Origin of the sequence: Prosthecobacter sp. (assembly GCF_034366625.1) — a bacterium.
Lineage (GTDB): Bacteria > Verrucomicrobiota > Verrucomicrobiia > Verrucomicrobiales > Verrucomicrobiaceae > Prosthecobacter.
In genome coordinates, this window is sequence record NZ_JAXMIH010000005.1 from 111,841 (window position 1) to 169,511 (window position 57,671).

44 protein-coding genes (2 of these 44 only partly in view) are annotated in these 57,671 nt (G+C 60.3%); 19 read left to right on the forward strand and 25 right to left on the reverse strand.

What is annotated here, in order from left to right:
- The 11 genes from U1A53_RS01475 to uvrA form a co-directional block, all read right to left on the reverse strand.
- Window positions 1-46, reverse strand: partial view of a hypothetical protein gene (locus U1A53_RS01475; protein ID WP_322278578.1) — the start only. The gene continues 488 nt to the left of window position 1, outside the view; the window shows 46 of its 534 coding nt (coding positions 1-46); its start codon is at window positions 44-46; the stop codon falls past the left edge of the window.
- A gap of 13 nt (window positions 47-59) precedes the next feature.
- Window positions 60-1,013 carry a substrate-binding domain-containing protein gene (locus U1A53_RS01480; RefSeq protein ID WP_322278579.1) on the reverse strand — a complete coding sequence of 318 codons (954 nt, stop codon included), beginning with the start codon at window positions 1,011-1,013 and terminating at the stop codon, window positions 60-62.
- Between the two features lie 77 nt (window positions 1,014-1,090).
- Entirely contained in the window at window positions 1,091-2,023 is a 933-nt protein-coding gene (locus U1A53_RS01485) for a PmoA family protein (RefSeq protein ID WP_322278580.1), read from the reverse strand.
- A complete protein-coding gene (locus U1A53_RS01490; protein ID WP_322278581.1) occupies window positions 2,020-2,427 on the reverse strand; it encodes a hypothetical protein in 408 nt (135 codons plus the stop codon). The genes U1A53_RS01485 and U1A53_RS01490 overlap by 4 nt, the downstream gene beginning before the upstream one ends.
- Entirely contained in the window at window positions 2,402-2,623 is a 222-nt protein-coding gene (locus U1A53_RS01495) for a hypothetical protein (RefSeq protein WP_322278582.1), read from the reverse strand. Before U1A53_RS01495 ends, U1A53_RS01490 begins: the two co-directional genes overlap by 26 nt.
- 36 nt (window positions 2,624-2,659) lie before the next feature.
- Window positions 2,660-4,921, reverse strand: coding sequence for an exo-beta-N-acetylmuramidase NamZ domain-containing protein (locus U1A53_RS01500; RefSeq protein WP_322278583.1), 2,262 nt, complete (start codon window positions 4,919-4,921; stop codon window positions 2,660-2,662).
- A 132-nt stretch (window positions 4,922-5,053) separates the two neighbouring features.
- Entirely contained in the window at window positions 5,054-7,060 is a 2,007-nt protein-coding gene (locus U1A53_RS01505; protein ID WP_322278584.1) for a hypothetical protein, read from the reverse strand.
- A gap of 244 nt (window positions 7,061-7,304) precedes the next feature.
- Window positions 7,305-8,021 (reverse strand): YebC/PmpR family DNA-binding transcriptional regulator, encoded by a 717-nt coding sequence (locus U1A53_RS01510; protein WP_322278585.1) that lies wholly within the window; start codon window positions 8,019-8,021, stop codon window positions 7,305-7,307.
- 142 nt (window positions 8,022-8,163) lie between these two features.
- Window positions 8,164-8,472 carry a DUF433 domain-containing protein gene (locus U1A53_RS01515; protein WP_322278586.1) on the reverse strand — a complete coding sequence of 103 codons (309 nt, stop codon included), beginning with the start codon at window positions 8,470-8,472 and terminating at the stop codon, window positions 8,164-8,166.
- Window positions 8,473-8,515: 43 nt separating this feature from the next.
- A complete protein-coding gene (locus tag U1A53_RS01520) occupies window positions 8,516-9,427 on the reverse strand; it encodes a hypothetical protein (protein ID WP_322278587.1) in 912 nt (303 codons plus the stop codon).
- 53 nt (window positions 9,428-9,480) lie between these two features.
- Window positions 9,481-15,084, reverse strand: a complete 5,604-nt coding sequence (gene uvrA / locus U1A53_RS01525; protein WP_322278588.1) for an excinuclease ABC subunit UvrA — start codon at window positions 15,082-15,084, stop codon at window positions 9,481-9,483.
- Between the two features lie 215 nt (window positions 15,085-15,299).
- On the opposite strand from uvrA, the gene tnpA reads away from it, so the two are divergent.
- Entirely contained in the window at window positions 15,300-15,746 is a 447-nt protein-coding gene (gene tnpA / locus U1A53_RS01530; RefSeq protein WP_322278589.1) for an IS200/IS605 family transposase, read from the forward strand.
- 337 nt (window positions 15,747-16,083) lie between these two features.
- Here tnpA and U1A53_RS01535 read toward each other — a convergent pair whose 3' ends face one another.
- The 5 genes from U1A53_RS01535 to U1A53_RS01555 form a co-directional block, all read right to left on the reverse strand.
- Complete coding sequence (locus tag U1A53_RS01535) at window positions 16,084-16,347, reverse strand: restriction endonuclease (protein ID WP_322278851.1); 264 nt, start codon at window positions 16,345-16,347, stop codon at window positions 16,084-16,086.
- Window positions 16,326-17,048 (reverse strand): hypothetical protein, encoded by a 723-nt coding sequence (locus tag U1A53_RS01540; RefSeq protein WP_322278590.1) that lies wholly within the window; start codon window positions 17,046-17,048, stop codon window positions 16,326-16,328. The genes U1A53_RS01535 and U1A53_RS01540 overlap by 22 nt, the downstream gene beginning before the upstream one ends.
- A 6-nt stretch (window positions 17,049-17,054) precedes the next feature.
- Window positions 17,055-19,229 (reverse strand): thioredoxin domain-containing protein, encoded by a 2,175-nt coding sequence (locus U1A53_RS01545; protein ID WP_322278591.1) that lies wholly within the window; start codon window positions 19,227-19,229, stop codon window positions 17,055-17,057.
- A gap of 143 nt (window positions 19,230-19,372) precedes the next feature.
- The gene (locus U1A53_RS01550) at window positions 19,373-21,295 is read right to left on the reverse strand and encodes a hypothetical protein (protein WP_322278592.1); all 1,923 of its coding nucleotides are present in this window, start codon (window positions 21,293-21,295) and stop codon (window positions 19,373-19,375) included.
- 53 nt (window positions 21,296-21,348) lie between these two features.
- Window positions 21,349-24,462 carry a DUF2339 domain-containing protein gene (locus tag U1A53_RS01555; protein ID WP_322278593.1) on the reverse strand — a complete coding sequence of 1,038 codons (3,114 nt, stop codon included), beginning with the start codon at window positions 24,460-24,462 and terminating at the stop codon, window positions 21,349-21,351.
- 59 nt (window positions 24,463-24,521) lie between these two features.
- Between U1A53_RS01555 and U1A53_RS01560 the strand changes: the two genes are divergently transcribed.
- The 3 genes from U1A53_RS01560 (at window position 24,522) to U1A53_RS01570 (ending at window position 27,019) form a co-directional block, all read left to right on the forward strand.
- The gene (locus U1A53_RS01560; RefSeq protein ID WP_322278594.1) at window positions 24,522-25,397 is read left to right on the forward strand and encodes a LysR family transcriptional regulator; all 876 of its coding nucleotides are present in this window, start codon (window positions 24,522-24,524) and stop codon (window positions 25,395-25,397) included.
- A gap of 62 nt (window positions 25,398-25,459) precedes the next feature.
- On the forward strand, window positions 25,460-26,368 hold the full coding sequence (locus U1A53_RS01565; protein WP_322278595.1) for a hypothetical protein: 909 nt from the start codon (window positions 25,460-25,462) through the stop codon (window positions 26,366-26,368).
- A 60-nt stretch (window positions 26,369-26,428) separates the two neighbouring features.
- Window positions 26,429-27,019, forward strand: a complete 591-nt coding sequence (locus U1A53_RS01570) for a cyclic nucleotide-binding domain-containing protein (protein WP_322278596.1) — start codon at window positions 26,429-26,431, stop codon at window positions 27,017-27,019.
- A 6-nt stretch (window positions 27,020-27,025) separates the two neighbouring features.
- Here the strand turns inward: U1A53_RS01570 and rlmN are convergent, their stop codons facing one another.
- On the reverse strand, window positions 27,026-28,150 hold the full coding sequence (gene rlmN / locus U1A53_RS01575) for a 23S rRNA (adenine(2503)-C(2))-methyltransferase RlmN (RefSeq protein ID WP_322278597.1): 1,125 nt from the start codon (window positions 28,148-28,150) through the stop codon (window positions 27,026-27,028).
- Between the two features lie 70 nt (window positions 28,151-28,220).
- The gene (locus tag U1A53_RS01580; RefSeq protein WP_322278598.1) at window positions 28,221-29,084 is read right to left on the reverse strand and encodes an AraC family transcriptional regulator; all 864 of its coding nucleotides are present in this window, start codon (window positions 29,082-29,084) and stop codon (window positions 28,221-28,223) included.
- 160 nt (window positions 29,085-29,244) lie between these two features.
- Between U1A53_RS01580 and U1A53_RS01585 the strand changes: the two genes are divergently transcribed.
- The 3 genes from U1A53_RS01585 to U1A53_RS01595 are packed head-to-tail and all read left to right on the forward strand — an operon-like array spanning window position 29,245 to window position 32,629.
- Window positions 29,245-29,562 carry an FmdB family zinc ribbon protein gene (locus tag U1A53_RS01585; protein ID WP_322278599.1) on the forward strand — a complete coding sequence of 106 codons (318 nt, stop codon included), beginning with the start codon at window positions 29,245-29,247 and terminating at the stop codon, window positions 29,560-29,562.
- A gap of 29 nt (window positions 29,563-29,591) precedes the next feature.
- The gene (locus U1A53_RS01590; RefSeq protein ID WP_322278600.1) at window positions 29,592-30,164 is read left to right on the forward strand and encodes a hypothetical protein; all 573 of its coding nucleotides are present in this window, start codon (window positions 29,592-29,594) and stop codon (window positions 30,162-30,164) included.
- Window positions 30,161-32,629 (forward strand): hypothetical protein, encoded by a 2,469-nt coding sequence (locus tag U1A53_RS01595; RefSeq protein ID WP_322278601.1) that lies wholly within the window; start codon window positions 30,161-30,163, stop codon window positions 32,627-32,629. Before U1A53_RS01590 ends, U1A53_RS01595 begins: the two co-directional genes overlap by 4 nt.
- A gap of 7 nt (window positions 32,630-32,636) precedes the next feature.
- On the opposite strand, the gene U1A53_RS01600 is transcribed toward U1A53_RS01595, so the two are convergent.
- From U1A53_RS01600 to U1A53_RS01610, 3 genes are all read right to left on the reverse strand, one after another.
- The gene (locus U1A53_RS01600) at window positions 32,637-33,200 is read right to left on the reverse strand and encodes a YqgE/AlgH family protein (RefSeq protein WP_322278602.1); all 564 of its coding nucleotides are present in this window, start codon (window positions 33,198-33,200) and stop codon (window positions 32,637-32,639) included.
- 114 nt (window positions 33,201-33,314) lie between these two features.
- Complete coding sequence (locus U1A53_RS01605; RefSeq protein ID WP_322278603.1) at window positions 33,315-34,676, reverse strand: Gfo/Idh/MocA family oxidoreductase; 1,362 nt, start codon at window positions 34,674-34,676, stop codon at window positions 33,315-33,317.
- Window positions 34,677-34,732: 56 nt separating this feature from the next.
- Entirely contained in the window at window positions 34,733-36,892 is a 2,160-nt protein-coding gene (locus U1A53_RS01610; protein WP_322278604.1) for an ATP-dependent RecD-like DNA helicase, read from the reverse strand.
- 152 nt (window positions 36,893-37,044) lie between these two features.
- Between U1A53_RS01610 and U1A53_RS01615 the strand changes: the two genes are divergently transcribed.
- Entirely contained in the window at window positions 37,045-37,602 is a 558-nt protein-coding gene (locus U1A53_RS01615; RefSeq protein ID WP_322278605.1) for a GNAT family N-acetyltransferase, read from the forward strand.
- A 53-nt stretch (window positions 37,603-37,655) separates the two neighbouring features.
- Window positions 37,656-40,238, forward strand: coding sequence for a discoidin domain-containing protein (locus tag U1A53_RS01620; RefSeq protein ID WP_322278606.1), 2,583 nt, complete (start codon window positions 37,656-37,658; stop codon window positions 40,236-40,238).
- A gap of 5 nt (window positions 40,239-40,243) precedes the next feature.
- Here the strand turns inward: U1A53_RS01620 and U1A53_RS01625 are convergent, their stop codons facing one another.
- Complete coding sequence (locus U1A53_RS01625; protein WP_322278607.1) at window positions 40,244-41,209, reverse strand: amidohydrolase family protein; 966 nt, start codon at window positions 41,207-41,209, stop codon at window positions 40,244-40,246.
- Between the two features lie 85 nt (window positions 41,210-41,294).
- Between U1A53_RS01625 and U1A53_RS01630 the strand changes: the two genes are divergently transcribed.
- The 4 genes from U1A53_RS01630 (at window position 41,295) to U1A53_RS01645 (ending at window position 44,851) form a co-directional block, all read left to right on the forward strand.
- On the forward strand, window positions 41,295-42,071 hold the full coding sequence (locus U1A53_RS01630; protein ID WP_322278608.1) for a TerC family protein: 777 nt from the start codon (window positions 41,295-41,297) through the stop codon (window positions 42,069-42,071).
- A 385-nt stretch (window positions 42,072-42,456) separates the two neighbouring features.
- On the forward strand, window positions 42,457-42,894 hold the full coding sequence (locus U1A53_RS01635) for an Hsp20/alpha crystallin family protein (protein WP_322278609.1): 438 nt from the start codon (window positions 42,457-42,459) through the stop codon (window positions 42,892-42,894).
- Between the two features lie 87 nt (window positions 42,895-42,981).
- Window positions 42,982-43,362, forward strand: a complete 381-nt coding sequence (locus U1A53_RS01640) for an Hsp20/alpha crystallin family protein (protein WP_322278610.1) — start codon at window positions 42,982-42,984, stop codon at window positions 43,360-43,362.
- A 109-nt stretch (window positions 43,363-43,471) separates the two neighbouring features.
- The gene (locus tag U1A53_RS01645) at window positions 43,472-44,851 is read left to right on the forward strand and encodes an amino acid permease (protein WP_322278611.1); all 1,380 of its coding nucleotides are present in this window, start codon (window positions 43,472-43,474) and stop codon (window positions 44,849-44,851) included.
- Window positions 44,852-45,002: 151 nt separating this feature from the next.
- Here U1A53_RS01645 and U1A53_RS01650 read toward each other — a convergent pair whose 3' ends face one another.
- On the reverse strand, window positions 45,003-46,031 hold the full coding sequence (locus U1A53_RS01650; protein WP_322278612.1) for an ATP-binding protein: 1,029 nt from the start codon (window positions 46,029-46,031) through the stop codon (window positions 45,003-45,005).
- 87 nt (window positions 46,032-46,118) lie between these two features.
- Here U1A53_RS01650 and U1A53_RS01655 point away from each other — a divergent pair, with 87 nt between their 5' ends.
- The 6 genes from U1A53_RS01655 (at window position 46,119) to U1A53_RS01680 (ending at window position 57,091) form a co-directional block, all read left to right on the forward strand.
- Window positions 46,119-47,162: a 3-deoxy-7-phosphoheptulonate synthase gene (locus tag U1A53_RS01655; RefSeq protein ID WP_322278613.1), complete on the forward strand. Its 1,044-nt coding sequence runs from the start codon at window positions 46,119-46,121 to the stop codon at window positions 47,160-47,162.
- A 127-nt stretch (window positions 47,163-47,289) separates the two neighbouring features.
- On the forward strand, window positions 47,290-48,810 hold the full coding sequence (locus U1A53_RS01660; protein ID WP_322278614.1) for an aldehyde dehydrogenase family protein: 1,521 nt from the start codon (window positions 47,290-47,292) through the stop codon (window positions 48,808-48,810).
- Window positions 48,811-48,814: 4 nt separating this feature from the next.
- A complete protein-coding gene (locus U1A53_RS01665; RefSeq protein ID WP_322278615.1) occupies window positions 48,815-52,219 on the forward strand; it encodes an adenylate/guanylate cyclase domain-containing protein in 3,405 nt (1,134 codons plus the stop codon).
- Between the two features lie 22 nt (window positions 52,220-52,241).
- The gene (locus tag U1A53_RS01670; RefSeq protein ID WP_322278616.1) at window positions 52,242-53,762 is read left to right on the forward strand and encodes a GMC family oxidoreductase N-terminal domain-containing protein; all 1,521 of its coding nucleotides are present in this window, start codon (window positions 52,242-52,244) and stop codon (window positions 53,760-53,762) included.
- 25 nt (window positions 53,763-53,787) lie between these two features.
- Window positions 53,788-56,775 carry a deoxyribonuclease II family protein gene (locus U1A53_RS01675; protein WP_322278617.1) on the forward strand — a complete coding sequence of 996 codons (2,988 nt, stop codon included), beginning with the start codon at window positions 53,788-53,790 and terminating at the stop codon, window positions 56,773-56,775.
- Window positions 56,776-56,803: 28 nt separating this feature from the next.
- Window positions 56,804-57,091 carry a DUF3820 family protein gene (locus U1A53_RS01680; RefSeq protein WP_322278618.1) on the forward strand — a complete coding sequence of 96 codons (288 nt, stop codon included), beginning with the start codon at window positions 56,804-56,806 and terminating at the stop codon, window positions 57,089-57,091.
- A gap of 6 nt (window positions 57,092-57,097) precedes the next feature.
- Here the strand turns inward: U1A53_RS01680 and U1A53_RS01685 are convergent, their stop codons facing one another.
- Window positions 57,098-57,532, reverse strand: a complete 435-nt coding sequence (locus U1A53_RS01685; protein ID WP_322278619.1) for a DUF420 domain-containing protein — start codon at window positions 57,530-57,532, stop codon at window positions 57,098-57,100.
- 3 nt (window positions 57,533-57,535) lie between these two features.
- Window positions 57,536-57,671 carry the final stretch of an SCO family protein gene (locus tag U1A53_RS01690; RefSeq protein ID WP_322278620.1) on the reverse strand. It continues 575 nt past the right edge of the window, so 136 of the gene's 711 nt are visible here — the last part of the coding sequence; its start codon lies off the right edge, out of view; its stop codon occupies window positions 57,536-57,538.

Here is a 57,671-nt window from a genome sequence, read left to right on the forward strand (position 1 = left end):
TGACCGGGCCAAGGGCGAGCAGGATGAGGAGAGTGAGATGTTTCATAAGATTTGCGGGATTATTTCAGCGAAGCATCCGCCGCGCCATCGGCTTTGCGATACAAACTCGTCGGAATGAGCATCTGCGGCGGCAGTTCCTCGCCTTTCGAGTGACGCAGGAACGCGCGCACGACCTCCACGCCCATCTTGTCGGGGAATTGGATCGGATCGGCGTAAATCTTGCCATCCTTGATCGCCTGCTTGCCCTCCGGCTGGCCGTCGAAGCCGATGATCACCACCTTGTCGGCCCTGCCCGCCTTCTCCAGCGCACCACGCGCACCGAGCGCGGAAGGATCATTGATGGCGAAGATGCCCACCATGTCAGGATGCGCCTGCAGCATGTCCTCGGCGGCCTTGTAGCCCTTGTCCTTCGCGCCGCCGCCGTCGAGTTCGCTCACGATCTCGATCTTCTGCGCCGCTGTGGCGTTGTGCGCATCGAGCACTTCTTTGAAGCCCTTCACGCGCAGGATGCACGACTCGACCTGCTTCAAATCCAGCACACCGATCTTCCCGCCCTGTCCTTTGAGCGCCTCGATCATCGCCTTGCCTGCTTCCTTGCCGCCGCCGAAGTTGTCCGTGGCCACCTGCGTCACGATCTTCACGCCGGGTTCGTTGCACGGCACGTCCACCGTGAACACCGGAATGCCAGCCGCGTTCGCTTCCTGGATCACCGGTACGATGGCTTTGGAATCCGCCGGACTCAGCACGATGGCCACGGCCTTCTTCACGATGAAATCCTTCACCTGGTTGCTCTGCCGTGCCACATCGCTGTCCGCGCTCACCACCAGCGTGTCATAGCCATGCTTCGCTGCTTCGGAGGTGATGTTGTCGCCGATGACTTTGAAAAACGGATTCTGCAACGTCAGCAGTGACACACCGATGGTGCCTTTCGTGGCGGTGGCCGGTGTGTCCGACGTTTTGCCGCAGGCGGCGATCAGGGCTGCGCAGATGACAAGGAAGAGGCGGAATTTCATCAGTCACATGCTAGCACGGCCCCGCCCCTTCGGCGCAAGCCTCGAATGCAAAACCATAACTCTTAACTTCCTCCTCCTCACTCCTTCGCATAGCGCTCCCAGCGTGTGTTCAAGGCGGCTGCATCCGTTTTGCCATCCGCAATCACCACGCGGTAGCGCAGCGTGATCGTCTCACCCGCCTTGATCTCCCACGCCGTCTCCTGAATCGGTACGTAGTTGAGGAATATTTTCCCGTTGTCCCACGTCCGCAGTTTCTGCGGCGCGTCGTGGTTCTTTGGATGACAAAAAACAGTCACCGTCGCCTCGCCCTTTGCCGTCGGCCCGTGCATCGCGATCCACTTCGCCCGCGTCGCGTGGCTGTCCTTCCGCGTTTTGCCCTCGGAGGTCTGGTAATCGCTGTTCGTCGCATCCCAATCGAGCGGCGCGCGATAGGCGATGCCACCGCCATACCGATACGCCGCCAGCACCAGCGCATGCTCGCTCACGTTTTTCTGCTCGATGTCGTAGTCGATCTCATACGCGCCTTCGACGAGCCGCGTCATCACGCTGAGTTTTTCCCGCAGGACCACCAGCGGCTCGCCGCCCTTGCCATCGCGATACCGCAACTGCTCCTGCTCGACGACAAATCCCGCCACACCGTCCTGCTGCTTCGTCTCCAGCGTCTTCACGAACTGCACGCGGCCGGTCTTTGCCTTCAGATTCCAAAAGTCCACCGGCTTCCCCTCGTGCTCGCCATGCACCCACGCATGCCACAGGCCGAGGTGATGGTAATGATCCGCCGGGTGAATTCCCGTCACCACACCGCCCGCAGGTGCATGGAGTGGATGAATGAACCCGCTGCGCGTGAAAATGGGATCAGCCTCCGGTGGCGGCGGCACCAGCGCCTTGTGATACGTCATCACCGGCTTGTCCCCGTTCATGACTTGAATCTCCTTCTCCGTCTCGCTGACGGACAAGGTCTGTGCGGCGGCCGAGGCGGCGAGGAGGAGAGATAAAACGACGGATTTCATGATCCATCCAAACGCTGCTGCATTGAGCGAATTGCATCCCGCATTTCCTCAATCCCTTCCGTGCCTGCAACGAAGTGGCCGATCACTGAACGAAACTGCGCTGCGAGGTCTGGGTCGTTCGGAGCCACCTGAGCCAGGATGGGTTCAATCATCTGCCGCACCACTGCCACGAAGGTGTTGCCGTTGAAAAAGCAAAACGGTGCCAGGCAGTGACACTCATATGCGACCAGCAAGGCACGCTCCAAACCGGATTCCTGCCCACGACACGATTCCCACAAGCTGCGTGCGGGCTCATAGCCATCGGAAGTGGGTTTGTGCAGCACGTTCTGATGCTGGCAAAGCGCGGCATTGAGCCGCACCACCATCTCCCATGGAAATTTATCGAGCCAGTTTTGCTTCCACACGGCGCTTCGAGTATTTGGCTGCCAGTTCCGCCGCATCCTGCTTCAATCCCTCGACCCCGCGGCTTTTCAGAAGCCCTTTGCCTGTCGTTTTGAGCCTCGGCTCCGCGACAAAGCGGTCTTGGATTGCCAGCGCATCCGCCAGCAAATCCTGGAAAATATCGACCTCGCCATGCAGCGATGGGGCGTTCGACTTCATGCCTATGGATAATCGAAAACTCTGCCTATTACCAGATCATTTCTGTTCATACTTCAGGAACCCCTCTCGCCTCTCCCCGAACGCCGCCAAATCCACGCCCCACCATGCCTCGATCGCCTTCCATGTCTCTCCAGCCTTGATCGCCTTCACCAGTGCCTCGCAGTTCAGCAGTGTGTTCACCTTCGACAAAGCAAAAGACTTCGGATAAAGCCGCTGCAACGTGCAGATGATCGCAACGCCCGCTTCCACCGGCTTCAAGGCCGCACGATCCGTGATTACGATTCGTACGCCGCCGCACGCTTCATTCTTGAACACGCTCGTCGTTGGCGTGAAGCGCACCGGCGTGAACTGCACGCCGGACAGGCCGAGCTTGTTCAGCTCGTGTGCCAGCCGCAAATCGTTCACATAAGGTGCGCCGAGCACTTCAAACGGCGTGTCGGTGCCGCGGCCCACACTCACGCTGAATTCCAGCAAACCGATGCCCGGATAAAGCTGCGCAGCATTGAGCGAGCGCATGTTCGGCGACGGATTGATCCACGGCAGGCCAGTGTGATCGAACAGCATGCCGCGCCGCCAGCCCTCGACGGGAATCACCTTCAAATCGCAACCGATGAAGCGCTCCGCGTTCATCATCAGCGCCAGTTCCCCTGCCGTCATACCGTGACGCAGCGGAATCGCATGCGTGGCGGTCGGCTTTTCCTCATCCACCACTGCCGGGCCTTCCACGGCGAGTCCGCCGATGGGATTCACACGGTCCAGCACATAAAAAGCCTTCTTCGCCTTCGCCGCCGCCTCCATGCACACGCGCATCGTGCCGATGTAAGTGTAAAAGCGGCAGCCGATGTCCTGGATGTCGAACACGAGCGCGTCGAGGTCCGCCAGTTGCTCCGGCGAAGGCGCTCGCCGTTCGCCATAAAGGCTGAGCACGGGAAGACCGGTCTTCTTGTCCTTCGTGTCGCCGATTTTCTCCTGATCCAGCACGCCACGAATGCCGTGCTCCGGGCTGAAGAGTTTTTTCAACCTCACGTCCGGCGCGGTTGCCAGCAAATCGATCGTGCTGCGTCGTTGCGCGTCGATGCCGGTTTGATTTGTGATCAAACCGATCCGCAATCCCTTCAAATCGCCGAACTTGCGCCGCACCAGCACGTCGATGCCGTTGAGCACAGTCGGCACTTCCGTTTCACCACGCGGCCATGGCGGACCGCTCGCCGTCGCGAAAGTCATGCCTTGCGCCGCCGCCGTGCCGATTTCCTCATACAAATCCCGCACGCTGCCATTCCCATCGGGATGCAGCCGTGAGCTCATGAAGATGACGAACGTCTTTGTCTGTGGCTCGATCCACAAGCTCGTGCCGGTGAACCCCGTGTGGCCGAAGGAGCCGATGGGAAAAGTTTTCCCGCGCGGCCTGCTGAAGGTCGAGTCGATGTCCCAGCCCAGTCCGCGCCGCTCAAACACCGTCGAGATAGTGTGCGGTGTCGTCATGAGCTTCACCGTCTCTGGTTTCAGCACGCCAGCGCCGCCATCAAGGATCATCCGCGCATACTTCGTCAGATCGCCCGCCGTGGTGAACAAGCCCGCATGCCCCGTCACACCGCCCATCTTGCGCGAGGTCGGATCATGCACCACGCCACGCAGCATCACGCCATCTTGATCCTTCTCCGTCGGCGCGATGCGCGGATGCCAGTCCTCTGGAGGCAAAAATCGCGTCGAATCCATTTTCAGTGGTGCGAACACGTTCTTCGCCGCGAACTCGTTCAAAGCGATGCCGCTCACGCGCCGCACGATTTCGCCCAGCAGAATGAAATTGATGTCCGAGTAGCGAAAAAATCGATCCGGCGGCCCTTCCGATGCCAATTCGACCGCCAGCTTGATTCCCGTGTCATAACCACTCCACACCGGCTCCTTCGGAATTCCAGGTCTCAATCCCGAAGTGTGCGTCAAAAGATGCCGCACGGTGATCCCAGCACGAAACTCCGGAATGTAGCGCCGCACCTCCGCCTCCAGTTCGATCTTGCCCTTCTCCATCAAGAGCAAAACGCTCGGCAACGTTGCCATCACCTTCGTCAGCGACGCCGCGTCGAACACCGTGTCCTCCGTCATCGCCTCCTTTGCTGGCGAGACCGCCCGCTGCCCCTCGACCAGCGTCATCTTCTTCTCCCCGCTCTCCACATGCAGCACCGCTCCGGGCGGGTTACCTTTTGCCACCGCTTGACGCACCACATTCCGCAGCGAGTCAAACTCGTCAGCGTGAACAACGCCACAGAACAGCAATGGCAAAATGATACGGGGTAAAATCATGGGAGTCTGAATCAGACCAAAAGATCGGAGCTGAAGCATCCATTATTTTACTCCGCATCATTTTATCCAAATCAAAGCCCACCCATTGGCTCACTTCTTTTCTTCTTCCCCCTCCGCTTGAATCCACCCCCATCAGTCGTAGCTCAGCACATCGTGCATCTTCCACGACACGCTTCCTCTCCCCATTCCCTCGTCGCTCCACACTCGCAGATCCATTGCCTCAAACGGCTCCATCCATTTCAGCGCCGCCTTCAAGCCATCCGTCCCACCATTTTGCGCACGTACCATCGCAAACGCCTTCAGAAACTCCCGCAGCTTCGTGAAGCTCATCTTCACCCGCAAGCCTGCGGGCAATGCAGAACCCGGCAGCCTGAGGATCTCCGCAAATCGCACCTGCTGCGCCCGCGACGTGCCCAGCATGAACATCTTCTCCGTCAGCGACACACACGGCACCAGATCCTCCGATCCAAACGGCAGCTCATACGAATGACTCACAGCATCGTCGCTTCGCTTTGTCACCACTGGCGGCAGTCCCACTGGCTGCGGCGCAGGCACCTGCTTCAACAACATCTGCAACGCCGTCTCCATGTTCTGCCATGACACACCGATCAGCTCGCGGTTCTTGATCTCATGCACATTCGCAAAGCGTGGCAGCGGCACCGCGTCGCCCCCCGGCGGCAATCCTGGCAGCAGCGGCATCTTCCCACCGATGTCGAGGATGATCGCCCCATCATTCCCCAGCGCCTTCTGCCAGATTGTCTTCGTCCCGTCATACAGGCTGATCACACCCGGCAGCACCGCTTGATCCACCAGCTTGAACGTTTCGACGGCCTTCTCACCGCCCACGCCCGCTTTCGTCAGCTCTTGCGCCGCCGCATAGGCCGTCCGCATCCACGCTTCAAAATAAGCCCTTCCGGTCCCCGTCGTGGATCCTTGCCCGCTCATGCCAAACACCACCTCCGGCTCATCCAGCAGTGCCGTGAACTGAGAAGCCTTCGCCAGCGCCTCCATCTCCGCCTTCACGATTCCTCCTGCAAAATCCACCTGCAAACCACCCTCCCACCACGCCACCGCCGCGCCATTCGTGTGCTCGCGATGATAAAACGCCCGCTCCGCTGCCGCCAGCTCCACTGCTTGCGGCCCCAGGGAGCGCGCCATGCCTGCAAACATCTTTTCCGACTGCAATCCCGCCAGCAACCCGCGCACGATCGGCTGAAACGGCTCGTCGGATTGCAGCACATCCCAAAACGGCCCGTCCCAGCACACGATCAATCCCAAGCTCTTCAGCGCATCCACATCCAGCCGTCGCATCTCCGGTCGCGCCAGCATCGAATCCTCCACTGAGTTCGCCAGCCGAATCTGCTCCTTCGACTTCGCCACCGCCACATATGCACGTTCGGTGCTCAGGCCCAGCGCCAGCACCCACTTCTTCCGCGCCAGCACATCCATCCCACGCGTGATGCGGTCCTTCATCTCCGGCGTGATCTGCGGCATCGCCTGCATCAGCGCCGCCATCCACTCCCGCCGCCGCTCCACCGTCAAAACCTGGTCCATCGCGATCTCATTCACCGTGATCTTCTCCCCCTGCGTCGTCACGATGCGCGACTGCGGCGCATCCCCCAGCCATTCCGCCAGATGCAGTTGGTCACTGGCCAACTTCAGCACCTTCTCCGGCTCCGGCGATGCCACACCGATCATCACCGGCGGCATTTCAAATCGCTCCAGCACCAGGATCAACGCCTCCAGCAGCTCGGGATCACGCAGCGCCGCCTCCATCAGCTTCTTCGCATCAAAGCTTGTGCCCAAACCCGCCAGCACGCCGCCGCTCATCATCCCGCGATACGCCGTCTCGTTGTAGAGATCGTTCAATTGCCGCAGCAGCGCGATGCTCTTCAGGCTCTCCTTGCCGAAGGCGAGGAACATCTCATCCACCGCCACATTCATCGCTTCGCCCGCAGCCGGTGTCTTGTCTTCCACCAGCGCCATCATCTGCCTCCACCAGTTCGATGCCTTCAACGCCTCCGCATTCTTCTTCCACTGCACGCTGCTCACGCAAAACTCCACATCCCCCGCCACACGTCCCGCCAGTCCCAGCTTCGCCGCCTCCGTCATCAACGTCGGCTTCACCACGATGGGCACGTCCGCTTTAACATTCGTTGGTGTATTCTTCTTTCCGCAGCCGCAAAGCATTAGCGCCGCTATCAGGAGTAAAAATGACGAATGACGAATGACGAGCCGAGTGGAGCGAGACAGACTGCCGCAGGCAGCCCGAAGGGAAGCGAAGCGCATCAATACCGAACGACCAAACTCACGCCTCACGAGCAGACCCCGCCCGTGTTCGTCATTCAGGCTTCGACATTGATTCGTCATTCTGATTTCGTCATTACTTCAGTGCCGCATACACCCGATGCACATCATCATGCCCGTCGAGTGTTTGCAGGAAACTCGTCACCTCCTCACGTTGCTCATCCGTCAACTCCGGGAACTCCTTCGGCACATAGCTCATTTCGGAAGTCGTCACCTGCCATCCCGCCGCCTTCAGGGCCTTCGTCACGGCATCCAGGCTCGTCATCTGGCAAAAGAACCGCGCACCGAGTTGCCCCGCGGCCTCTTCATCCTCGACCTCCATCGGCTCCACATTGTCCGCCTCCGCTTCCAGCGCCGCGACTTCGATGTCCAGCGTCTTATCAGCATGATGTGCCTCGATCACGCCGCAGTGATCAAACATCCACGCCACCTTGCCCATGCTGCCCGCGCGGAACAGCACTTTGATGTCCGAGGACGTGCGGTTGTTGTTGTCCGTCAGGCATTCCACGATCACCGGCACCCGGTGCGGCGTGAAGCCCTCATACGTCGTCGTCTCATACTGCACTGCGTCCGGCCCCGTGCCCGAGCCCTTCGCAATCGCCCGCTCAATGGTGTCTCGCGTCACACTCTGCTTCTTCGCGATCGCCACCGCCGCCGCCAGCCGCGCATTGTACTCAGGATGCGGCCCGCCCAGCTTCGCCGCCACCTGAATTTCCCGCACCAGCTTCCCCGTGATCTTTCCCTTCTGGTCCGCGGCCATTTCCCGCCATTTCTGTTTCCATTGTGCGCCCATGATGTGTCTTTCAGTTCAAAGTTAAGGCGCACACCAAAGGTGGGAGCGGTGGGAATGCAAGCCGTGCCGTAGCGCGGTATTCCGATACCGCGAACACGCCGTCACGGAATCGGAATTCCGCGCTACATCCGGGCTGTTGTTTTCACGACGCTTTCACCCGGCTGAGGCGCTGTTGCAGTTGCGTGTTGCCCAGCTTCGTCAGTATGACCTCCGTCCGCTTCTCACGTTCCTGAATCTGGCTCTCCATCTCTTCCACATGATCATAGAACCACGCCAGAGCCGCATAAATCTGCACCAGGGTCAGGTCAGGATGGTTCTCATGCAGCGTTTCCGCGCTCCACCCATGTGCCAGATGCTCAGCGACGAGATGGGCCACCTTGTAAGGCGTTTCATCGATCCACGCCTCGCCTGAAGCTTCTCGCCAGATATGCGGCATGATTTGAGCAGGCATGTGGAAGCTAGGCTCAGCCATCTCTTTGTTCATGCTGGCATATTTACGGCACCGACTTGATCCGTATCTTGTACCAGCGTGATCCGCCTTCAGGATCACGCATTGTCACCACAAAGTGATCATCTTTGATCGAGGTGACAACAGGAGTGCGGTTTTCATGCTTGCCAAAACGCTCCTTGGAAACAAGCACCGTCTCGGCCACCAGTTTGGGCGCTGTCGTTTTGATGAGATACACGTCGCTCGTATCAGGTCCGCGATCTCCTTTCACACGCCACTTGGGCTTCCAGCGGCTACCGTTCACATAGGTGGCCTCATTGGAGCCTTCATGCAGCCCCGGCTTGGCTTCGCCACCAGGCACCATCCAGTAGATACCTTCTTTCGTGACGTGCAGCTCGGAACCACCATCAATCAGAGCTTCTACCGTGAATCCTTCAACGACCTCCTGCTTGGTGCCCGATTGATTTTTTGCTGGAGCCAGCTTTTCGGCTTCCTCGCGAAACTCCCGAATCTTGGCGTCTGCCGCATTAGCACCAGGCAGGTCACCAGACTTGAGCAGCTCCACTTTCACCTTGTCGAGTCGCGGGATGAATTGGTTGTTTAATCCGCTGATGCCTGCAAACACCTTGGTCGCATGATCTTTCAGCACCGCCACGGCCGCTGTAGGCAGCCCCTCCGGGGGAGTTGCTTTTTCCTGTGAAGTTATGGGCAAAGAGGCAATGGCCACGTTGATGGCGTTAGCGGCTTCGAGTTTGCCGCTTTTCATCTGCTCCTTCAGCACCTCTTGAAGCTGCGACTTGGCCAGTTCTTTGAGCCGGTCGATCCCTTCAGTCTTCTTTGCCTGGTACTCCGCTAATTCAAACGCCAGAACAGCCGGAAGAGCGGTTGTGGCATTCTGTTGTGCCATGGCTGAGAACGTCTTGAGCAGGAGTATGAAGAGGATGAAGAACTGTTTCATGGCGCATGAGGTGATGAGTCGCCAAGTGTTTCCGAACGGATCAGCCAACGCAATCACAAAAACCGCGCCGTCCGGCTCTCCTTACACTTCTTCACCTGCTCGGGCGTTCCTGCCGCGACGACGCGGCCACCTTCGGCTCCGGCCTCGGGGCCGATGTCGATGAGGAAGTCGGCTTCGGCATAGACGTCGGGGTGATGCTCGATGACGACGACGGTGTGGCCTTCATCGACGAGGCGGTGGAGCACGTCGATGAGTTTGGCGACGTCCTGGATGTGCAGGCCGATGGTGGGCTCTTCGATGAGGTAGAGATTGCGCTTCCCGGCCTTGGTAATGCCTTTGAGTTGCTCTTTGATCGTGCGACCGTCGCCACTGCGCAGTTCGGTGACGAGCTTGATGCGCTGCGCCTCGCCGCCGCTGAGCGTGGGGCTGGGCTGGCCGAGCTGAAGATAGCCCAGGCCGGTGTCGGCGAGCAGTTTGAGCGGTCGTGCGATCTTCTGCACCGGCGCGAAGAACTCGGCGGCCTCAGTGATGCTCATGCGCAGCACCTCGCCGATGTGTTTGCTGTTGTACTCGACCTCGAGCGTCGCGGCGTTGAAGCGCAGGCCGTTGCAGGTCTCGCAATGCACGCGCGTGGTCGGCAGGAAGGCCATTTCGACTTTGATCTCGCCATTGCCGCCGCAGGTTTCACAGCGTCCGCCTTCGGTGTTGAAGGAGAAGCGGCCTGACGAGTAGCCACGCGTTCTGGCGAGCGGCACCTGCGCGAACAGCTTCCGAATGTCATCCCAGATGCCCACATACGTTGCCGGACACGAACGGCTGGTCTTTCCAATCGGCGATTGATCGACCTCATGCACCGTTTGTAGATTCTCAAAGCCTGTGATGCTCTTCCAAGCGTGAACGATCTTCGCTTTCGACTTGCTGATCTTCTCGCGCACCGCTGGCGATAGCGCGCCATGCATCAGCGAGCTTTTGCCGCTGCCGCTCACGCCGGTGAGCACGGTCAAACGACCGAGCGGGATCGCGACATCGACGTTTTTGAGATTGTTCGCCGTCGCGCCGGTCACGCGCAGCCAGCCGTCTTTCGATTTGAGCGCAGGCAAAGCCCGTCGCTCGCCGCGTGAGGGATGTTTGAGTGGCTCTTTCAGGCTCTGGCCCGTCACGCTCTTCTTGTTCTTCAACAGATGCGCCAGCGTGCCTTGCGCGATGACTTCGCCGCCGAATTTGCCCGCGCCTGGTCCCAGATCGAGAATCGTGTCCGCACGTCGCATCGTTTCGTCATCGTGTTCGACGACGAGCAGCGAGTTGCCCTTGTCCCGCAGCGCGGAGAGCGTGTCGAGCAGCTTCTCGTTGTCTCGCGGATGCAGGCCGATGGTCGGTTCATCGAGCACATACAACACGCCGCGCAGATTGCTGCCGAGCTGTGCCGACAAACGAATGCGCTGCGCCTCGCCGCCGCTGAGCGTGTCCGCGCTGCGATTGAGCTGTAGATAACCGAGACCGACTTCCTGCATGAATTTGAGCCGCTGCTCGATCTCCTTCACGATGTCGCGTGCGATGATCGCTTCCGTGCCCGCAAACTTCAGTTTGCTCATCAGCTTGCCTGCATCGCCCGCCGTGAGCGAGGTGAAGTCTTGAATCGTGCTGCCTTGAAGCTGCACGGCGCGGCCGATCTCGTTGATGCGGCTGCCGTGGCAGCTCGTGCAGGTCTGGCGCGGCGCGTCTTCCTCGTCCTCGCTGTTGAAGCGACGTTCTTCCTCCATCTCGGCCTCCAGCACCGAAACATCGGGCTGACGATCACTCAGATCGAGCTTGCGACCGACGACGCCAAAGCCGCGGCAGTCTTTGCACCAGCCATGCGGGCTGTTGAAGCTGAACAGTCGCGGATCAAGCTCCTCAAACGACAAACCGCACGAAGGACAGCTCATCTCCGTGCTCAGCACCGAAATCGATTTGTCCGCCAGGCGCAGCTTGATCGTGCCCTTGCCCATCTTGATCGCCGCTTCGACCAGCGGTCGCAGTTTCTCATCCGAATCGGCCTTTGTAACCTTCGCGATCACCGCATCAATGTTGTGCTCCTTGAAGCGCTCCAGTCGTTGGAAGCCCAGCGTCTGCCGGAACTCGCCATCGACGAGCAGCGTCTCAATTCCGTGCCGCTGCGCGTGATCCGCCACCTCGTTGTGGAAACCTTTGCGCGCCTTGATCAGCGGCGCCAGCAGGTGCAGCGGCCCTTTGGTCGCCTGCTTCATCACCGCATTCAAAATGGACTGCACGCTCTGCTTCTTCACCGGCACGGCACACTTCGGGCAATACTGCGTGCCCAGCTTCGCAAACAGCAGGCGCAGGAAGTGATACGACTCCGTCACCGTCGCCACCGTCGATTTGCCTCCGCCACGCGAGATGCGCTGCTCGATGGCCACTGTCGGCGGCACGCCCGTGATCAGATCGACCTCCGGCTTCTCCATCTGCTCCACAAACGTCCGCGCATACACCGACATGCTGTCCAGGAAGCGGCGCTGTCCTTCCGCAAAGATCAAATCAAAAGCCAAGGACGATTTGCCCGAGCCGCTGAGGCCCGTGACGACGACGAATTGATCACGCGGGATGTCGAGGCTGATGTTTTTCAGGTTGTGTTCACGAGCGCCGCGAATGGAGATCGTGTTTGTCGTAGCTCGACTCTCCAGAGTCGAGGCGCGTGCCTTGGGACGTTCGAACTCGACTTTGGAAAGTCGAGCTACTCCAAGCACCTGCCTGAGATAGCGCCCCGTGTGCGAAGCCTCACACTTAGCCACTTCCTCCGGCGTGCCCGCAATCACCAACGCACCACCCGCAGCACCGCCCTCCGGCCCGAGATCAATGACCCAGTCGGCGCATTTGATGACTTCGAGGTTGTGCTCGATGACGAGCAGGCTGTGGCCTTCGTTGACGAGGCGTTGCAGCAGCTTCACCAGCAGCGCGATGTCATCGAAGTGCAGGCCGGTGGTCGGTTCGTCGAGCAGCAGCAAGCTGCCGGAGCCTTGCTTCGCTTTGGGATTCGTGGGGTTCTCAATGAGATGCCCGATGAGCTTCAAGCGCTGCGCTTCACCGCCGGAAAGCGTGTTAAGCGGCTGCCCGAGCTTCAAGTAGCCAAGTCCGGCCTCATTGAGCATTTGAAGCTGCACTACGATCTGCGCGGCTTTCTTTGACGATTCAAACAACGGGCTGCTAAACCACGCCACCGACTCCTCGGCGGTCAAACCGAGCACATCGTGAATGCTTTTGCCATGCAGCAGGATTTTCAACGCATGCGGCTGATAGCGGCGACCTTCGCACTCGGGACAAGTCACATAGAGATCGCTGAGGAACTGCATCTCGATCTTTTCGTAGCCGTTGCCCGCGCAGCGTTCGCAACGGCCTTCGCCGGAATTGAAGCTGAAGAAGCCCGGCATGATGCCCTGCGTCTTCGCATCCTCCGTTTCGGAGAACAGCGTGCGGATGTGATCAAACGCACCGAGAAACACCGCCGGTGTGGAGCGCGGTGTGCGTGCCAGCGGCGATTGATCGACCATCACGACCTCGCGCAGGTTCTCATGGCCGGTGATCTTGCTCACGCGGCCCGGTTCGTCCTCGCAGACCTCGCCGCGTAGCTTTTGCAGGTTCCGGTAGAGCACATCATGCACCAGCGTCGATTTGCCGGAGCCGCTGACGCCCGTGACGCAGCAGAACACGCCGAGCGGGATGTCCACGTCGAGCTTCTTGAGGTTGTTTTGGCGCGCGCCGTGGATGCTGAGGTACGGAGTCCCGCCTTTAGGCGGCTTGGTGCTCTTGGGTGTTGCGGCGCCCTTTCCGCCTGAAGGCGGGACTCCCAACTTTCTCCGCTCCTTCGGCACGGGCACTGATTTCCGTCCGAACAAGTAATCTCCCGTCAACGATCCAACCTTCGCGCTCAGCTTCGACAGCGGCCCGCTGAACACCAACTCGCCGCCTTTGTCTCCACGCCCTGGACCGATGTCGATGACGTTGTCGGCGCTGCGCATGACGGCTTCTTCATGCTCGACGACGAGTAGCGTGTTGCCTTTGTCACGCAGGCCTTCCATGACGCCGATGAGGCGGCCGATGTCACGCGGATGCAGGCCGATGCTCGGTTCATCGAGCACGAACAGCGTGTTCACCAGCGAAGCGCCGAGACAGGTCGTCAAATTCACGCGCTGAAGTTCGCCACCGCTCAAGGTGCGTGTTTGACGGTCCAAATTCAGATACCCGAGGCCCGCACGATCCATGTAGCTGATGCGGCTGGCGATTTCATCGCGCAGCATCGCGGCGGCGTGATCACCGTCCTTGAGCTGCCAGGATTGCACGAGCGGATGCAGATCGCTCACCGGCAGACGCCAGAGATCGGCCAGCGTGTGCTCGCCGATGCGGAAGTTGTGCGCCTCCTTCTTCAAACGCCCGCCGCCGCAGTCCATGCACTCCGTGTAGGCGCGGTAACGGCTCAGAAACACGCGCACATGCATCTTGTAGCTGCGCGACTCCTGCCACTTGAAGAACCCGCGCACGCCATACCATTCGCCGCGATTGTAAGCCTCCTCGGGATCATCCCGCGTGCCTTCGATGAGCCATTTGCGATCGGCATCGCTGTAATCTTCAAACGGCTTGTGAATATCGACGCCACGCTTCCGTGCCGCACGTTCGAGATCGGTCTGCGACTCGCCATAGGTGCTGCCTTGAAACGGTCGCACCAAACCTTCATTGATGCTGAGCGACTCATCAGGAATCGCCTTGCCCATGTCGAGACCTAGCGTGCGGCCAAAGCCGCGGCACGTCGGACACGCGCCGATGGGTGAATTGAAGCTGAACAGGCCCGGCGTCGGTGGTGGCAGCGTGATGCCGCAGTCCGCGCAGCTCCAGTCGGTGGAGAAATGCCGGGTTTCATCGTCAATGCTCGTCGCGACCTTGCCTTTGCCGAATCGAATCGCCGCTTCCACCGCCTCGCTGATACGCGCGCGTTGTTTCGCTTCGAGCGTCACGCGATCCTGCACCACCATCACCTGCGCTGGCAGTTTGCGCTCGGTGATTTCATCGAGGCGCACGATCTGGCCATACAGCCAGATGCGCACAAAGCCTTGCGCTTGCAAGAAGGCCGCGAAATCAGCCGACGCGGTGTCCTTCGGCACCGGAACGGGAAACAGAATCAGCGCCTGCTTGCCTGCGTGGCCGTGCAACAGCGTGTGCAGGATGCTCTCCGTCGTTTCCGGCTTCACCGCCTGTTTGCATGACGGACACGTCGCCGAGGCGATGCGCGGGAACAGCATCTTGAGGTAATCATTGATCTCCGTGATCGTCCCGACGGTCGAGCGCGTGCTGCGCATGTTGTTCACCTGCTCGATGGCGATGGCCGGCGGGATGCCCTCGATCGAATCGACCTGCGGCTTGTCCATGCGCTCGAAAAACTGCCGCGTGTACGGCGAAAACGTCTCCACATACCGCCGCTGTCCCTCCGCGTAGATTGTGTCGAACGCCAACGACGACTTGCCGCTGCCGCTCGGCCCCGTAATCACATTCAGCTTCCCCAGCGGCAGATCCAGATCGATCCCCTTCAGATTGTTCTGCCGCGCCCCGCGAATGCGGATGACGTCGTCAGAAATGGGGCGGCGGGCAGTTTTTTTCGGAACACGAGACATGGGGGGGGCGGCGAGAGTAGCGATACGCCCCGAAGTGGCAAACGGGCGCTCAAGGACGCGAAAAGAAAGCGTCGCCATAACGAGTCCCGATCCCGAAGGGATCATCGAAGGTAGCCAGGGGTCACACGACCCCTGGTAACCATGTCACAAAACCCGTTGCCCAAGGGCGCATGCCGGCGGCATGCTAGCACCGTCCTCTTACCCCACGCCTCCGCATGCCCGGCACCTACACCTCGCTGCATTACCATGTGATCTTCTCGACGAAGAACCGGGAGCCCATCATCGCCGCCGCATGGCGTCCGCGACTGCACGAATACCTCGGCGGCATGATTCGCGGGCTGGAGGGCACCCCGATCTGCGTCGGTGGCGTGGCGGATCATGTGCATCTGCTGTTTGGCCTCAAACCGACGCATTGCCTCTCCGACTTCATGCGCGATCTGAAGAAAGACGCGACGAACTGGGTCAAGGACACGCTCCATGAGCCACATTTCGCGTGGCAGGAAGGCTATGCGGCGTTCACGGTGAGTCCGACGGCGATTCAATCGGTGCGCGACTACGTCAACGATCAGGAAGAGCATCATCGCGTGAGAACCTTCCGCGAGGAGTTGGTGGCGATGTTGCGGCGGACGGGCGTGGCGTTTGAAGAACGGTATTTGGATTGAGGCGGAGGTGTGGAGGTGAAGAAAAGTCGCAGGCAAGCATCCAGCACCCAATATAGCGCAACGATTTTGTGCCTTCGATCCCGAAGGGATCATCGAAGGTAGCCGGAGGTCAAAGACCTCCGGAAAGCCGGATCAACGTCTCCGCGTCTCAAGGGCGCATCCCGAAAGGGATGCTAGCGCCGCTGTTCGTCCACACGCCTGCAACCGAGGCCACAGAACATTCGCCCACCGCTAGCATGCCTCCGGCATGCACCCTTGAGAGAGCTTGGGGTTCGCACGTCATCCAGGGGTCATTCGACCCCTGGCTACCTTCGATGATCCCTTCGGGATCGTTGCATCACTCCCCTTCGGCGAAGTAGTCTGAGTCGATGCGCTTCACCGCATAGACTTGAGCGACCGAGACGCCGACGTTGTGGTCGATCATGAGTTCGGCCAGCTCGTCACCGTCGATGAGGACGATCTTGCTGTTGCTGACGTTCTTGGCGAACACGACGGCATCTTTGGTGAACGTGGAGGTCGTGATGAAGATGCCTTTGGTGGCTTTGTTGCCAGAGCACTGGCGAACTGCTGCACATCTGTTCAGCCGACGGTGAACTCCAATTTTGTTTGGATGAAGTCATCGAACGGGAAGGCATATGGTTGACCATCTACCTCCATATATATACACCCATTTCCAACACCCAAAATCTCCGCCATATCTGGAGAAGGCCCGTTACTGGGCGGATCCGGTACCACAAAATACTTGGTCGTCCATTTTGGGGTTCTATCTGGCTTGGAGGATTGCGCGAAAACAAAAAACCGCCTGGTACTCCAGCATAGGTCATCAAAGACCACGACGGTGTGATCTTTTGGACAGTAGAAGATGCGGTTTACAGAAGAATCTTCATTGCCGGTGGAAAAGAGGCTTTCTGCCTCACCGACCAACTTACCATCCCAGAAAAGCTGATAACGAGATGCCGTGCGTGTAGGGCCATAAGGAAGCCCGTCAGCATAGGTGGCTTTTCCGAGCTTGAGTTTCAGCGCCAAATGGTCGCCCAGTTGCATGGACTTGAAGCGGTGACCAGGTCCTTTGGACTCGTCCGTTTGCGGGACATCCTCTCGAGAGCACTGGTAGCGGCGGTAGCGCTCCAGAAAATGGGCTTTCGCCTGACGATCACCTTCTTTTAACCGCTGTATCTCGGTCTGCGCACGAGCCTGCTCGGCTTTGTAACTTTGTTCCCAAGCCGCTGCTTCTTTGTCTTCCACTGATCGACAAGCGGTGATGACGATCAGTCCTAGAAGTAAAACAGATGGTCTCTTCATGTGAACTCATTTCCCCAACGCCTTCTCCAATTCCTCCACCGTCGTCACGGGGGCTTGGCAGGTGAAGTTTTGGCAGACGTAGGCGGCGGGTTTGTCGCTGACGGGTTTCATGCCTGCAATGGCTTCGTTGTGCTGGCCGAGCCACTGCTGACCTGTGCCGCCGTCGGCGAGGAGGAGGGCGGCGTTGGGAAGGAACTTGCGATGGAGGTGTTGGGCGAGCTTTTGAAACTCAGGGGCCGTTTTGTCGCCGGCGAGGACGATTTGCTGTTTGCCGCGATGGTGCAGGTCGAAGGCGATGGCCATGACGGGCACGGAGGAGGGGCTGCTCTGAAGCGTGGAGCCGAAGAGGGCGAAGATTTTCTCGGCCTGCTGCTTCCAAGTGTCTTTGGCGAGCAGGGCGCTGAGGCGCACGAGGTTGAGGGCGGCGAGAGAGTTTGGTGAAGGCTCGGCGCCGTCGTAGTCTTCCTTGATACGGAGGACGCTGTTGGGCATGTCGGTGTGGACGCTGTAGTAGCCGCCGTTTTTGGTGTCGAGGAAGAGGGTGTCCATCTCGCTTTGCAATTCGACGGCCCACTGGAGCCATTTCACGTCGAAGGAGGCCTGATAGAGATCGAGCAGGCCGTGAATGAGGCAGGCGTAGTCGATGGCGAAGGCCTTGGGGCCGCGCTCGCCTTCGCGCCAGGAGCGGTGCAGGCTTTTGCCGGGTGTGGTGCAGAGCTGATCGTGGATGAACTGTGCGGCTCCGGTGGCGAGTGCGGTTGTTTCGGCATCGCCAAAGGCGGCTCCGGCACGAGCTAGGCCGGAGATGGCGAGTCCGTTCCACGCGGCGATGATTTTGTCATCAAGATGCGGGCGCGGACGTTTAGTGCGGGCTTCAAAGAGCGTGCTCAGGCCTTTGTCGATGATGACTTGAACTTCTTCGGGGGTCTTCTTGAAGAACTCGGCGGTCTTTTTGAAGGAGACGGCGCGGTAGAGGGTGTTGAGGCCTTTGAGTTCGCCATGTGGATCGCTTTCGGGGCGTGCGTTGCCATCGCGGCGGGCACCGTAGGCGTAGCGGAAGATGTTGCCGTCGTCTTTGCCGAGCAGTTCGTCGATTTCGGCGGCCTTCCAGACGTAGAAGGCGCCTTCGGTTTTGTGCGCGGCATCGGCGGTGGCGAGGCTGTCGGCGTCTTCGGCGGAGAAGAAGCCGCCGTCCTTGTGGCGCAGGTCGCGCTTGAGATAGGCGACGGTGTTGCGGGCGATGGTTTCAAAGAACGCGGTCTGCGTGATCTGCCAGCCTTCGACATAGGCGGTGAGGAGTTGCGCCTGATCGTAGAGCATCTTTTCGTAGTGCGGGATGTGCCAGTAGGCATCGACGCTGTAGCGGTGGAAGCCGCCGCCGACGTGGTCGCGCATGCCGCCATTGGCCATGCCGCGCAGCGTCTTGACGGTCATCTCCATGGCCCACTGGCTCTCGGAGACGCGGTCTTCGCCCTTCCGCTCAGCGAGGATGCGATGAATGCGCATGAGCAGGTTCAGTGTGGTGGGCCGTGGGAACTTCGGTGCGCCGCCGAAGCCGCCTTCATGGTAATCGAAGGAGCCGGAGAGATCGTCGTAAGCCTTCTGCACGAGCGTCTCGTGACTGATGTCGGTGACGGCGCTGTTTTCGTTGTCGAGATGCTCCTGGAGTTTCTCCACCGAGCGCGCGGCACGTTCGTCGATGCCTTTGCGATCTTCGGTCCACACCTTGTGCAGCTCGTTGAGCAGATTCTTGAACCCGATGCGGCCCGGCGTGTTCTCCGGCGGATAATAGGTACCGCCATAAAACGGTTTCAGCTCCGGTGTGAGGAACACACTCATCGGCCAGCCGCCGTGGCCGCTCGCCGCCTGAACGTAGGTCATGTAGGTGAGATCGACATCGGGCCGCTCCTCGCGATCGACTTTGATGGGAATGAAGTTGTCGTTGATGAGCTTGGCGACTTCCTCGTTCTCAAACGACTCGCGTTCCATGACGTGGCACCAGTGGCAGGTCGAGTAGCCGGACGAGAGGAAGATCGGCTTGTCCTCGGCCTTGGCCTTCGCGAAGGCCGCATCGCCCCACGGCAGCCAGTTCACGGGATTGTGCGCGTGCTGAAGCAGGTAGGGCGAACGCTCCTTGGCGAGGGCGTTGGTGAATTTGTGGGACTGGCCGGAATCACTCATTGGGGTAATGAGTTAACGTCCGCATGAGGGGCGGGGTTGCAAGCGGTCAAGAGCTGCGCGTCAAGAGTGTCAAGGTGGTCAAGATGGTTACTGGCACGACGCTTGACGACCTTGACCAATTGACCGGCGCAGCCTTGACTTGGTTACTTTTCCACCTGCTTTGGCAGCATCTTCGCGACGATCCACAGCAGCGCACCGACTACCAACGCAAGTGCGGCCCAGAGCCACGGAGAGCCTTTGCCGCTGGTGAGGGGATCGGCCTGGTAGCCGGGGAGTTTCTCTTCGTCGCCGAGCGTGGCGGCGACCTTGGTCGCGGTTTCAAATTCGCGGCGGACGAGTTGGAGGTCGTAGCGCGTGTGGGTGGCGCGGCTGTTGCCGTAGCAGAGGCTCACCGGCTTGGTATCGGGAACGCGGAACAGCAGGCGCACGACGGGATAAACGACGCGCGCGCTGGTGATTTGCAGCGGCGCGTTATCGCCGTTGTCGGTGGCGAGGCGGATCGTCTCGGCCCGTGGGGCGCTGTAGAGGGGAAGGTGGAAAGTGGTGGGTGTTTGTCCCGGCGTGCGCTGCCAGTTCGCGGTGCCGAGAATGCGCTCGAAGTGGCCCTGCTCGTTGTGAATCTGTTCGGTGACGCTCAGAGTGCGCCGGAACAAGGGCGTGGGCGAGTCGAGCAGCAGGGTGCTGCCTGGGAAATTGGCAAAGGGCATCGTGATGTCCCACTTGGACCAGCTAGGAGCCTTCGGGTCGGCAACTTCGACGAAGGAGATGGCTCGTTCGCGCTCCAGGCCCGGTTTGATGGCGAGAAAGGGAACCTGACGGCCCTCACGAACGATCCGCACGTCGTTGAGATCATTCTCGCAGCGGGCGAGCGCGGCGGGATCGAGTTCGAGCTCAATGACGCCGGCTTCGCTGAACTGAATCGCCCGTTGGAATGACCAAGCGGAGACATCAATGGCCGCTCCGGTCTCGCCGACTTCGGGCGCGGTGGCGGTCTTGCGAAAGTCGGCGTTTGCTTCGACGGCGCTGGCCGTGGCGGAGTTGGCGCTCGCATCGCGCAGTTTGTCACTGAGCGCGGCGATGTCGTAGCGTGGTTCGGATGCCTGCGCGTTGCCTATGTAGAGCTGCCATTCGCCAGCGGTGTCAGCTTGAAACACTAGCGGCACGATGTGGCGCGTGACCTCGACGCGGTCGAGGCGCAGCGGCGGACTGTCGCCGTTGTGGATGACGAGTTCGACCTCACGTTTGGCGGCGAGCTGATGCGCGGGGACTTCGAGGTCTTCAGCCGTGAATCCTTCGTGCTGGATGCGGAACAGCGTGTGCGTCGTGTTCAAGAGCGTGGACACTCGCTGGAACACCAGTTCGGGCGTGTGAACGCGCACGGCGCCGAGCAGCACATTCGCGCTGCCGAGATCAAGCGTGAGGCGCGTTGTGTCCTTTTCTTCGGTGCGGGATCGAATCGTCGCTAAATGCGGCACGGTGCGCAGCTCCGGTAGTTCCCGCACGATTTGAGCGCCGGTGAAGGCGACGGGCCCGGTGCGTGAGTCGTCGATGGTGATGCGGAATTGCCTCCACACCGCCGGAGCGATGGGCAGCCGCAAACGCTCGGTGCCATTCTGGCGGCAGAGCACTTCGCCGCTGCCGAGCGTCTGCCACGTCGTGCCGTCGCTGCTGGCTTCGAGCGTGGCGGCCTTGATGAAGTTTTCGCCGTTGGTCTTCAGCACCAGTTCCTGAATCGTGAAGGTGTCAGGCGGCTGAAACTCGAGCACGGTGGTCGTCGGATTTAGCGTGGCCTTGAAGCCGACAGCTCCGACACTCGCCGGACGCATGGTGCGCGGCAAGGCGATGATGTAGGGCGTTTCGACACCAGCGGGATTGATGACACGAAGATCATGAAACGGTGCTCCGCCGGTCGTGCGAGAGGCATCAAGCAGCGCGGGTTCGAGTTCGAGGCGGGTGAGGCCGGGCTGCGTGATGCGCACAGTCTGGCGGTGCGTCCACGCGGCGAAATCGGCGGCGCTGGCTGCCGTGGAGAAGCACAAAGCGAGGAGCAGGGGATGCGGGTTCATGATTGGAAAGTAGTAATGAGCTTCAGCTCGTTCTGATGCGCGGTGAAGACGAGCTAAAGCTCTGGAGTGCTTTTGTCGTCGGTGAGGAAGCGTTGATACAGGAACGAGGCGACGAGCGCGATGATGGCAACCGCGATCAGGGCACCAATGCGGTAGCCGCTGTCGATGTTCGCGAGATCGTGCAGGAAGAGCTTCAGCAGCGTGACCGCGAGCAGGCCGATGCCGGCGTAGCGCGTGGGTGCGTTGCGCTTCCAGATGCCGAGCACGAGCAAGGTGAGCGCGAACAAGGCCCAGGCGATGGTGTAGGTCATGTCGCGGGCCAGATTGCCGTTGAAGTCGAAGGTGATCGAGCGCTGGCCCGCCGGCGTGAAGGCATCGGCGATTTCGATGTTGAGCAGCAGGAAGAGCAAAATGCCGCCGAGAGAGCCGAACAGGCCACGCAGGTTGATTTTGCCCCAAAGATGACTTGGAGGTGTGAGCCAGAAGGCGGCGAAGAACATCGCCAGCGCGGAGAGGCTGTAGGCGTAGAGCTGCCAGTTGAGGATCGGCGTCTCGCCACGGATTTGATACTCCAGCACGGCGGGATTGACGGCGAGACGGACGAAGGCGGCGACGAGCAGCGCCGTGCCGGTGCCCCGCAGGCCGGGATGCGGCACGCGGCGGAAAAGCCAGCACAGCGCCGCACCTTCCAGCGCCCAGCCAATTGTGATCCATTGCTTCTCGAACTGGATCGGGAAGATCAGCGTGATGAAAAACAGCGCCACACCGCCGAACCACGCGAGTTGGGTGAGACGTGCGGGATTTTCGGCCCCGTGCTGTTTCAAAACGAAGACGAGGCAGAGCAGGGGAGCGATGGCGAAGGCAACGGGGAGCAGGCCTATCGAGTCATTCGGCCAGGTTTGGCCAACGAGACGATACACAAGGCTGAAAGTGCCGATGCTTGCCGCCGCGGAGGCGATCCAGGGCAGTTTGCGCGTGGCGAACTGCTTCTGAAACACGAGCGGGAACGCGGTGAAGATGGCGTAGAAGCCGAGATACCAGAGCAGCGGCGTGGTGGCCTGCTCCACGCTGAAACTTTGCTGATGCCAGGCCCATTCGAGCGCCAGCACGCAGCCCAGCGCTGTCGGCGCGAGCGCGGTGATGCCGCTGATGCGCACAAGGCCGAGCAGGAAAACGGTGAGCAGCAGTGCGAGGCCGAAGACCGGCGACGGATTCGCGATTTGCAGCCGCAGTGTGGCGAGGATAAGCAGCAGGAAAGGCAGCACCGCCGAGCTGACCGGCAGCAGCGCGGAGAACGCGGCCTTGGGCAGTTTGCGCGAGAGGAAGCTGCTCGCGATGCCGAACAGCACGGCGAAACCACCGACCACGAAGAGGAATGGCATGAGCGTGAAGCCGATCTCACGCGGCCAGCGGAACAGCCACGCGCCTGCGGTGATCAAGGTGAGCACCAGCGCTGCCAGCACCGGCATGAGCCTGCCAGTCATCACCGCGAGGCCGATGATGAGCAGATCGACGAGCAGGATCACCGGCCAGATCGAGAGACTGATCGCATCCAGGCAAAGCACGGGCATGAGCAGCAGGATGAGCGTGATGACGGGCACCCAGCCTGCGAAGGGCACCTGATTTGGCGCTTTACGCTCCATCAGCACTGCAAACGCGGTGTGGAACAGGCCGAAGGCGAGGAAAGTGCCCAGCGCATGCGGCAGGAGCTCGGGGGTGAGCTTGTTAGCCGTCCAGATCGAGAGGTGTAGGAAGGTGAGCGTGCCGATGATGCTCTGCGCGATGCCGACGCTTGATTGATGCCATACGATTCGCAAGGCGATGACGTTGATGCCAAGCACGAAGGTGTAGAGCAGTACGGGGCGCTCCGTGATGGCCCCGAAGCCGAGAAACACGAACGCGGTGAACAGCGCGCTGCCGCACAGCGCCAGCGCGGATGCCGCCGGGAAGAGATCGTCGGCGTCCCGTTGCTTCGACCACCAGGCGGCGAGCGAGAACAGCGCCGCGAAGCCTAGAAACACGATCACGGGAGTCCAGGTGGCCGAACCGATGGCGTATTGCGATGAGTGGAAGAATTTCACCAGCCACCCGGCTTGCATGAAGATGGTGCCTGCGGCCGCCAGAGCGGTGAGATGGAGCCAGCGTTTGTTTTTGGCGACGGCGAGCACACCGATGTCGAGCAGCGCGATGTAGCTAAAGAGGCCGAAGGGTTGATCGCGACCTGTGGAGCAGAGGATCGGCGTCAAAAAACCGCCGAGCATGCCGAGCACGGCTACGACCTGCGCATTGAGCCGCACGGCGAGCAGGAAGGCCGCGCCGGTGATGAGCGTCATGAGCAGAAAAGCCACCAACGGCTGATCGAGCGGTGGGATGCGCCAGATCGAGTGCGCGGCGAAGGTCACGCCGTAGAGCATGACGATGCCCGTGGCACAGAGTGTGTTCGCAAGCGTGATATAGCGCTCGCGGCGATGCATGACCACACCACCACCGACAAGACCGATGCCGATGACGAAACCGATGGCCGTGCGCAGCTCCGGTGAAATCCAGCCGCGCTCAATGCTGAGCTTCACGAAGAAGATGACGCCGAGGAACAACGCAAGACCGCCGACCCACGCGAAGAGCTTTGCACCCATGAATTGTTCGAGATTGATGCGAACGGCGGGGACTGAAGGTGGTTGGGGTGCAGCGGACGGGCTGAAGCCCCCTGCCCGCATCTCTTCGCGAAGCGATGCAGGCGGGGAACTACGAACGGGCTCCGGAGCTTGGGTGAAAACGGGTTCGGGTTGGGGGATCGGCGGCGGCGCGGCAGGTTCAGCGACGAGTTTCGGAGCAGGAGCCGAAATGAACTCACGCGGTGCCACGGGAGGCGGCGCATGTTTGGCCCGCGTTTCCGCAGCGGCAGGTTCCTCCTGCGGACGCGTCATCTTGTTCACCGTTTCCAGCCGTTCGATGCGCTGAATGAGCCGTGCCTCACGTTCGATGCTGCGGGCCTGTTGCTCGCGCAGAAAGCCGACTTGCTTGCCCAGTTCGTCGGTCTGGCGCCATGTCTTGCTGGCGGAGACGAGCGCGATGATTGGCATCACGAGCACCGCGCCGCTGACGACCAGGAGGATGAGAATGATGAGTTCTTCCATAATGCCGCGCAGTGTCTCAGGATCGGCGGGCAATGGAAATTGATATTTCCAGGTGGCATCATTGATAAAGCGTATAGCCTTCCACTCGTCCCATGAACGTCCATCACCTCGAACTCTTTTACTACGTGGCGCGGCATGGCGGCGTGAGCGCCGCAGCACGGGCGATGCCGTATGGCATCCAGCAGCCGGCGATCAGCGCGCAGATTCTCCAGCTCGAGGACGTGCTCGGAGTCACGCTGTATCAGCGGCGGCCGTTTCAGCTCACGCGTGAGGGGCAGGCGCTCCACGATTTCATCGCACCTTTCTTCAGCGGTCTCGCGGAAATGGCGGATCGCATTCGTGGTGGTGGTGAAAAGCGGCTGCGCATCTCGGCTGCGGAGATCGTGCAGCGAGATTACCTGCCAGAGCTGCTGGCGCGCATGCGGCAGCGGGTGAAGGGCTTTCATTTCACCCTCACGCATGGCCGTCAGCAGGAGATCGAGGCGCTGCTGGCCGCGCAGGAGATCGACATCGGCCTCAGCACGTTGATGGACAAGACGGCGGCGAACATCGAGGCGCGTGAACTGCTGCGCCTGCCGATGGTGCTGCTCGTGCCAAAGCAGAGCGGCCTCACGAAAGCGGCGCAGATTTTTGAAAAGGATCGCATCGACCTGCCGCTCGTGGCTTTGGAGGCCAAAGATGTGATTTCGCGTTCGTTCCAGGCCGCGCTGCGTCAGCGTAGCCTTGAATGGCTGCCCAGCCTTGAGGTCGGCAGCCTCGATCTCGTGGTGCGCTACGTTGCTGAAGGCTTCGGCGCGGGATTGGCCCTGCGGCATCCGCGTGTCGAGCTGCCTGCTGGTGTCAAAGCTCTCGCGCTCGATGATTTTCCACCGCTGAGCTTTGGCGCGCTGTGGACCGGACGCCTGTCACCGCTCGGCGAGGCGTTTCTTGCGGAGGCAACGACACTAGCGGGGGAATTGGCGGCGTAGATCTCACGGCCATGTTTCACTTCATGCTTGCATCCATGCCCAGAATCCGTCATGCCCGTGGCATGAAGTCCTGTCTTCTCATCCTTCCTCTGGTTTTGACCCAATGCGGCGACGAGCCCAAGAAACGCGAGCCTGCTCCAGCGCCGAAGCCGGTGGTGGCGGAACAACCGGCGGCCCCGGCCAAAGCAGAACCCAATGCGGTCTATTGGACGCAGGAGATGCTGCACACGGAGATCAAGTACCACAATCCGGGTTACACGGGCGACGGCCAGTTCAACATCGAGGGCGGCAAGGTGATCGCGTTGAGTCTCCGCGGGGCGAAGATCGAGAACGTGAAGTTTTTGCAGCACCTCGAGCCGCTGGCGCTGGATTTGAGCGAGACGCCGATCACCGACCTGCGGCCGATGCAGGGGAAGAAGCTGGTGGAGCTGTATCTTGAAGACACGAAGGTGCAGGATCTCTCGCCGATCCGCGGCATGCCGTTGGAGAAGTTGTATTTGAGCCGCACACCAGTGCGCGACCTCAGCGCGCTCGAAAACATGCCGCTGGTGGAGCTGAACGCGGTTGGCTGCCCCATCGGTGACATCTCCGGCATCGCCAAGTGCCCGATCACGATGCTCTGGCTCACGGATTGTCCGGTGGAGAACATCAGTGCGCTCAAAACAGTGCCGCTGGTGAGTGTGACGTTGCACCGCACGAAGGTGAAGGATTTGTCACCACTCAGCGGCACCGCCTTGCAGCGCCTGCACATCGCTGAAACGCCGGTGACAGACCTCTCCCCGCTCAAAGGCATGCACCTCACGCGTCTCGTCTTCTCGCCGGCGAACATCACGGCAGGCATTGATGTGGCGAAATCGTTGCCATTGCAGGAGATAGGCACGCGGTTTGACGACGGGGCCAAGGATTTGCAGCCTCCGGCCAGTTTTTGGCCCGCCTATGACGCAGCGGTCAAAGCGGTGCCCAAACCGTGAGAATTCGCAGATTTGTCTTGTGGTTGCGGCCCAGCTACTGACAGAATCACGGCGAATTTCATGAAAGAGTTTGCTTACATCCATGACGAGAAGCAGAACCCGTCGCCCCTGCGCGCGGTGCCTGCTCTTGCCAGTTTTAGCGATGACCAGCTCGATGATGTGCTGAATTCCAGCAGCCTGCTCCAGTGCGAGCCGGGCGATCACATCATCAAGGAGGGCAGCATCGACTCCCGCATCTACGTCCTGCTCAGTGGTGAGCTGGAAGTGCGGGTCGGCGGCAAAAAAGTCGCTTCCATCACCCGCATCGGCGAAGTTTTCGGCGAGCTGGCGCTCGTCAACCAAGACAAGCGCCTCGCCTCGGTCATTGCCTCCACGAAGGCTGTGTGTCTCGCGGTGGACCAGAAATTCCTCCAGGACATCCATCCGCGTGAGGAAGATCCTGATTTTCACGCCGCTCTTTACGAATTCGTCGCCCGCCTCGTTGTGCGGAAGCTGGAGGCCACGTCGAAACGTCTGGCCGAAGTCGAAAAAGAGCTGCGCGTGCTGCGTGAGGCCCATGCGGAGATCAAACCGGTGCCATCACCGGCTCCCAAGCTCAAGCGGCCCGTGAAACGCGTCGTCACTGTCAGGAAGCCTGCCCGCGCACGATGAGCGCGTTCAGGTTCCCGCGCCAATCGTGATCCGTTTCTCCGGAATCGGCGATTCGATGATGCCGAGCTCGGTTTCCTGCTTCAAACGGAGCTGTCCGCAGGCAGCGGCGATGTCATGGCCTTTTTCGCGGCGCAGTGTGGCGGTGACACCGGCATTCGTGAGTACGGCGAGAAAGGCGTCCTGACGTTCTTCGCTGGGGCGTGCCCACTCCAGGCCATCGACGGTGTTGTAGGGGATGAGATTGACCTTCGCATTGGCAGCACGGGCGCGTTTGGCGAGCGCATGGGCTTGTTGCATGCTGTCATTCACATCGGAGATGAGGATGAACTCGAAGGTGAGGAACTGCTTCCGCTTTTGATTCCAGTAGTCGAGCGCCTCGAACAACTCGGCGAGGTTGTGCTTGCGGTTCACGGGCATGATTTTCTCGCGCACCTCGTCGGTGGCGCCGTGAAGGGAGATGGCGAGGCGGATTTGCAGTGGGAAATCGGCGAGTTTTTTGATCTGAGGTGCCAAGCCGCTCGTGCTGACGGTCATGTGGCGCGCGCCGATGCCGACACCCCAGTCGGCGTTGAGGATCTCAATGGCCTTCGTGACGTTCGAGTAGTTCGCGAGCGGCTCGCCCATGCCCATGAAGACGAGGTTGTCCACGCGTTCGCCCGCATAGGCCTCGACCTGCACGATCTGCTCGACGATTTCGCCGGCGGTGAGATTGCGCGCGAAGCCGGCGAGACCGCTGGCGCAGAATTTGCAGTCGTAAGCGCAGCCGACCTGGCTGGAGACGCAGAGTGTACGGCGGTCGGATTTGCCGCCATAGAGCGCGGGATTGGCCGGAATGAGCACGGTTTCGACGTAGCGGCCGTCATGCAGCTTGAGGAGGAATTTGCGCGTCGTGTCGGCGGAGCCGGTGATTTTGGCGATGCTGAGCGAGCGTGTGACGAAACGTGTGGCGAGCGCCTCGCGCGTCGCTTTCGGCAGGTTCGTCATTTCATCGAAACTGGCGGCGCGTTTGGCGAAAACCCACTCCACGAGCTGTTTCGCACGAAACGCGGGCTGGCCGAGTTCCGCGAACACATCGGCGATTTCCTCCGGCTTCATGCCGAGGAGTGCCTGGGGTGTGCTGGCGGTGCTCATGGGGGCTGTGATAGTGGCGGTGGATTTGAAATTTGGCATTTCAAATCTCAAATCACCGCCGCAAGCGGGGCTAGGGCTGCCGCTCCTGCTCGCGGAACTGCGTGGGCGTGAGCTTGGTCATCTTCTTGAAATCCTTGGAAAAGAAGAACTGGTCGTGATAGCCGACCTGGCGGGCGATTTCTTTGACGGGATCGTCGGATTCGATGAGGCGGCGCTTTGCCTGATTGATGCGCTCCCGCCGCAGCCAGTCGATGGGGCTGGTGCCGATGGCGGCTTTGAACTGGCGGCTGAAGTGGCTCTCGCTCATGCCGCTGAGGTTCGCCAACTCGGACACGCGCATGGGCAGATGGAAGTAGAGGCGCATGCGTTCGAGCGCCTTGGATACGGCCTGTGGCAGCTCTGGCTGCACGAGACCTGGTTCGGAAAGGCGCACGTGGAAGGCGAGGCCGATGATGGCGGCCACGGCGGCGCTGGCGAGCGCGGCATCGCTCGGACGCGTGCCGCTCATGTATTGAAACGCATTTTGGAACTCGCGCATGACGGCCTGCTCGTTGATGCCTTCGAGCACAGGCTGCGAGCGCACTTGCAGCAGCTCGGCGATACGGTCGAGCGAACGGCCTTCAATCCGCATCCAGTAAAGCTCCCACGGATCACGATTGTGCGCCCCGTAGAGGTGCGGGTGGTGGCAGTTTACCCAAACGAGGCCACCAGGGCCGACCTCGTGCCGTTTGCCGCCCACTTGCACCCAGCCACGGCCCTTGAGGCAGAGAATCAGCTCGTGGCCCGGATAGGTCTCGCGCTCGATGCGATGCTCAAAGCCAGCCTTCAGGTGCCCGGCACGCACCACGGAATAAAACAAATCACGCTGCCAGTCCGCAGGAGTGGCGTAAAGATTCGTCAGGAAGACGGTTTCCTGGAACAGCGTGGCTGCCATGAACGAATAATACATCTCCTCCCACCATGGTGTCGAGGACTGATTACATCTTCCAAAAGCTGAGCCGGGGAAAATCCTTTTGCAGCAGAGGGTGCAGCACGGCATAATCACCACCCCGTTGCGCGATCCCAGAAACCCCCCGCGCACTTTTTCCAGAACCATGCCCACCTACGATTACGAATGCCAGACGTGTGGCCACCAATTTGAAGCCAAGCAGTCCATGAAGGACGCGCATCTCACCGACTGCCCGCAGGAGGGCTGTCCCGGTCCGATCAAGCGCAAGATCGGCCTCGGTGCCGGTTTGATCTTCAAAGGCTCCGGCTTCTACATCACTGACTACCGCAGCGATTCCTACAAAGCCGGTGCGAAGAAAGATTCTGAAGGCTCAGCTTCATCTACAAGCACACCGGCCGCTCCCAGCACGCCTGCGCCTGCCAGTCCTGCACCCGCGCCTGCGAAAACAAGCACGGCGGCCTGATTCTGCCTTCACACACACCTCCTGCCGCCGTGACTCACCACCTGCTTCAGACGCTGCGGTTGCTTTTGGTCAGTGCGCTGGCGGGTGCAGCTTGGGTGGCGCATCGTCCTGCCGAACTGCCCAACACACCCCCGCCTAGCGCTGCCAAGGCCGATGACATGCTCGACATGCTGCGCCAGACGGCGATCAAGCGCGCGGCGGTGATGGAAATCAGCGAGGCCGAGGTGAACCGTCATCTTACCACGACGCTTGCGGGCAAGGTCGCGAACGTGTTTGGTGACTGGGTGGCCTTTGATGGAGCGCGCATTGACTTGGAGCCGGACAGCGCACGACTTTTCCTGGTGTGGAAGCTCAAAGGCCACACGCGCACCGCCAGCGTCGATCTCGCCATCAGCCGTGATGCGGACAACTTCCACGTCGAGCTGTTGCACGGTGCCTATGGTCATCTTGGCATGCCGCGCGGCATGATGCGCCCGCTGTATCCATCTTTGCGTGCGGTGGCGGAGGCGCTCGACCCTGAGATTCGGGCGCTGTTCCAGATGACCCGAATCACCATCGCCAAGGACAAACTCGTGCTCGATCCCCGCTTCCCTTCCGCATGATTCGTCATCTTCCATTCGTCCAGGCGGTCGTGATCGCGTTCATCTGCGCCACACTGTTTGCCACGGCGCAGACGCCCGCGCCGCCCTTCCCGCAGCTCACCAAGGAGCAGAAAGCGGCCGCTGCGGCCATCGAGGCACCAAAAACTTTCACGCCACCACCGCTGCCAGGCCAGTTGCAGGGCAACGCGCCTGCCAAGCCTGCGGCACCATCCACCCCGCCTACAGAACCGGCGAAGGCAGTCGTGCCGCCGCCTGCTGGCAATGCCGCCAGCAAGATGCAGGTGCTCGAAGCCGTCACGCAGCCTGCGGCCAATCAGGTGCCGCGATCGGCAGCTCCTTCGGATAAAATCCCCATCACCAGCTCCACCAGCACCACAGGACAGTTCATCGTGCATGGGAAGGTGTTTCAGACTCGCAGTGCCATGTCCACACGCTGCGAGGAGATTTCGCAGGAGCTGCGCAAGGTGCTTCATGACAAGGAGCCATGGGTGCTTCCCGTCGTCGTGCTGCTCAACACAGGCGAAGAAGCCACCAAATCGAAGGGCCCGCCGATTTCCACCGCCATCACCGAACTCACGCACGGCGGATTTCATGTGCAAGTCACGATCAACGAACGTCCCGGTCTCAAAGAGACGGACTTACGCAAGGAAGTTGCGCGCGCCCTCCTCGCCGAACGCATCCTGCGCAATCATCAAAAAATCACCACGCCCGAAGGGCGCCTGCTGCTCCCGGACTGGATCATGACCGGTGTGCTGCACGCGATGGACTACCGCGCCAGCGCCCGTCCCAGCGCCCTGTTTTCCACCATCTTCCGCAGCGGCAAAATCTACGGCATCGAGGAGATCATCGAGGCCTCTCCGGTCGAGATGGACGGCCTCTCCCGCACCATCTACGAAACCTCCTGCTGCGCCCTGGTGCTCGCACTTGTCGATCAGCCGGACGGCTCTCAGCGCTTCAACAAATTCCTCAACGCACTTGCCAGCGATCCACGTTCCGAGCGCGAGCTGCTCAGCGCCGCGTTTCCAAATTTCGCCGCCTCGGCTTCGAGTTTGAACAAATGGTGGTCGCTCCAGCTTGCCACGCTCTCCAAACCTGGCATCGCCGAGCCGTTCACCGCCGTCGAGAGCCTCAAGGCCATCGAAGGCGCCATCACCATTCGCTACGAGGCAAAACCCGACGAGGTGCCGAAGAACGTGAAACCGCGTCCGTTTGTCCTTCCCACACCTCTGGTCGTTGCGTCGAGTGAACCAAGGCCGCTGCAGCCATCAGTCACAGACGATCCGCCCAAACCGAAATCCAAGGACACGGCCGAACCCAAAGTCGGCGAAGCAGAAGATGCGAGCGATGAAAAACCGAAACGCAGCCTGTGGCGACGTCTGCTTTTCCTCGGCGATCCCGATGAGGACGAGTCCAAAACCGCTGAAACGCCTGTCGCGAATGAGGCTGCCCACGATGCGGAAAAGAAGCCGGGATTCTTTGGGCGTCTCTTTGGCGCCGGTTCCGACGAGAAGAAGGAAACAGACAAACCCAAGGCCGCTGAAGTCGAAAAACCCAAGACCGCAGCAGCAGACGAACTGGGGGCCAAGGAAGAAAAGAAACCCTCCCTGCTCAATCCGCTGAACTGGTTCCGCGGTGGCAGCAAAGACGAAGAGCCGAAAAAGGAGGATCTGCCTGTCAAAGATGCGCAGGCACCCGGCGCACCGTCTGCCTCTCTCGATGTTGCCCGCCTCATTTCGCCGGCGCTCGCTGATGCCTGGCAATGGCTTGCTCCTGCGGCGCCACGCATGACCGCAGAACCGCTGTTTGATTTCCGCAAACGCAAACCCAAGCCGGACGAAGAGAAAAAGGAGGAAACACCCCGGAAGGCTGCTGCCAAACAGGATAGCAAGCCGCGCACGAGCAATCCCAACTCCAAATCGACCTCCAAACCGTCAACGGCTCCCTCCGGCACGCCTCGCACCAATAATCCGAACGCCAAACCCGTTCCGGCGGAACTGATCAAACCCGCCACCGGTGCCGCCCCGCTCACATCCGCCGCCAAATCCGGCTTGGTACCTGTGGTTCTGCCACTGGAGGAATACCAGCACATCCTCAAGCGCCCGGATCGCGTCCAAATCCTCAACTACAACGTCGCCTCTCTCCGGGCGCTAGAACTGCGCGTCAGCGTGCTGTTCCGTCCTGTCGTCACCGGTTATCTCGCCGCTGTGGTTGACCTGCAGGCAGGAAAAACCAAGGACATGGAGAAGCGCCTCGCCACGCTGCATGCGTTTGCCCTCGTCGCGTATCAGAAATCCATCGCCGTGCGCGATTACCTCGACTGGTTCGAAGCCAGCGAAAACGGCCGCCTCTCCGGCAAGTTCGACGACTTCCTCGAACTTCCCGCCATCATCCAAAAAGAACTCCCGCCACGCACCGATCCGATCTCAAAGTATCTCGATGCCATCGATAAGGAGTTCACGAAGTAGGCGGACCTCAGTTCAGCCCCACGTCCTCGGGCATGCCGGCCATCACTTTATAAATCGGCCCCATGTCTTCGAGAATGGCACCCCACATTTTGGCGGGTTTTTCGACGGTGAGGACAAGCGGACGTGCGCTGGTGGTGATCCACGAGCGCAGCTCGAGCTCGTTTTCAAGCTGACCGCCGCTCCAGCCGGAGTAGCCGACGAAGCCGCGCACATCGTGACCCAGGCTCAGTGCATGCAGCGCATCGGCCACGGACAGGTGCGTCTGACAGCGCAGCGTGCGGCGGCGCTTGTTCCACTGTAGCGCGGCAAAGGCCAGCTTGTCCGTCGCCACCGGGCCGCCCATGAACACCGGCACCTCGCCGAGGGCACCGAGATCCTGGTCCGGCAGCAGGTCGGCCACACGCTGCTCCAGCGGGCGGTTCAGGATGTAACCAAAGGCACCGTCCTTCGCATTGTGCGCCGCCATGAAGACCACGCAGCGCGCGAAGTTCGCATCACGCATCGCCGGTGAAGCGAGCAGCAAATTGCCACTGAGAGAAGGCGATGATTCGTTTTTGTTTTCCGAAGGCATGCGATGTCTGACGCAATAACTACGCCAGTCGCTCGATTGTGCATCGAAAAAAATGCGCGCCGAACTTCACAGCTCGGCGCGCAGTTTTTTTTGAAATTGCGAAACCCGGTCGTTTTATGCCGCCGCGACTTCGAAGCCCTTACGATAGGTCTTTGTCAGCAACGCGTCGGCCTCCGGCGCATTCGGGAAGCGCAGGTTTGCCGCGTCCCATTCCAGCACCTTGTTCGCCTCCTCCATGCGTCCCGTGACCGGATCGATCTTCGGAATCGCCAGACGAGTGGCCACGTTGCCGAGCTGCACGGTTTCGGCGAGCGGACCGGCGTAGTGGAAGCCGTCACTGGTCTTCTTGCTCGCGAGGCAGGCGTCCACCCAGGTGTGCCAGTGGCTGCGGGCCTCCTCTTTCGGGTATTTGAAGCCGGTGAATTTGTCGAGCGGATACAGCCGGGGCCCCGCCACATGCGCGAGCACCATCGTACCGCCTTCGCCGATGAAAATCGAGCCGCTGCTGGGCAGATCAATGTCACCAGGCATCTGCGCCAGCTTGTAGCTCGGCTTCAGGCCGCCGTCCATCCACGTCAGCTTCATCGTCTTGCCCGCCGTGTACTCAGTGCCGGGGAAGACGTAGTGAATCGTCTCATGCGTGGGCCAGATCTGGTCGTTGATGCCGCTGTTCTTTGCCTGAACGCTGATCGGCGCGGTCAAATCGAGCGCGGTGAAGACAGGGTCCATGATGTGGCAGCCGAAGTCGCCCAACCCGCCGCCGCCAAAGTCCTGCCAGTCACGCCAGATGAACGGGTGATAGGCCTGCGCATACTCGCGCATCGGCGCGGCACCGATCCACAGGTCCCAGTTCAGATTCGCCGGCACCGGAGACGATGGCGGCGGCTGGAACATGCGCGTCCGCTCATTGCCGGTCACGCCGACCCACGAGTACACTTCCTTGATCTTGCCGATCGCGCCTTCTTTGATCAAACGCGTGCCCATGCGGTACTCGATGGCCGAGTGGATCTGATTCCCCATCTGCGTCGTGAGATTCTTCTTCTCCGCCCACAGGCGCATCTGCCGAGCCTCCCACACCGTGTGCGCCAGCGGCTTCTGACAATAGACATGCTTCCCACGCTGCATCGCCGCCACGGCGACCGGCGCATGCATGTGATCGGGAATGCCCACCGTCACCGCATCAAACCCATCACCCAGCGTGCTGAACATCTCGCGGTAGTCGGAGAAATGCTTCACGCCCGGAAACTCCTTGTCCGCCTTGTCGAACCGGTTCGCGTCCACATCGCAGAAGCCCACAAACTTCACCGCCGCATGCGATCCGACGTTGTGCAGATCGCTGTAGCCCATGCCGTTCACGCCCACGCAGGCCACCTGCAGTTTGCTGTTGAGGTTCTGGCCACGCACGAACGCGGGAAACGCGACGGCGGCAGAGGCCAGGGATGAATTCTTCAGAAAGGAGCGGCGTGAAGTGGGCATGATTCGGTAGGTTGGGTTGTGAGCCTCAAACCTACGTTGCTTTGAGAGCCGTTTGTTCAGAGCATTCCACGCAGCCCGGTGAAGCGCTTCCGGCTCTCCTGCTTGCTCACGGCGAGCGACAGCGCCCGCTCATCGCCGACGAGCACGCACAGCTTCTTCGCACGCGTGACGGCGGTGTAGATCAGGCTGCGCTCCAGCAGCACGTAATGCTGCGTGCTGACGGGAATGATGACGCAGGGGAACTCGCTGCCCTGGCTTTTGTGAATGGTCAGCGCATAGGCGGGCTGGAGTTCGTCGAGTTCGCCGGGTTCGTATTCGACAAGGCGATCCGCATCGTAACGAACATGAATTTTAACGGGGTCGGCATCCATCGCGACGATATGGCCGATGTCGCCGTTGAAGACTTCCTTGTCGTAGTTGTTGTGCGTCTGGATAACCTTGTCACCGACGCGGAAGGTCACGCCAAAACGCTCGATCTCGAATTTCAGCTCGTTCGGCGGATTGAGCGCGAGTTGCAGGGATGCGTTAAGCGAGATCGTGCCGAGCAGGTTGCGGTTCATCGGCGTGAGCACCTGGATGTCGCGAATCGGATCGAAGCCATACTTGGCGGCCAAACGCGTATGCGCCAGTTCCACCAGCGTGTGCTTGATCTCTTCCGGCTCGGTGGCTTCGAGGAAAAAGAAGTCGCTGCGGCTTGAGGGTTTCAAATCGGGCACCTGGCCGCGGTTGATCGCATGCGCGCTGGTGATGATGCGACTGCTGGCGGCTTGGCGGAAGATTTCCGTGAGCTTCACGCATGGAGCGGCTCCACTGACGATCAAATCGTGCAGCACCATGCCAGGGCCAACGGACGGGAGCTGATCCGCATCGCCGACGATGAGCAGATGCGCGCCCTGAGGCAAGGCGGAGAGCAGTTGGGCCATCAGTGGCGCGTCGATCATCGACGCCTCGTCGATCACGAACAAATCACCCACGAGCGGCTTGCCGCGATGCCGGCCCCATTGTCCATCGCCTTGGAATTCGAGCAGGCGATGCAGCGTTTTGGCCTCCAGGCCGGTGCTTTCGGTCAGACGCTTCGCCGCACGGCCGGTGGGAGCTGCGAGCACGAGTTTGACCTGCTTGCTTTGCAGTATGAGCAGGATGCTGCGCAGAATGGTGGTCTTCCCCACGCCGGGTCCGCCGGTGATGATGAGCAGGCGTTGCCGCAAGGCCTCGCGCACGGCCCGCTGCTGGCTTTCGGCCAGTTCTTTGCCCGTTTTCTTCATCACCCACGCCAGCGCTGCGTCCTCGTCGATGACCGGATACGCCGCTGGCAATGCAGCGAGTGATTTCACGCTCGCGGCGATGCTTTGCTCCGCCGCACGCAGATACGGCAAATACAAGAACTCACCGTGACGCTCGATCTGATCGCTTGTGATCAGCGCTTCGACTTGCGGAGCAATCAATGCTTCCACGCCGAGCAACTCAGCCGCTTTTTCGACCACCTTGGCCTCCGGGAAGCAGCAGTGGCCGTTCCCCGCCGCCGTTTCGAGCACATGCAAAATGCCAGCCTTGATGCGCTCCGGCGCATCCTCGGCCACGCCGAGCTGATAGGCGATGTCATCCGCCGTCTTGAAGCCGATGCCGCGAATGTCCTGCGCCAGCCGATACGGATTCTCCTTCAACACCGTCTGCGCTTCGTCGCCATACGTTTTGTAGATCCTCAGCGCTCGCGAGGAGCTGATGCCGTGCTGATGCAGGAATAGCATGATGCCGTGAATCGACTTCTGCTTCATCCACGACTCGCGGATCTCGATGCGGCGCTTCTTGCCCACACCCTCGACGTCTTCGAGCTTCTTCGATTCGTTCTCGATGATGTCGAAGACCTTCGGTCCGAACTTCTCCACCATCCGCTTCGCATACTTTGGCCCGATACCCTCGATCAAGCCGCTGCCGAGGTAGCGCTCGATCCCCGCGAGCGAATCCGGCCGCTTCAAGCTCAACTCATCCGCCTTGAACTGCGGTCCGAAATCGCGATTCGGCTCCCACACGCCCCGTGCCTCGAATTCCTCGCCCGCCACCACTCGCGGTGCTTTCCCGATCAAGCTGACGACATCGTTTCTGCCCTGTGGCACGACTTTGAGGATGCAGAAGCCGTTGTCCTCGTTGTGAAACACCACGCGGTCCACAAGTCCGCGCAGGACTTCGGCTTTGGTGGTGTTTCGTGGTGGGGGCATGTGCGCAGGCTAGCCAAGGATGTGCCTTCTCACAAATCCGATTGCCGCGCCCGCGCTTGATCCGCTGCCGATTTGGTCCCTTCTTCGGTTCAAACCAGCCCATGCCTTCTTTGTTGTCCCATTATCAACTGTGTCTTCGCGATGGGCTTCCTGTGATCCTGCGCCCGCTGCTACCGGATGACCGGGAGCGGATCATTGATGCCTTCAAGCGGCTCTCGCCTGAATCCACTTACTTCAGGTTCTGGACGCGCTTTCGCGGTGTCAATCCGACCTTCATCGACAAGCTCTGTGCGGAAGATCAGGGCCAGCATGCGAGCTGGATCATCGTCATTCAAGACAACGACGATGTTCCCGGCGTGGGCGGCGGCTCTTTCTGGCGATCCGGTGAGGATGTGAGCATGGCGGAGGTTTCCTTCACGGTGGCGGATGAGTTTCAGGGCCAGGGAGCTGGCACCATTCTGCTGGCCGCCTTGTGGGAACATGCATTAGCCACCGGCATCCGGCAATTCGTGGCGCATGTGCTGGATGCCAATCATGTCATGATCACTTGGTGGAGCAGCCTGGGTGCGGCCGCCGTCCAGCATCCGCATGGCTGGGAAATGACGCTCACGCTCGATGAAGCCGCGCTGCCTGACACGTCGGCGGCCAACAGCTTGCGGCACTGGCTTGCCTTCCTCCGCGCCTCACCTCCAGAACCTCACTTGGAATGAAGAGATCTCGTTGCAAGACTTCCGCGCCTCCCCACGACTCCTGCGTCCCCAAAATGACCCTTCGCCTTCTTTCCCTCATCGCGCTCACGAGTGTTGCTGCATTCGCTCAAACGAGCCCCACTTACACCTTCCCCATCCAGGCCAAGACGCCGGAGGAAGAGTTGAAGACGATCCAGTTGCCAGACGGCTATTCGCTGGAGCTGGTGCTTAGCGATCCGCTGATCAAGGAGGCGATGGCGATCGCGTTCGATGGCGACGGCAAAATGTACGTCGTCGAAATGCGCACCTACATGCAGGACATCGACGGCACGGACGAGCTGACGCCGAAGAGCCGCATCTCGCTGCACGAATCGACGAAGGGCGACGGCGTGTTCGACAAGCACAGCGTCTATCTCGATAACATTTTGCTGCCCCGCATGGTGCTGCCGCTGGATGACCGTGTGCTGGTCGGCATCACGAACACGAATGACATCACGCTGCATCGCGATGCGAATGGCGACGGCGTGGCTGATGAACAAACGCCATGGTATGTCGGCGGACCGCGTGGTGGCAACATGGAGCACCAGCCGAGCGGTCTCGTTTGGGGTCTGGATAACTGGATTTACACCACCTACAACGGCTACCGCCTGCGCTGGAATGGCAAGGAGGCACCGCTCAAAGAAAACACCGCGCCAAATGGCGGCCAGTGGGGCCTCGCTCAAGACGACTACGGCAAGATGTGGTGGAGCAATGCCGGTGGCGAGAAAGGCCTGTGGAATTACCAAGCGCCAATCCTTTATGCCGCGATCAATGTGAAGCAGCAGAAGAGCGAGAAGTTCGACACCGTGTGGCCCATCGTCGCGCTCGGCGATTTCCAAGGCGGCACCGGACGCTTCCATTCGCCGACCGACCTGCGTTTGAACCACTTCACCGGCTGCGCTGGCCAAACCATCTATCGCGGTGACCGCCTGCCGAAGGAACTCTACGGCAATGTCTTCCTGCCCGAGCCCGTGGGCCGTTTGATCCGCCGTGCCACCGTCGAAGTCAAAGACGGCATCACCACCGTCGCGAACCCGTATGAGGAGCAGATGAGCGAGTTCATCCGCAGCAGCGATCCGAACTTCCGCCCACTGAACATGACCACCGGCCCCGACGGCTGCCTCTACATTGTCGATGCCTATCGCGGCATCATTCAGGAAGGCAACTGGGTGAAGCCGGGCAGCTTTCTGCGCGGTGCCATCGAGCCCACAGGCATGCAACATGTGACTGGTCATGGCCGCGTGTGGCGTCTCGTTCACAAAGACTTCAAACCCGGCCCGCAGCCGAAAATGATCGGCGAAACGCCTGCGCAGCTCGTTGCGCATCTCACGCATCCGAACGGCTTCTGGCGCGACACCGCGCAGCGCATGATCATCGTCAAAGGCGACAAGTCAGTTGTCCCTGCACTCATGGAGATGTCGGCAAAAAAAGAAAATCATCTCGCGCGCCTGCATGCGCTTTGGACCCTGGAAGGTCTCGACTCGCTCACCCCCGACATCATCCGCACCGCGATGAAGGATGAGCATCCGCAACTCCGCGCCAATGCGATCCGCGTCGCCGAGTCGCTGATTAAAAAGAACGACACGAGCCTGATCGCCGATGTCAAAGCACTCAAGACCGACAAAGACCCGACCGTGGTGCTGCAAACCCTCTTCACCGCCCGCCATTTCAACTGGCCGAACTGGAAGCTCGAAGCGCAGAGCACGCTGCTGACTTCGACCAGCGTCGGAGTGCGCGAGATAGGCGCGCAGTTGCTCGTCGAAGACCCGAAGATCGCGGGCAAGTTCAGCAACGATCAGAAGAAGCAGCTCGAACGCGGCCAGGAAATCTTCCGCTCGCTCTGCTTTGCCTGCCACGGCTTTGACGGCAGCGGCATGCCGATTGCTGGCCGTGAAGGTGCCACGCTCGCTCCACCGCTCGCCGGATCGAAAACCGTTGTGCAGGGCGATGCGATCATCCGTGTCATGCTCAACGGACTTTCCGGTCCCATCAACGGCAAGACCTACGAGGCGCAGATGGTCACGATGGCGACGAATGACGACCAATGGATCGCCGACGTGGCCAGCTACATCCGCAGGGCCTTTGGCAACAGCGGCAAATTCGTGGAGAAGAAAGATGTCGCGAAACTGCGCAAAGATTTGTCCAAGCGCATCACGCCCTGGACCATTGAGGAGCTGCAACAGCTCTACCCGCAATCGCTGACGAATCGCAAAGACTGGAAGCTCACCTCCAGCCACAACGACAAAAATTTGAAGCATGCCATCGATGGCGATCTCGCGTCACGCTGGGACTCGGGCATGTCGCAGAGGCCCGGCATGTGGGTGCAGATCGAACTGCCTGCGGCCACCGAAATCGCCGGTCTCGTGCTCGATACCGCCAAATCGCGCAACGACTGGCCGCGCGGCTGGAAGATCGAAGTTTCGCTGAACGGTATCGAGTGGGACAAACCTGTGCTCGAAGGCAAAAGCGAGACCAACGTCACCGAATTCCTGCTGCCAAAACCCGTGAAGGCGAAGTTCATCCGCATCACCGACACCGGCGAGGTGATGCGCCTGTACTGGTCCATCCACGAGCTGGAAGTACTCGCCGCGATGCACGCGCATCCAGCGGCGGATTAAGCTGGCTACACTTTCAGCCCATAGAATTTGATCGCATTCCCGCTCCACAGCTTCCGCTGCTCGCTGACAGGTCGGGACGAAACGATCTGTTTCAACGCATTCACCCAACCGCGCACCGGGCTGCCGAGCAGACATACCGGCCAGTCGCCGCCGAAGAAGACGCGGTCCGCGCCGAAAGCGTCGAGGCAGTGGTTCACCACCGGGGCGAGGTCTTCGGCGTGCCATTTACCGGGAGGGACGAAGGCGACGATGCCGCTGATCTTGCACATGACGCCGGGCTGCGCGGCGACGGCATCAATGCCGCGTTTCCATTCATCGGCGGTGCAGCTTCGCTTCAAACCGGGGCCGAGCTTGGGATTGAAAGCCTTCGGATCGCCGTTGCCGCAGTGGTCGAGCACGAATCGTGTTTCGGGGCACTGCTGGATGAGTTTCACGCTGTCTTTCAGCTCGGTGGGACGCATGGTGAGTTCGAAATTGAGGCCGTGTTTACCGAGCGTGCGCACACCGCGCACGAATTCGTTGCTCAAACAGAAGCCCGGAGGCGTGGAGCCGCCGTGAAGCACCTGGCGCAGGCCTTTGACGATGCCGTTGCCCGCGAAGCGTTTCACATAGCCCTCAAACTCCGCCGAGGCAGGCCGACCACCGATGGTCGCGGCGATGGTGGGCGTGTTTGCAGCTCTACATTGGGCCACGATGCCGTCGGCTTCCTTGATGTGATCACTCGGAGCCACATCGACCTCCATGTAGATCGCCTTCACGTTCAGGCCTGCGGTGGCCTTCAAGTAGTCGGCAGTGACATAATCATGCTGCAGCACTTCCGGTGCTCCACCGAGCCAGGGGAGATTCAAATCGCGCCTGTCCCAGAGATGCTGATGCGTGTCGATGATGAGAGCGTCTGGTTCGCTGGTGAGGGTGGAACAGGAGGTGAGAGCGGCTCCGGTGGAGGTTTGAAGGAAGTGGCGGCGATTCATGGTGGTTTAGGGCTGTACGCCCGTTTGCGAGATCATTTCACCGGCATTTGCCGATTCGGCATTTTCCGCTACGCTCCGCGCGCTCATGGAACTCGCCCTCACCCCCCTGCTCGCCGTCAATTTCTTCGACTTCTCCTGGATCAACAGCCCGGAGGCCTGGATTGCCTTGCTCACGCTCACCGTGATGGAGATCGTGCTGGGGATCGACAACATCGTGTTCATCTCGATCCTCGTGGACAAGCTGCCGCCGCCGGAACGGCCGCGCGCCCGCTTCCTGGGCCTCGCTTTCGCGATGATCACACGCATCCTGCTGCTGCTCTCGATTTCGTGGGTCATGCAGCTCAAGAATCCGTTGTTCGGCTTGTTTGGGCATCAGATTTCTGGCAAGGACTTGATCCTGATCCTCGGTGGCTTGTTCCTGCTGTACAAAGCGACGGTCGAAATCCATCACAAGGTGGAAGGTCATACTGAAGTGGAAAAGACCACCAAAGCCCGTGCCGCGCTGGGAGCCATCCTTATGCAGATCGCGATCCTCGACATCGTCTTCTCGCTCGACTCCGTCATCACCGCCGTGGGCATGGCGGACGACATCATGGTCATGGTGATCGCGGTGATGATCTCTGTCGGCTTCATGATGGTCTTCGCAGGCTCGGTGAGCGACTTCATCAGCGAGCATCCCACGGTGAAGATGCTGGCGCTTTCTTTCCTGCTGCTCATCGGCACCACGCTGATCGCCGAGGGTTTCCACGTTCACTTCGAGAAGGGCTACGTCTATTTCGCCATGGCCTTCTCCATCTTCGTCGAGATGTTGAATATCCGCATGAAGAAGCGGGCGGCCAAGGCGGCGGCTCTGGCCGAATAAAGTGGTCCGCACTTCGCGAAGCGCGCCGCAGGCAATCCTCTGTGCGGCGCTCCGCCATGTCTCATCATGCCGAATGTCTGCAAAGCGCAAGGCACGGATTCCCTGCGAGAGTTTTTCCCGTTTAGCAAAACCGAGAGACTACCATGCGCCGCACAGAGGACTGTGCAGAACACTTTGGCAAAAATGGCACAATGTTGTGCCGTAAACCGGCCATTTTTGGCACAAATCGTCACCGCTCTTCACCGGTGACGGACCAGGTCAATCACGCTGGAGCCTCGTAAAATCAAGGCTTCCAGCTCGACTGGCATGGTCTGGCACGGCTGATGCATGAGTAGGGGCGGAACACCATTCCAACCCCAAAACTCAAACCAAACTCATCCAAGCCATGAAACTCATCCGCACCAACCCCTCCAGCCTCGGCCGTGTCTCCGACTTCGAAGAATGGTTCCGCCATCCGTTTGCCGGACTGCCGTCGCTGGGTCAATTCATCAACAACCTTGGCGAAGTCTTCCCCGGCGTGACCGGCGATCGCCTGGCCGTCGATGTGCATGAGGACAAGGACAACTACTTCGCCAGCTTTGAGCTGCCCGGCGTGAAGAAGGAGGATGTCAAAATCGAGCTGAACAACGGCCTGCTCACCGTCTCCGCCGAGAAGCGTGAGAAAGACGGCGACAACGAAAGCTCCTACAGCCTCACGCGCTCCGTGTCCGTGCCCGATGGCGTCAATATCGAAGCCATCGCCGCGAAACTCGAAGACGGCATCCTGCGCGTGACCCTGCCGAAGGCCGAGCACAGCAAACCCCGCACCATCGCCCTGAACTGAACCAACCTGGAGTGATGGAGCGCTGGAGTACTGCTCCCGCTCATCACTCCAATTTTCCAAAACTCCACCACTCCATCTTACAACACCATGAACACCACCTGCTCCCCCCGCACCTCCGCTCCCGCCACCTCCGGCGTCACCGAATCGCTGCGCAAGCCGCTCTACAACGTCAACGGCAACGCCGAGGCCTACGAAGTCCGCGTCGAAATGCCCGGCGTGCCGAAAAGCGGCGTGAAGCTCGACCTTGAGGACAACATCCTCACCGTTCGTGGCGAGCGCAACACCACCGTGCCGGAAGGTATGAAAGCCCTCCATCGCGAGCTGTCACCGCTCAGCTACCTGCTCCGCCTGCGTCTCAACACGCCGGTGGAAGAGGACAAGATGACCGCGAAGCTCGAAGACGGCGTGCTCACCCTGCGCCTGCCGCTCAAGGAAGTCGCGAAACCGCGCCAGATTCCCGTGCTGTAAACCAGCGCTTCTCAAAAAACTCCAGCGCCGCCCGCCTCGCCAAAACAGGGGATGCGGGCGGCTGCTTTTTTACCTTCCAGCACGGCACGATCTCGGCTAGTAGCGAGTCATGCCTGACAAACCCTCCTCGCAACCGGCCCTCGTTCAATCCATCGGCGGCTGGCAGATCATGTTTTACGGCCTCGGCTCGATGCTTGGCGCGGGCATTTACGCCCTCATTGGCAAGGCGGCGGGTGGTCTTGGCAATGCCATGTGGCTCGCCTTCCTCATGGCGATGATCGGCGCGATGCTCACTGGCCTCTCGTATGCCTGCGTCGGCGGACGTTATGCGAAAGCCGGCGGCGCGGCCTACGTCACGCAGCGCGGACTGCGCAAACCGCTGCTCAGTTATGTCATCGGCATCGCCGTGATGATGAGCGGTCTCACCAGCATGGCCACCGGCTCGCAGGCCATCATCGGCCAGGTCAAAGAACTCTTCACCTGGAGCCTGGATGACACCAGCATCAAGCTCATGTCCATCGGCGTCGTGTTTCTCGTCGGCTGCGTCATCTATCGTGGCATTCGCGAGAGCATGTGGCTCAACATCCTCTGCACCGTCATCGAGGCCAGCGGGCTGCTGTTCATCATCGCCGTTGGCGTGCGCTACTGGGGCAGCGTAGATTACTTTCAATCGCCCGGTGACACTGTGGCAGGCGGCGTCGGCTCCGGCATCACCTTTGCTCTCATCATGCAGGGCGCGGTGCTCACGTTTTACTCCTTCATTGGTTTCGAGGACATCCTCAACGTGAGCGAGGAAGTCAAAAATCCGGCCAAAAACGTCCCCTTCGGCCTCATCAGCGCGATGATCCTCGCCACCGGCATCTACATGGCCGTCGCCATCACCGCCGTGTCCGTCGTGCCGTGGCAGGAACTCGCGAAAAGCGACGCACCGCTCATGGAAGTGGCCCGCCGCGCCGCACCGTGGTTCACCGGCATCAAGCCGGTCTTCGCCGGCATCACCATCTTCGCCATCGCGAACACCGCACTGCTGAATTACCTCATGGGCTCACGCCTGCTCTACGGCATGAGCCGCCAGGGCCTGCTGCCGCCTGTTCTCGCTACGGTCCATCCGGTGCGCAAATCGCCGCACATTGCTGTCTTCGTGCTCTTTGGCATCGTTTCGCTGCTCATCCTCAGCGGCAGCGTCAAGCAGCTCGCGGAGTCCACCGTGCTGCTGCTGCTCATCGTCTTCACCGCCGTGAACATCTCGCTCGTCGTCCTCAAACTCCGTCCCGGCGAGCCACGCGGCGGATTCGAGCCGCCGCTGCTCGTCCCCATCTTTGGAGCGCTCGTCTGCGCCATGCTCATCATCGTCCGCGTGGAAAGCGCCATCAGCAGCCCCGACCACGCCCAGCGCCCCGCCCCGCTCATCGCCGGAGCCATCATTTTGATCAGCGTGGCGCTGTACTTTGTGCTCAAGCCCAAGAACCCGGTGGTGGTTGAGGATTGAAGAAGAACTCGTCTCACAACAACCCCGGTAGAGCGGTGCCCAAGCCACCTCACTAAGACAGCCAGCATGCCCGCTTCGACGAGGAGGAAACCCGGCAACGATGCGGGCGCGCGGCAGACGGTGTTATTTGGACGAGGCAGTTTGGTGACCTCTACCGATCACCAAGTGATCCGAGCCTCTGAATTTCTTTGCCTGACCTGAATGCCTCATCAAGCTCGTCACCGGTGAATTCGATAAATGAGTCATGAGGAACCATGTTCCGAGCATAGATTACGGTCGTGACACGCAGTTCTCTTGGTGGTGAGATACCTGCTGACCATCCCTGAAAGCGTCCAATCCTGACTAACTGGCCCGGGTGGAGGGGTTCGGGACTTGCGAACTTCCAATTTGTATGTGGAACCTTCGCCCAGCCGTGAGCTCTTTCTGGATAAAACTCAAAGAGTGAATTGAGCGAATTTTTCGAATGCGCTTGGACAATCAACTCATGCGCAGTCATCGAACCTGTGTTCTCCACCGCAACTGATAAACAGACAGAAACCCTATCTTCTCGTGGCGGCTCAAGTTTGAGCATGTAACGGGTCGCCAAGCGAGGTGCCAGGTTGGGATGAAACAAACTACGAAGCAGTGACATCGGGCATGGTTTGGAACCATCTTGTAGGCGGAGGTAAAATTCATTCTCCGACCACCTGGAGCGATGCGGTTTCAACGCGCTCTCAGGAACCAAGCAAACCACAAATCCCTCTTTTATTGAAGCAGACTTGGTAATCGCCTCAACTCGGATACCTCGCAACGGAGGGTCTAGAGCATCCGTAGCCCATTGAATCAGTCGTTCAGCTAACTGTGGGGCATCATGCACTAACGATACTCCTTCCGCTTTTCGATCTGGAGCCTTGATTCCCCAGATCAGCACACCTCCGCCCGAGTTTGTGAAGGCCCCTAAACACTTGCTCCAAATCTGCTTTAGATTCGCATCATTCTTTTCGCGCACTGCCTTCTTATCCTCAGGCAAGGGAGCGGTAAGCTGTTTAGCCTCTTTAAACTCTCTCCATTCATTTTCATCCGTCGCTGCTTCTGGCTGAGCGATTTTTTCAAGGAAAGCAAAAGCACGCTTCTCCTTTGAAACGATCTCCTCGAAAAACAGTTCTGCTCGTGATTTGCTGTTTAGTGATAGCGAACTCATGGAGTTGGGAGAGTGCTTCTGAGCATTTACACATTCAACTTTCAAATCCTCGCTCTTTTTGAAATCATGGTTGAGAATCCATCGCCCATGAGCCAGACCGCCAATCTCCATATCGCCTCCAACATCGCGCTGCCGTCGCCGCGCTCGATGGTCGTTGAAATCGCCCCTACCGAGGCGCAAACCGCCTTTGTGGCCGAATCACGCCGCGACATCCGCGACATCCTGTTCGGCAATGACTCGCGATTCCTCATCGTGCTCGGTCCGTGCTCGATTCACGATCCCGAGGCCGGTTTGGAGTATGCGCGGAAGCTCGCTGCGCTGGCGCAAGAGCTGAAGGACCGGCTGTGCATCGTCATGCGCGTCTATTTTGAAAAACCGCGCACCACGGTCGGCTGGAAGGGCCTCATCATGGACCCCGACCTCGACGGCACCTGCAACATCCCCGACGGCCTGCGCCTCGCTCGGAAAATCCTGCGTGACGTGCTTGATCTCGGCCTGCCCACCGCCACGGAGTTGCTCGATCCCATCACGCCGCAGTACATCGCCGATTTGATCAGTTGGAGCGCCATCGGAGCGCGCACAACGGAATCGCAAACGCACCGCCAGATGGCCTCCGGGCTCTCCATGCCGCTCGGATTCAAAAACGGCACCTTTGGGCACATCATGCCCGCCATCAACGCGATCAAAGCCGCGATGCAGTCGCAGACCTTTCTCGGCGTGAGTGAGGACGGCGTGGCCTCCGCCGTGACGACGAGCGGCAATCCCGACTGCCACATCATCCTGCGCGGCGGTGAAAGTGGCCCGAACTATGGAGCTGACGATGTACACGAGACCATCGCCGGCCTTGAAGCCGCGAAGCTCAAGCCCGCGATCATGATCGACGCCAGCCACGGCAACTGCGCCAAGGACCACCGCCGCATGCCCGATGTCTTCCGCGAAATCGTGCGCCAGCGCGCCGCCGGCCAGAAAGCCATCATCGGCGCGATGCTGGAGAGCAATCTCGTCGGAGGCAGTCAAAAATTTCCACAGCCACTCGACCAACTCACACGCGGCCAGTCCATCACCGATGCATGCATCGACTGGGACACGACAGAGAGCCTGCTGCGTGAAGCGCATGCTGCTTTGAAATGATCCGGCCAAAAGCCGTGAGTAGTGCTCCAAGGTGATGATTTCGTGGGTCAGCCAACTCATTTGGCTCCTTGGTTTTTTAATCCTTGTCTTAAACAAGCGCACTACCTATATCCTGTTTTAGTTCATTATGAGTGCCCATACTTCCGCCACATTGTCCGCATTGCCTCTTTGTGCCGCGAACATCACTTTCATCCAACGGGCCAACAAACTCCTCATCGGCGGTCAGTGGGTGCCATCGGCCAGTGACAAAACCTTCCCCAGCTACAATCCAGCGACCGGCGAAGTGCTGACGCATTGCGCGGAAGGTGACGCGGAGGACATCAACCGTGCAGTCAAGGCGGCACGAAAGGCGTTTGAATCGGGACCGTGGAAGACGATGACTGCCTCGGAGCGCGGGCGCATCGTGTGGAAGATCGGCGATCTGATGCTGCAGCACATCGATGAGCTGGCGGAATTGGAAGCGCTGGACAACGGCAAGACGCTGACCGAGGCGCGTTACGTCGATCTGCCGCTGTCGGCGGACGCATTTCATTACATGGCGGGCTGGGCCACGAAGATCACGGGACAGACGATCAATGTGTCCGTGCCGTATGCGCCGGGGGCGAAGTTTCATGCTTATTCGCTGAAGGAACCTGTCGGCGTGGTGGGGCAGATCATTCCGTGGAATTTTCCGCTGCTCATGGCTGCTTGGAAGCTGGCGCCGGCACTCGCTGCGGGCTGCACGATCGTCTTGAAACCAGCGGAACAGACCCCGTTGACCGCGCTGCGGCTCGGCGAACTGATGATCGAGGCCGGTGTGCCGGAAGGCGTGGTGAACATCGTCACGGGCTACGGCGAGACGGCGGGCGCGGCGCTCGCGGCGCATCCAGATGTCGATAAAGTGGCCTTCACCGGCTCCACCGAGGTCGGGAAGCTGATTTTGAAGGCGGCAGCGGGGAATTTGAAAAAAGTAAGCCTCGAACTCGGTGGCAAATCACCGCAGGTGATCTTCAAGGACGCGCCGAGCATCGAAGCGGCGATCGCGGGCGCGGCTCAGGGCATCTTTTTCAATCAAGGCCAGTGCTGCGTGGCCGGGACGCGGTTGTTTGTGGAGCAGGACATCTTCGAAGAAGTCACGCAGGGCATCGCGGCGGCGGCGAAGAACATCAAATTGGGCTTCGGGCTTGATGCAGGCACGCAGATGGGGCCGCTGGTGTCGCAGGAGCAGCTCACGCGGGTCACGGGTTACATCGAGTCCGGCAAACAAGATGGCGCAAATTTCCTCACTGGCGGTGCGCGGCATGGGGACAAGGGTTACTTCGTCGAGCCGACGATCATCACCAACACGCGGCCGGAAATGAAGGTGGTGCGTGAGGAAATCTTCGGTCCCGTGATCGTGGCGGAACCTTTCACTGACGAGGCGGATGTGATGCGTCGTGCCAATGACACCACCTATGGCCTCGCCGCAGGCGTGTGGAGCAATGATGTGGCGCGTGCCCACCGTGTGGCCGCCGCCTTCCACGCGGGCACCGTGTGGGTGAACTGCTACTACGTTTTCGATTCGGCGCTGCCGTTTGGCGGCTACAAGCAATCCGGCTGGGGGCGTGAGATGAGTGGTGAGGCGCTGGAGCTGTACACGGAAACCAAGGCGGTCATCATCGGTCTGTGATCTTGTGAAATGCGCGCAATGCAGCTCTGACAACCCGGCCGAGGCCAAATTTTGCACCCAATGCGGGGGCGAATTGAAGCGTCGTTGCGCGCAGTGCCTGACGGAAATCAGCGCCAAGGCTAAATTCTGTCATGAGTGCGGCACGCCGGTGGGAGTGAGTCCAAACCAAGTCGGCGTCGCCGAACCGGTCGCCGCCGAGCCACGCGTTTTGCCCACGGTCACGCGGGAAATGGCCTCTGCGGCCATCGCTCCGGCGGATGGTAACACGGCGGAGCGCCGCCAGCTCACGGTGATCTTCAGCGATCTCGTGTCCTTCACGCAGTTGTCGCAAAAAATGGACCCGGAAGACCTCAACACCGTGGTGCATGACTACTACAACGTGTGCAAGGCCGTGTGCAAAAGCTACGAGGGCCATGTGGCCAACTATCTTGGCGACGGCGTGCTGATGTTCTTCGGTTACCCCGTGGCGCATGAAGACGATGCCAGCCGTGCCGTGCGCACCGGCCTGGCGATCATCGAAGGCGTGTCCGCGCTCAATCAGCGCACGCACAACACCGGCGGCATCAAGCTCCAGGTGCGCGTGGGCGTGCATACCGGTCTCATGATCGTGGGCGATGATCGTGCGGGCAACTGGCAGCAAATGGCGCTGGGCGAAACGCTGAACATCGCCGCACGCGTCCAGGCGGTGGGGCAGCCGGACTCCGTGGTGGCCAGCGCGGTGACGCAGAAACTCATCGAGGGCTTTTTCTCCTGTCGCAGCCTCGGCATTCACACGCTGAAAGGCGTGGAGCGGCCGATGGAGGTGTTTGAAGTCTCGCATGAAACGACCGCGCGCAGCCGTCTCGAAGCTGCGGGCCGTGGCGGCCTCACACCGCTCACCGGTCGCGAGAGCGAGGTGCAGCAGTTGCTTGAATGCTGGGAGGAAAATTATCAGGGCAAGGGACAGGCCGTGCTGCTCAGTGGCGAGGCAGGCATCGGCAAATCACGGCTGGTGCAGATGCTCAAGGAGCATGTCGCCAATGTGCCGGGCGCGTGGCTCACTCCGTGCCAGTGCTCGCCGTATCACAAGAGCACGGCGTTCCATCATTACGCCGATCTGCTGGAGCGCGTGGTGCTGAAATTTGACCGCAATGAACGCCCGCGTGACCGGCTGCAAAAAGTGGAGGGCTTGCTGCGCCAGTACGGTATTGAGCTGGAGGTGACGCTGCCTTCGCTCGCGGCGCTGCTGTCCATCCCGCCAGAGGCCGGCTACACGCCGGTGGAAGAGCCGCAGCAGCAGAAACGCGCCATTATTGAGAGCTATGTTCACATCTTGAAGGAGCGTTCGAAGAAACAGCCGCTGCTGCTCGTGGTGGAGGATTTGCAGTGGGCTGATCCGTCCTCGCTGGATATTTTGGGCGAGGTGGTGGCCGCTGTGGCGGACCACCGCATCCTGGCGCTGTTCACCTGCCGGCCGGATTTTGATTCACCGTGGAAAAATGTGCTGCAGGTGAAACACATCGCCCTCCAGCGGCTCAATCCGCAGCAGGTGCGCACGATCTGCCTGCGTGTTGCCCATGGCAAGGCGCTGCCGGAGGAAGTGATCGAGCAAATCATCTCCCGCACCGATGGCGTTCCGTTGTTTGTCGAGGAATTGACGAAAATGGTCATGGAGTCCGGCATGTTGAAGGAATTGGGAGATTCCTTTGCGCTCTCCGGCCCGCTGCCATCGCTGGCGATCCCCACCACGCTGCAAGATTCGCTGATGGCGCGTCTGGACCGGCTGCACACGGTCAAAGAGATCGCACAGGTAGGCTCCGTGATGGGTCGCGAATTCATCTTTGAGCTGATGCGGCATGTGTATCCGCTGGAGAACTCGTTGCTGCGCGTCAGCCTTGCGCAGCTCGTGGATGCGGAGCTGCTGTTTCAGACCACGGGCGACTCCGACGCCACCTACACGTTCAAGCACGCGCTCGTGCAGGAGGCGGCCTACCAGTCGCTGGTGAAGTCACGCCGCCAGCATTACCACCGCATCATCGCGCAGGCGCTGGAGGAGCATTTCCCGCACACCGCCGCCACGGACATGGAAGTGCTGGCGCATCATTACACGGAGGCCAATCTGCCGTGGCAGGCCGTGCCGTATCTGCTCAAGGCCGGTGCCAGCGCCGCGAACCGTTCCGCGCATTCGGAAGCCATCACGCATCTCAATCGCGCCATCGAGTTGCTCAAAAAACTGCCCGACAACTCCCAGCGCTGGCAGCACGAGATCCAGGCGCTCATCGCTCTCGGTGTCTCGCTCACCGCGACGAAAGGTTACGGCGTCAAGGAAGTCGAGCGCACCTACACGCGTGCGCGTGAACTGAGCGAGCAGTGCGGCACGCCAGGACAGTTGTTTCAGTCACGCTACGGCCTGTGGCGGCTGCACATGCTGCGCGCGGAATACGGCATCGCCACGCAGCAGGGCGAGGAGTTGCTCGAACTCGCCAACCGGCAGGACAACACGGCCTTTCACATCGCCGCGCATCGTGCGCTGGGTGCCACGCTGTTCTATCGCGGCCAGTTTCAGCGCTCCAACGAGCACGTCGCCAGCGTGATCGCCGCCACGACCACCACCGAGGGCGACAGCGACACGCTGGTGCGTGACATCTACGACGTCGTCGATCCCCGCGTCACCTGCCGCTCCTATCTCTCATGGATCTTGTGGATGCTCGGCCATGTCGGCCAGGCGCAGAAGGAAAGCCAGCGTGCCATCGCGCTCGCGGAGCAGTTGCAGCATCCGTTTTCCATCGCGCTGGCCCTCAGCTTCGCCACCTGGCTGGAGCAGTTTTGCGGCAATGTCGCGCGCGTCAAAGAACTGGCCGCACGCGCCATGGCGCATTGTAAAATGCACGGCTTTCCGTTCTGGATCGGCTGGAATCAAGTCATGCTCGGCTGGGCCGCCGCGCATGAGAAAGGCACCATCGGCGATGCCGTCTCCCTCATTCACAAAGGCCTCGCCTACTGGAATGAAAAAGGTTCCAACCTCGGCCGCGGTTACTTCCTCTGCCTGCTGGCCGAGACGCACATGCGCCGCGACGAATGGGCGCAGAGCATGGACGCGCTGTCCCAGGCCCAGGCCTTCGCGAATGAAACCGACGAACGCTACTGGGAGGCCGAGCGCTTCCGTCTCAGTGGCGAGTTGCTGATGCGCCAGGGGCAATCCTCCGAGCAGGCGGAAATTTTCTTCCAGCAGGCGCTGGCCAAGGCGCGTGAGCTGTCCGCCCGCTCTCTTGAACTGCGCGCCGCCACCAGCCTCGCGCAATTGGCGCAGAAGAATGGTCGCGCGGGTGATGCCAAAGCCACGCTCGCCGCCGTGCTCACGACGTTCGCCGAAGAACAGGACACGCCGGACATGGCCGCCGCCCGCACGCTCCTCGCCGAGCTGGTCTGAACGATTTTCCCACACCACACGCATGACCACAGACACCTATGACTACATCGTCGTCGGCGCAGGCTCCGCAGGCTGCGCCGTCGCCGCACGGCTTTCCGAAAATCCAGCCGTGCGCGTGCTGCTGCTCGAAGGCGGCGGCACGCATGACCACGCGAACGTGCATGATCCGGTGCAATGGCCCACGCTGTTCTATGGCGAGCTGTCCTGGAACTATGTGACGGCACCGATGAAGTCCTGCCTCAACCGCGTTGACCATGTGCCACGCGCGAAAATGCTCGGCGGCTGCCACAGCCACAACGCGAACGCCTGGGTGCGCGGCCATCCCTCCGATTACGATCGCTGGGCCGCTGCGGGCAATGACGGCTGGAGCTGGAAGGACGTGCTGCCCGTGTTCAAGAAAATCGAAGACTGGCAAGGCCCCGCCGATGAACTGCGCGGCACTGGCGGCCCGATGTATGTCACACCACCGGTGAATCCGAACCCGGTGGCCGCTGCATTCGTCGAATCCGGCCCCGCCATCGGTTTGCCGAAGGTGTTCGACAACAACAGCACGTCGATGGAAGGCACCAGCTACTTCAATTTTACCGTGAAGGACGGCAAACGCTTCAGCGTCGTGAACGCCTACCTGCTGCCCGCGATGCAGCGCAAAAATCTCACTGTCATCACGAATGCGGAGACGCATCGCGTCATCATCGAAGGTGATCGCTGTGTCGGTGTCGAATTTGCACACGAAGGCAGGCTGCAAACCGTCCGCGCTGACAAAGAAGTCGTGCTCAGCGCCGGCGTCATCGGTTCGCCGTCGATCCTATTGCGTTCCGGCATCGGTCCTGCGGCTGAATTGGAACAACTCGGCATCAAGGTCGCGCTGGACCTCCCAGGCGTCGGCAAAAACCTCCAGGACCACGTTTTGTTCGCCGGCATCAACTACGAATGCAAAATCGAACTCCCTGCTCCGCGCAACAACGGCGCGGAAAGTACCATGTGGTGGAAGTCCGACTCCGCACTCGCCACGCCCGACATCCAGCCCGTCATCATCGAGTTCCCCTTCGCCACGCCCGATCTCGCGCCGCTGCTGCCGAACCAAAACTGCTACGCCATCGCTCCGAGCATCGTGCAGCCGCAGAGCCGCGGCTCGCTCACCCTCGCTTCCGCTGATGCCAGCGTGGCGCCCATCATCGACGTGAACTACTTCGAGGCCGAGGCCGATGTAAACGCGATGCACTTCTGCATCGAACTGTGTCGCGAAATGGGCGCTTCATCCGCCTTCGACCACTTGCGTAAACGCGAAGTCATCCCTGGCAAGCAGGGACGCATCGAAATGATCGAGACGCTAAAAAAAGGTGCCACCACCTACTTCCATCCCACCAGCACCTGCAAGATGGGCAGCGACGACCTCGCCGTCGTCGATTCACGTCTGCGCGTGCGCGGCATCACCGGCCTGCGCGTCGCGGATGCCTCCATCATGCCCACGATCACGACGGGCAACACCAACGCGCCCTCCGTCATGATCGGCGAGCAGGCGGCCGCCTTCATTTCAGCGTAACCCAACATCAACCACACAGACAGACATGAGCACCACCAGCATCAGCCTCGGCACGGAGGACCGTCTCACGATTCTCTATTCGTATCCCAACGTCACGGGAGACACAAAATCGCTCGCGGACACCATCGCACATTGGTTTGGGCAAACCCTCGTCCGCGATGGCTGCGCGAGCGCCAGCGCCAGTGTCCGCGTCGATGGCACGGGCAATTATTTCCTCGACCTCACCGGCCCGGACAATCTGGCCGCCAGTTTCGCGGGTTACGCCAAGCGCCTGCCGCAATTCCTCGCCAATGGTTGGGCCGCCTGGACCAACGTCGTGCCGATGCTGCAAAAGACCGGCAAGTGGGATCCTTGCCCTGACAAACCGGCCTCATCCTATCTGCCATGGCGCTTCTTTCTCCCGCACGGCATGCCCATGCTGAATCAAAAGGCGCTGCTGTTCTTCCATTACCCGCCGATCCGCCTGCTCCAAACCAATCAAGACTACCTCGACGATCCCGTGCCCGTGCGCTGTGAGGAACTGCTCGCCGCCAACGGCGTCACCTCGCTCCCGGGCGATCTCGCCAGCGGTGACATCATGCTCTTTAACACCGTCATGGATGCCACGCCCATCGGTGCCGAGGATGATCAAGGCTCCAAGAACCCGCAGCAGTGCGCCAAAGACAACTGCCCCGCCACCGCCTACGATCCAGATTACGGCCTCATCCCCATTCAGTACTTCCCCGACTACCAAAAGGCCCAGGTCTCGCTGCTTCTCAATCCCTCGCCCAAGTCCGGCTACACCGCGCCCATCGTCATCTACGGCGCACATCCGCTGGCGACCTTCAACAAGCTCTATGGCACGAAACTGAAGGTATATCAGACCACTGTCGTCACTGGCATTCTTCCCGGCCTGAAAACGCCCGTGCTGGCCTCCTCACACCCGTATGTGTTCTACGGCATGGCCCAAGGCTTCGGCCCTGGTCAAATCGGTGCCGGCAGCATTCTCCCACCCTTCAAGGATGATAAGGGGCAGATGCACTACCCGCTCAAGGATGCCACCGCGCAGATGATCAAAGACCTCGCCGTCGCCCGCTGGCTCAAGTCGATGACCGACGACCCGTCACAACCTGTTGCCGACGTCTGGACCGCCGCGCAGAAGTTCTGGAACGATCCTGCGCAAACCAACACCGTCAGCGACCTCGTGCAGCATCAAGGCTCGCTTTGGTACTACAATCTCCCCAAGCTGGACTTTAAGTTCAAAGTCCCGCTGTCATCTGCAAACGCCACCAAAGTCACCGCTGCCAAACCCGCAGCACCCGCCAAACCCATCGCCACCACCATGAGCACCACCGCAGCATCCGTGAAATCAACCACCGGCCTCCAGGTCATCGGCGACAACGGCACGCCCGTTGACTGGTGGTTCATCTACAAGGTCTCGGCGGAATCGCAGTCACCAGGCAAACAGAAAGCCACCGGCCAGGAGTTCCTCTATTTCGACTCCGACATGGCCGCCAAGTCCGGCGCGAAGCCCGTTCTCTCCAAGAACCTCATTGATAAAAGCGGCGCGCTCTTTGACACCTACAGCCAGTTGTTCACGCCTGCCGCCAAGGCCAACAAAGACCTCGGTTACTTCTGCTACAACGACGAAGACCGTCACGAGCCAGGTAGCGCCACCGCCGGCACCGGCCCCTCGCCCTGCGGTCACTGCAAAGGCGCGCTGGCCTTCGATCTCGCCAGTGATTCCGCCCTCTGGCTCATCCACTCCGTGCCGCTGCTGCCGATGGCAGCAGAGTTCGTTTATCCCGGCACCGGCCTCAAAATGGCGCAGACGATGCTCTGCATCCAGCTCCAGAATGCCGCCGCCACCAAGAACATCGCCCAGCTCATGCTGGATGCGCACGGCCCGAATGTGCATGTCTCCTCCGACCTGCTCACCAACGCCAACAACAAGGTGAACAACTTTGCCAACCCGCCCGTGACCAACGTGCCCGGCAAACTCCGTGCGCTCGACACGAATGATCCGCGCCTCGCGCTGATGGCGAACAACATTCCCAACAACCATGACGGCTCCAAAATCAAGCCCTACAGCGGCCAGGTGCCGTTCCAGTCCAAGGGCGGCCAGGCCTTCCTCGCCATCGCCAAAAATCGCGCCTGGGGCGATCAAACGGACAAGCTCGACACCACCCGCAAAGACTTCTACGACGACCTCGTCAGCGTCGCGCTCAACGAGAACATCGAAGTCGAGACCTGGGAGAATGCCGGGATCGACAAAACGACCGGCAAGCTCAAAATTCCGCCGCCCAATGAAAACGGCGAGCAGCATTCCGTCGAGAACATGCTCTCCGTGAACCTCGCCCCCATCGTCAGCCCGCCCGATATTCCGTGGTCCTGGGGTGAGGCCGTCGATCACGCCAAGCTCGCCATCTCCGACCACACCAATCCCGCCGGCACCGACCGCTGGGTCTGCGTCGGTGACATCAACTTCACCAACTCCATGGAAAAACGCGGCGGCGGCACCTGTGCCTTCATCTGCGAGCCGCTCTGGAATGCGCTGAGCCAGATCCTCCTCGCCACGCCTGAAGCAAAAGCCAAGTCCTCAGGCGCAGCCGCCAAGAAGCCCGCTGCACCAACGAAACCTGCCGCCAAACCAAGCGCCGCCAAAACGGCTGCGGCCAAGCCTGTGGTGGCGAAGAAAGTCGCTGCCAGAAAGCCGGTCGCCAAAAAGAAGGCTCCAGCAAAGAAGACAGCTCCGAAGAAAGCCGCGCCGAAGAAGCAGCCGGTCAAAAAAGCCGCGCCAAAGAAAAAGACGCCAGCCAAGGCAGCGTCGAGGAAAAAAGTTCCGTCCGGCAAGAAGACCGGAAAGTCCAAGGTCATACCGAAGAAGAAAACAGCGGTGAAGAAGGCTCCAGCCAAGAAAACCGCGCCCAAAAAGGCGGCACCGAAGAAAACTTCCAAGAAGGCAGCGCCTAAAAAACCTGCCGCCAAGGCCGTGAAAAAGAAAGCGGCCAAAAAAGCCGGGAAGAAACGTTAGCAGAACTGTGGACGACCTCGCTGAACGCATGCGTGCCGATCTGGCGGAGATCGGACGCACGTTCATGCCGTTCGGCAAGTACGGACCACAGCACTTTCCACCGAACGGGGTGCCGATTTACGACATTCCGGCGGAATATCTTGGCTGGTTCGCGAACAAGGCCGGATTCCCGAAAGGCAGGCTCGGCGAACTGCTGCGCATGGTGCATCAGATGAAGGCGGACGGCTCTGACACTGCCTTCGATGTCTTCCGCAAGCGCCATGGCCGCACGGATCTCAAACCGGCGAAGCGGAGGTCGTGGAAGTTTGACGAGTGACTTCGTTTACCCACGAATCGGCGGCCCATACCAGACGTAGCACATCAGATACACGATGATGCCGGTCGCGGAGACATAGAGCCAGATGGGCACGGTCCACTTTGCCATGCGCTTGTGTTTGTCGAAGCGCTGACGCAGTGCGGGGACGACGGTCATGATGATCATCGGCAGGTTCAGGACGGCCAGCGGGATGTGCGTGAACAGGATCGTGAAATAGATCGGGCGCGTGAGACCGGTGCCGGCGAACTTCACATGGCCGGCGTGGTAGTGGTAATAAAGGTAGCAGCCGAGAAACGCGGTGGAGAACAGCAGGGCGACGATCATGCTGACGATGTGCGGCTTCTTCTGGCCGATCTTGATCATCGCGAGACCAAGAATGATGTGCAGCAACGCGGCGGCGTTGAACAAGGTGTAAAGCTTGGGGAGTTCGAAAACGGTCATGGGTTATTTCGCGCCGGGGGCCTTGTAGGGGGTCTTCTTTTGCTCGTTGAGCAGGTAGCGCAGGTCTTTGCGCAGTTTTTCGTCCCAGAACTTCGCAAACTCGGGGTCGGGATTCAAAATGTCGGCCAAACCACGCACA

Coding starts and splice junctions, on each gene's coding strand:
- U1A53_RS01480 (WP_322278579.1), bottom strand. CDS start 1,013: ATGAAATTCCGCCTCTTCCTTGTCATCTGCGCAGCCCTGATCGCCGCC.
- U1A53_RS01485 (WP_322278580.1), bottom strand. CDS start 2,023: ATGAAATCCGTCGTTTTATCTCTCCTCCTCGCCGCCTCGGCCGCCGCA.
- U1A53_RS01495 (WP_322278582.1), bottom strand. CDS start 2,623: ATGAAGTCGAACGCCCCATCGCTGCATGGCGAGGTCGATATTTTCCAG.
- U1A53_RS01500 (WP_322278583.1), bottom strand. CDS start 4,921: ATGATTTTACCCCGTATCATTTTGCCATTGCTGTTCTGTGGCGTTGTT.
- U1A53_RS01510 (WP_322278585.1), bottom strand. CDS start 8,021: ATGGGCGCACAATGGAAACAGAAATGGCGGGAAATGGCCGCGGACCAG.
- U1A53_RS01515 (WP_322278586.1), bottom strand. CDS start 8,472: ATGCCTGCTCAAATCATGCCGCATATCTGGCGAGAAGCTTCAGGCGAG.
- U1A53_RS01520 (WP_322278587.1), bottom strand. CDS start 9,427: ATGAAACAGTTCTTCATCCTCTTCATACTCCTGCTCAAGACGTTCTCA.
- uvrA (WP_322278588.1), bottom strand. CDS start 15,084: ATGTCTCGTGTTCCGAAAAAAACTGCCCGCCGCCCCATTTCTGACGAC.
- tnpA (WP_322278589.1), top strand. CDS start 15,300: ATGCCCGGCACCTACACCTCGCTGCATTACCATGTGATCTTCTCGACG.
- U1A53_RS01540 (WP_322278590.1), bottom strand. CDS start 17,048: ATGAAGAGACCATCTGTTTTACTTCTAGGACTGATCGTCATCACCGCT.
- U1A53_RS01545 (WP_322278591.1), bottom strand. CDS start 19,229: ATGAGTGATTCCGGCCAGTCCCACAAATTCACCAACGCCCTCGCCAAG.
- U1A53_RS01550 (WP_322278592.1), bottom strand. CDS start 21,295: ATGAACCCGCATCCCCTGCTCCTCGCTTTGTGCTTCTCCACGGCAGCC.
- U1A53_RS01560 (WP_322278594.1), top strand. CDS start 24,522: ATGAACGTCCATCACCTCGAACTCTTTTACTACGTGGCGCGGCATGGC.
- U1A53_RS01565 (WP_322278595.1), top strand. CDS start 25,460: ATGAAGTCCTGTCTTCTCATCCTTCCTCTGGTTTTGACCCAATGCGGC.
- U1A53_RS01570 (WP_322278596.1), top strand. CDS start 26,429: ATGAAAGAGTTTGCTTACATCCATGACGAGAAGCAGAACCCGTCGCCC.
- rlmN (WP_322278597.1), bottom strand. CDS start 28,150: ATGAGCACCGCCAGCACACCCCAGGCACTCCTCGGCATGAAGCCGGAG.
- U1A53_RS01580 (WP_322278598.1), bottom strand. CDS start 29,084: ATGGCAGCCACGCTGTTCCAGGAAACCGTCTTCCTGACGAATCTTTAC.
- U1A53_RS01585 (WP_322278599.1), top strand. CDS start 29,245: ATGCCCACCTACGATTACGAATGCCAGACGTGTGGCCACCAATTTGAA.
- U1A53_RS01595 (WP_322278601.1), top strand. CDS start 30,161: ATGATTCGTCATCTTCCATTCGTCCAGGCGGTCGTGATCGCGTTCATC.
- U1A53_RS01600 (WP_322278602.1), bottom strand. CDS start 33,200: ATGCCTTCGGAAAACAAAAACGAATCATCGCCTTCTCTCAGTGGCAAT.
- U1A53_RS01605 (WP_322278603.1), bottom strand. CDS start 34,676: ATGCCCACTTCACGCCGCTCCTTTCTGAAGAATTCATCCCTGGCCTCT.
- U1A53_RS01610 (WP_322278604.1), bottom strand. CDS start 36,892: ATGCCCCCACCACGAAACACCACCAAAGCCGAAGTCCTGCGCGGACTT.
- U1A53_RS01620 (WP_322278606.1), top strand. CDS start 37,656: ATGACCCTTCGCCTTCTTTCCCTCATCGCGCTCACGAGTGTTGCTGCA.
- U1A53_RS01625 (WP_322278607.1), bottom strand. CDS start 41,209: ATGAATCGCCGCCACTTCCTTCAAACCTCCACCGGAGCCGCTCTCACC.
- U1A53_RS01630 (WP_322278608.1), top strand. CDS start 41,295: ATGGAACTCGCCCTCACCCCCCTGCTCGCCGTCAATTTCTTCGACTTC.
- U1A53_RS01635 (WP_322278609.1), top strand. CDS start 42,457: ATGAAACTCATCCGCACCAACCCCTCCAGCCTCGGCCGTGTCTCCGAC.
- U1A53_RS01640 (WP_322278610.1), top strand. CDS start 42,982: ATGAACACCACCTGCTCCCCCCGCACCTCCGCTCCCGCCACCTCCGGC.
- U1A53_RS01645 (WP_322278611.1), top strand. CDS start 43,472: ATGCCTGACAAACCCTCCTCGCAACCGGCCCTCGTTCAATCCATCGGC.
- U1A53_RS01650 (WP_322278612.1), bottom strand. CDS start 46,031: ATGAGTTCGCTATCACTAAACAGCAAATCACGAGCAGAACTGTTTTTC.
- U1A53_RS01655 (WP_322278613.1), top strand. CDS start 46,119: ATGAGCCAGACCGCCAATCTCCATATCGCCTCCAACATCGCGCTGCCG.
- U1A53_RS01660 (WP_322278614.1), top strand. CDS start 47,290: ATGAGTGCCCATACTTCCGCCACATTGTCCGCATTGCCTCTTTGTGCC.
- U1A53_RS01670 (WP_322278616.1), top strand. CDS start 52,242: ATGACCACAGACACCTATGACTACATCGTCGTCGGCGCAGGCTCCGCA.
- U1A53_RS01675 (WP_322278617.1), top strand. CDS start 53,788: ATGAGCACCACCAGCATCAGCCTCGGCACGGAGGACCGTCTCACGATT.
- U1A53_RS01680 (WP_322278618.1), top strand. CDS start 56,804: ATGCGTGCCGATCTGGCGGAGATCGGACGCACGTTCATGCCGTTCGGC.
- U1A53_RS01685 (WP_322278619.1), bottom strand. CDS start 57,532: ATGACCGTTTTCGAACTCCCCAAGCTTTACACCTTGTTCAACGCCGCC.